We start from the raw sequence: 56,656 nt of genomic DNA on the forward strand, positions 1-56,656 counted from the left end.
TGGCGCTCGGAGACGGCGATGCAGCCCTTGCCTTCCAGCGGCGCCATGCATTGCCGGCTGGTGCGCACCTCGCGCGTCACCTTGATCGGGGCATCCGCCAGCGCCGCGCTGAAATTCTGCTCGGTCTGCGAGATCAGGAACACATTGTCCGGCCAGTCCTCATGAATGCGTGCGGCGTCCGGGGTGACGGCGCGCAGCATGTCGTGATTGGCCGGCAGTTCCTCATAATCGACGTGGATCTCTTCCAGGAGATCCTCCGCCTCGGCGCGGGTGTCGGCCAGCACCATCACCACCGGCTCGCCGACGAAGCGCACCTTGCCGCTCGCGAGCGAGGGCTGGGTGGAGACGCGGAAGCCCGGCAGGCCGGTCTTGGCGAGAATGTCTTTCACCCCCACCATGTCGTCATGGGTGAAGGCGCGGCCCTTCAGATGGGCGGGAATGTGGATAGCGGTGATGCGGGCATGGGCGAGGGTCGCGCGCAGGAAGGCGACTTCCAGCTGGCCCGGAAATCGCATGTCGCCAATGAACCGCCCGCGCCCTTCCATGAGCCGGGCATCTTCCTTGCGGGGCAGCGACGCACCGACACCGCGCGCGGCCTTGCCCTGCCCGTCAACCGCCGGCGAACCGGTCTCGAACGCCCCTGACGACACGCGCCTCGAACCTCACGTTGAAACTGCTATCTTATTCACGATGCGGACTTATCCTACGTTATGTGCTGGACTTTTAGCAAATAGAATGATTGGCAAGTGAGCACAATCATGCGATGCCTTTTTCGGCGGCAGAATGAGGGAGCGGCGCGATGAAGTTCGGTCTGGGTCAACCCTTCCGGCGGGTCGAGGATCTCCGGTTCATCACCGGCACCGGCCGCTTCACCGACGACATTCATTATGAGGGCGAGCTGTTCGCCGCCGTGGTGCGCGCCCCCGTCGCCCATGGCGTGCTCAACGGCGTCGATGTGAGCGCCGCGCGCGAGATGGAGGAGGTGCTGGCGGTCTACACCGCCGATGATCTCGCCGCCGACGGCATCGGCTCGCTCCCCGTCATCATCGTGCTCGACCATGTGAGCGGCGAGAAAATGCCGCTGCCCGCCCACACGCTGCTGGCCGGCGGGAAGGTACGCTATCTCGGCGAGCCCGTCGCCTTCGTCGTGGCGACCTCCGCCCGCGCGGCGCAGGACGCGGCGGAAGCGGTGATGCTCGACATTGACGACCTGCCCACTGTGGTCGAGCCCGCGAGCGCGCTGGCGGAGGACGCGCCGGAGCTGTTCGAGGAGGCGCCGGGCAATCTGGCGCTGCACTGGCGGCTCGGCGAGATCGACGCGGCCGATGCCGCGCTCAAAGCCTCGGCGCGGGTGGTCGAGATCCAGCTCATCAATAACCGCATCGTCGTCTCCGCCATGGAGCCGCGCAACGCCATCGGGCTTTACGAAGCGGAAGCGGGCCAGTTCACGCTGGTGACGGGCAGCCAGGGCAGCCACATGATCCGCGACTTCATGTTCGAGGGCGTGTTCGGCCTGCCCGGCAACAGGCTGCGCGTCATCACGCCGGATGTCGGCGGCGGCTTCGGCATGAAGGCGATCCCCTACCCCGAGCAGGCGCTGGTGCTCTATGCCGCCCGCAAGCTCGGCCGTCCCGTGCGCTGGCAGTCGAGCCGGGCGGAAGCCTTCCTGTCGGACACGCAGGGGCGCGACAATGCCTCGAAGGCGTGGCTGGGGCTCGATGCGGAGAACCGCTTCACCGCGCTGAAGGTGGAGACGCTGGCGAGCGCCGGCGGGGCGCTCTCGGCCTTCGGCGTCTATTGCCCGACACTCTCCGGCCCGCCCATGGCGCCGGGCGTCTACAAGATCCCGGTGGTGGCGACCGATGTGCGCATCGCCTACACCAACAATGCCCCGATCGACGCCTATCGCGGCGCCGGGCGGCCGGAGGCGGCCTATCTGATCGAGCGTCTGGTCGACAAGGCGGCGCGCGAGATCGGCATCGGGCCGGACGCCTTGCGTGCGCTCAACATGATCCCGCCCGAGGAGATGCCGCACCGGACGGCGACCGGCGTGACCTATGATTCCGGCGATTTCGTCCGGGTGATGCACCGCGCCATGGAGGAAGCCGACTGGGCCGGCTTCCCGGCCCGGCGAGCGGCGGGCGACGGCACGCTCCGCGGCATCGGCCTCGCCTATTACATCGAGCGCACCGGCGTGCCCGGCAAGGAAGGCGCACGGGTGGAGATCGCCACTGACGGCGCGGTGACCGTGCATGTCGGCACGCAGTCCACCGGGCAGGGCCATGAGACCACCTATGTGCAGATGACCGCCGAGGCGCTAGGCCTCGACCCTGCTCGCATCACGGTGAAGACCGGCGACACCGCCCATCCCATCCCCTCGGCCGGCGGCACGGTCGCCTCGCGCTCCATGGTGCATGGCGGCGGCGCGCTGAAGCTCGCCGCCGGGGCGCTGCTGGCGAAGGCCAGTCAGGCGGCGGCGAAGCTCATGGAGGTCGACGAGCGCGAGCTGGAGTTCGACGAGGGCCTGTTCCGCGTGCCCGGCACCAACCGGCATGTCGGCATCGTCGATGTCGCCGCCAAGGTCGGCGGGCTGGAGGGTGTCGGCGATTTCGAGCAGATGATCGGCACCTTCCCCAATGGCGCGCATATTTGCGAGGTCGCGGTGGACCCGGAGACCGGGTTCATCACCGTCGAGCGCTACACGGTGGTCGATGATTTCGGCCGCACGCTGAACCCGCTCGTGCTGTCCGGGCAGGTGCATGGCGGCATCGCGCAGGGGATCGGCCAGGCGATGACCGAGCGCACGGTGTACGACCCCGAGACCGGGCAGATGCTGTCCGGCTCCTTCATGGATTACGGCCTGCCGCGCGCCGACGACCTGCCCTTCTTTTCTGTGACGACGCAGAACACCCCCTGCACGACCAACCCGCTCGGCATCAAGGGCGCGGGGGAAGCCGGCGCCATCGGCGCCCCGCCCGCCTTCGTCAACGCGGTGGTGGACGCGCTCGAAGGGCTCGGCATCACCCATCTCGACATGCCGCTGACCCCGTCGCGGGTGTGGGAGGCGATCGAGGGGGCGAAAGCCTTGGCGCGCCAGACGTCGTATGATTAGAGTTCGGACGTCTTTCGTCCGAACGCGTTGATGAATCCGCCTGTACCTGTCTCATCCGCGAGCGACACGCCATCCCTCGCCGCCGGCTCTCCTGATCTCGCGGCGCTCTGCCGGATCGCGCGGGATCTTCTGGATGTGCCCTTCGCCTGCCTGTGGCAGGGCGACCATGTATGGCTGGCGAGCATCGACGACAGCACCTTTGGGCCCTCCGTCGCCGCCGCTCTTCGGACGGACCTGCCGCCGGACGATCCCGCATCGCCCCTGCTCGTCCTCGGCGATACGCGGAACGGCCCTGCACCCGCTAAGCTGAGCGGGGTCGCGGGAGAGAAGCGCGTGCGCTTTCTCGCCGTGCTGACGGTCGCCGTCCCTGCCGCGTGCAACCTTGAGCCTTGCCGCCTTGCCGTCCTCGACACGCGGCCGCGTGATCTCGCCCCCGATCAGCGGCGGCAACTGCTGGATCTCGGCACCCTCGCCGGTCAGGCCCTGCAGTTGAGCTGGCAGGCCGAGCTCGCCCGCCGGCAGGAGAAGGAATTCCGCCTGCTGGCGGAGACCTCGACCGACACCATCGTGCGCGGCAATCTCGAGGGCATCCGCCTCTATATCTCGCCCTCCGTGCGCGCCCTGCTCGGTTATGAGCCGGAAGAGCTGATCGGCCATCGCGCGATCGACCTCGTTCACCCGGAAGATCGTGAGAGTTTCGGCGCGCTCATGGCGGAGATCCGCTCCGGTAAGCTTGAGACCGGGGCTTCCGAGGTGCGCCAACGCCATAAGGACGGCCACTGGGTGTGGATGGAAGCCTCGGTCCGGCTCACCTATGATCCGGCCACGGGAGCCCCCAATGGCTATGTGGCTTCCGTGCGCGACATCCAGCGGCGCAAGCAGGCGGAAAGCCACCTCGAATATCTGGCGTCGCACGATACGCTCACCGGTCTTGCCAACCGGGCGGTTTTCGACCAGCGGCTGGCGGAGGCCGTGCGGCAGGCGCAGCGGGATGGACGCCGCTTCGCCCTTTTCTGCATGGACATCGACGGCTTCAAGCGCATCAACGACACGTTCGGCCATCAGGCCGGAGACGCCGTGCTGAGCGAAGCCGCGCGGCGGTTTCAGGTCGCCATAAGCGACGACGACATCGCGGTCCGGTTGGGCGGCGATGAATTCGCCTTGATACGGATGCTGGACGACGCCGAACCTGCCGTCTCGGCCACCATGATGGCAGAACGTCTGATCGACGCGATGGCGCGTCCGATCCTGTTCCGGGCACATGAGATTCAGGCCACGCTCAGCATCGGCATCGCGCTGGCCCCGCAGGACGGGCTGGATGTCGATCAGGTGCTCTCGGCGGCAGACCGCGCGCTTTATGCCGCCAAACTCGGCGGCCGCAACACGTACCGGTTTGCCTCCCGCTGAGCCCCCAACCCACAGGCCTCGCGTGTCCGGCCGGTGAGCGCTGCGCCGGAAGCGCTCACGTGAGAAGTGCCCCCTAAGGCACCTCCGGCCGCGTCGCCTCTTCCGGCCACCAGCCGTCGGCGCGCAGGGTGAAGCGCGGGCAGCCATAGGCGGCGCGGATGGTGTCGGGCGGGAGGACATCCGCCATCGCCGCCACCCAGCGATTGGTCTGCTTCATCGCCACCACCATGCCGGCGATCTCGGCCCCCGCGCGGGCGAGCAGCCGGCAGGCGGCCACCGCCGTCGCGCCGGTGGAGATGGCGTCATCCACCAGAACGACGCGCCGGCCTTCGATGAGCGGCAGCAGGTTCGGGTCGAGCCGCAGACGTTTGCCGGCTTCCGGCGAGGTGATGGAGGAGACCGGCTCGGAGAGTTCGTCCGCGTACCAGAACTTGCGGGAATAGCCGAGCGGCACATAGCGGGTCTGGCCGAGGCGCTCGGCTACCCCGGCGGCGAAGGCGAGGCCGAGGGTCGGCAGGCCGGCGACCACCTCGGCGCCCAGCCCCCGCGCCTCCTCCGCCATCGCGTCGCTGAGCGCGGCGACCACCTGATGGGAGGCCTGATTGGCGATGAGCGAGGCGACGGCCTGCTCGGCGTTCGGCAGACGGCGCAGCGGCAGGACCAGCACCCGGCCATCCGGCAGCGTCACCGGATAGCCCCGCCTATAGGGCGGCGCGGCCGCGACACCGGCCGGCACGCCGGGGTGCAGTTCCTGCCAATAGGCCAGCGTGGATTCGGTGAAATCGTCGGTCACGCCCCAGCCTAGCGGCGCAGGGCGGGCCGGGCCATCGCCAAGGAGGGCCCGCGCGCCCCGCATCCACAGCGGTAAGGCGCGCGGCGCTTCAGAACCGATAGTTCAGGCCGATGCGGAAGAGCTGGAGATTGGCCTCGTTGGAGGCGGTGCGGCCGATCACATCGTCGCCCGCGCCGTTGAAGCCCTGATAGACATAGCCGTTCACGATCCCGTCGCAGCCAACGGTGACGCGGCCGCGCCGGCACAGCGTGCGGATCTGGTAATCGCGGCTGACGCCGCCCCGGCCATTGCCGAACAGGAAGTCCTCCGCCCCGAAGCCGGCATAGAGATACTCCGCCTTCAGCGACCAGTTGCTGCCGAAGGCATATTCGGCGCCGGCGCCGACGGAGAAGCCGGTGCGCACATTATCCGCCGTCTCGGTGAAGGCGAGTGAGGTGCTGCTGGGGGTGGGCGCGGAGGAGCTGGAGGCCGGGTTGGCGGCGGCGAGATACTGGCCGCGCTGTTCGGTCTCCTTCAGGAAGGCCAGACCGCCCGTGCCATAGACCATCCAGTTGCCGGCGGCGTAACCGACGCGGGCGCGCACGGTGGAGAGCCAGTCATACTGGTACTTGATACGGGCCTCGCGGGCGTCGCGCTCCATGAGCGCGGCGGTCTCCGTCGAATAGATCACATCCTCGTCCTGCATCTGCATCCAGGAGAAATCCGCCTCGATGCCGATAACCAGGTTATTGGCGAACTGGTAGTTGAAGCCGCCCTGGAAGCCACCGATCATGCCCTCCAGGCTCTGGTCGGCGGATTCGCTCGCCGCCAACGCATTGGCGCTTCCATCGCCCGCCGTGGTGGTGCCGGTGATCTGGCCATAGCCGAAGCCGGCATTCACGCCGACATAGGGGCCGGTCCACGGGCCGTTGGGCTTGGGAAAGCTCTTGGTCAGCGCCGGCAGCGGCCCCTCCCCGCCCAGCTTGCCGGTGAGGCCGACAGTGATGGTGCGGCCCGGCGCGGGCATGTCGGTGTTGTTGAGCGCGTCGACATAATAGGCGTCGAGCAGGTTCTGCACGCCGACATCGAGGGTGAGATGATCGTTGATCTTCCACTGGCCGAACAGATCGACCACCGTATAGGGCGCCCAGGCCTTGGTGATGAAGAAGTAGGTATCGTTCTCGCCCTGATAGAGCTCGGCGAGGCGCTCGCCGACATAGGTGACGCGCCCGCCGACGGTGACGCGGTCATCCCAGAACCGCAGGCCGGCGGTGACCGAGGCGGTGAATTCCGGCGGCACCTGATTGGTCAAATAGTCCGCCTGAAGCGTGTAGTCGATGCACTCCCCGTCATCGAGGCAGGCATTGAAGCCGGTGTAGTAGTTGATGCCGAAATCGACAAAACCCCAGCCGGCATCGTAGCCGCCGGAGAATTCGACGCCCTGAAACTGCACATAGTCGTAATTGAACAGGATCATCCGGCCGTTCTCATATTCCCGGCCGATATAATTGTAGGTCTTGTTGTCGAAATAGGCGAGCTTCAGCTTGGCCTCGTCGCCCGGCTTGAACAGATTCTCGCGCAGGAAATTGACGCCGACCTCGAAATTGCGGGCGTTTTCAGCCTCGAGGTCGGGATTGAACAGCTGCTCGCCGCGGGTCATGCTGACTTCGCGCAGGCTCGGCGGGCGGATGCCGGTCTGGTACTGCGCGTAGACCTGCCAGCCCTCCGCCGGGCTGAGGGTGACGCTGATCGACGGGCTCACCCCATCGCCGGCATAGGTGGCGAAGTCCTCCCCCTCATAGGACCAGCTCTCCACGCCCAGGAAGGTGCTCTGATAGTTGATGTATTGCAGCTCGCCTTCCACCGCGAGCCAGGACCACGGCTCCCATTTGGCGCGGCCGAAGACGCTGGCGACCTGCGCCTGCGCATCCGGCGGGATGGCGCCATTGCCGTAATCGACGAGCAGATCGCCCACCGGCGTGCCGCTCTCCTGCCGGTAGGAACCGCCAAAGGTGACGGCGAGCGGGGTAGAGGCCAGGCTGAACAGCGAGGTGTTGGAGGCGGAGATGCCGGCATTCACCGCGTTCTGCGGCACCGGCGTCGCGGTGGAATAGGCGGCGTAGTTCACCGTCTCGTCGATGTTCGACACATAGGCGTTGGCGTGGATGTCGACGAGATCGGTCTCGACTGGCTTGTAGTGGTAATGCACCGTCGCCTGGTCGAGCGAGACCGAGTTGAGCGGCATTTGCAGCATGTAATTGTCAACATTGACGACGCCCGGCGTCACCTCGCCATAGACATTGTCGTAATGCATGTAGGCGAGCTTGATTTCCTGCTCGTCGGTCGGGCGCAGCACGGTCTTGAGCAGCACGGAGGTCACGTCCTCCGAGGTGTTGTAGACCTCCTGCCCATAGCCATAGCTGGACAGGCGCTGCGGCCCGTCGACGCCGTCATAGGTCAGCGAGCCGTTGGTGCCGGCGGAATAATTGCCGGTCTTGCGGCGCACGAAGGCGGCGACGAAGTCGATGTTCTCCGAGGTGGTGGCGAGCGCCAGGCTGATATTGGTCGGGCCGGGCGCGTCGCCGCTGCTCTCGGCGACGCCCGACTGGCCGATCACCGGGTCGGTGAGGCCCGAGGTCAGGCCGGCGCGCACGCGGGCGCCATAGGTCTGGCCGGGGTCGAGAATATCGGCCACGCCCAGCGTTTCCGCCGCGATGGTGCCGCCGATGGCACCGGCGACGCCGCCATCCGGCCCCTTGGTGATGGTGATGCCGGAGATCAGGTCGGGGTCGATATAGGTGCGGTTATCAACGCCATTATAGCCGCGATAGGAGGAGGTCGCCTGCTGCGAGCCGTCAATCGTGGTGGCGACGCGGTTCATGCCCTGGAGACCGCGAATATTCGGGTCGATCGAGCCACCATTATTGCTGGAGCCGGTGAAAACGCCGGGCGTGCTCTGGAAGATCGCGCCTGAGGTCAGGCCGGGAAAACGCTCGATGTCGGCGGCGGAGATGTAATTGGTCGATCCCGGCGTCTCATAGGGCCGGTTCTCCGGGCTGGTGCCGGCATTCACGTCGATGGTGCCGAGTTCGATCGTGCCGTCGGCAGCCGCGGCATCGCCCCCGGCCGGCGCCGGGGCGGAAATGGTCACGCTGGTCGGGCTGGTGAAGGCGTAAATGAGGCCGCTGCCGCCGAGCAGACGGGCCAGCGCCTCCTCCGCCGAGAAGCTGCCGCGCAGGGCCGGCGCGATGCGCCCGCTGGTGAGCGCGGCGGGATAGGCGAATTTGATGCCGGTCTGGCGGGCGAAGGCGGTGAGCGCGGCGCCGAGCGGTTGGGCGGGAATGTCGAAGCTCACCCGCGCGGCCGTGGCCGTCTGCGCCTGCGGGCCGATGAAGGGCACCGGCATCAGCATGGTGGAAGCGATCAGCCCCGCCCGCAGCATATGGGCGCGCAAAATGCCGCCCCGCTGTGTCCCCGTTCGCCCCGTGAAGCCCGCCATCTGTCCTGTCTCCGCTTGCGTGACGAGGGCCGTGCCTTGCCGGTTCGTCTGGTCCCTCGCTGGCTAAGACCGGGGCGGCGTGGAAAATCCTCAGTGGCGGGTGCGATTTTTTTGCGGGTCAGCTCGCCGAGACGACGGTGAGGTAGGGGGAGAGCTGGATCACGCGGATCGGCAGGCCCTGCGCGAGGGCGGCAAGCGACAGGTCGGGGGTGCGCAGGTCCAGCACCGCATTGACCCTCAGCGCCTCGATCCCCTCCCCGCGCGCAATGATCCAGCCGGCATGATAGGGCCGGAGCGCCGCGAGGATGTCGGCAAGCGGGCGGTCCTCGGCGATGAACAGGCCCGAGCGCCAGGCCAGGGTGACGTCGGCGGGCTGAAGGGTCACGGGGCCGAGACGGCCATTGCCGGCGATCTCGACACGCTCGCCGGCGTTCAGCGTCAGGGTGGAGGTGCCGGTCACCTCGACCGCATGTTCGGTCACGCCGACCGCGAGCGAGCCGTCGCCGCGATTGGCGTCGATGTCGAAGGCCGTGCCGAGAGCACGCACGCGGCCCGCGCCCGCCGTTACCTCGAAGGGCCGCGCCGCATCCGGCGCCACCTCGAAGAAGGCCTGCCCCGTCATCAGCCGCACGCCTCGCCGCGTCGGCGAGAAATCCAGGGCGAGCGCGCTGCGGGCGTTGAGCGTGACGCGCGAGCGGTCGGCCAGCGTCACCGTGCGCACCTCGCCGGTGCCGGTGGCGATGTCCGGGCGCTCGGCCAAGAGGCCCGCCATCCACGCCCCGCCCGCTCCGGCGATGCCGAGGCCGGCGGCGCCGCCCAGCATCGCCCGGCGCGACAGGCCGCTGCGGCGCGGGCGGGCGGCGGCACCGGGGCGGATGAGGCCGGTCCTTCGATCCTGATGCAGGTCCGACGCCTCGCCCCAGAGCTGCTCGGCCTCGCGCGCGGCCGCCTCATGATCGGCGCTCTGCCCGCGCCAGGCGGCGAAGGCGGCACGGTCGGCGGGCTGCGCCTCGCCAGAATGCAGCCGCACGATGAAGGCGAGCGCCTCGTCGGACAGCGCACGGGGCGGGTGGGAAGGGTGGTCCATGGACGAGCTCACAGAGCGGCGCGCGGGCCAGAGCGGCACGGCGGCTTGTCCCTATAGACGGCGCGCGTGGGAGAAATCCTCAATGCCCGCCTCACGCCTCATCGCGCATCAGGTCGCGGCAATGGATGAGCGCGCGCAATATGTGCTTCTCCACCATGCTCACCGACACGCCGAGATGGCCGGCGATCTCGCGATGGCCCCGCCCTTCCAGCTTGTTCATGACGAAGGCGGTCTGGCAGGCCGCCGGCAGTTCGTTGAGCAGCACGGCCAGCCGGATGATGCGGCGGCGGTGATGCAGCGCGCCTTCGGGATCGCCCGTCACGGCCAGTGCGTCGATCTCCTCGATATCGACGCGGTAGAGCCATTCGGCATGGCGGCGGGCGGTAAAGTCGATGGCGGCGGTGCGGGTGGCCGCGAAGGCATAGGTCTTGGGATGCTCGATCACCGCCGCCTGGGCGGGGCGGCCGGCGAGGCGCAGATAGGCGTTCTGCACCACCTCCTCGCCGCCATCGCGGTCGCCCACCAGCCGGGCGGCGAAGCGGACGAGATCGCGGTGATGGCGCCGGTAGAGGTCGCCCAGCCATGTGTTGAAGACGCGATTCACGCACGCCTCCCGCCCGCGCCAGAGGCGGGCAAGCTCGGCACGGTCCAGGGACTGATCGCGCGAAGGGCCAAGGCTGATCACCGGGGACGCCGCGCGCCGCCGGTCAACCGGTGCGGGAGGCGTCCCGAAAGAGGGGTTCAGCTACCCTTAGCCAATCCTATTTATCACGCAACATCAATGATTTAGATTGATTACAGATTAAAACTGATCTCCCCTGCCCGCCCCCCCCGTCGCCGGGCGCGGCGCCCGCTCAGAACCGGTAATTGAGACCGATCCTGAACAGCTGCAGTTCCGCCTCGTTGGAGGCGGTGCGGCCATTCACCGTGTCGGAGGTGCCGGGCGTGACCACATTGGCGTAGGTCGCCACACAGCGATTGCCGACAATGCGGCAACCGGTCTGCACGCGGGTGGAATAGGACTTGGTCACGCCGGCGCGGGCCTTGCCGAACAGGAAGTCCGTGGAGCCGAAGCCGGTATAGAGATATTCGGCCTTCACCGACCAGCGGCTGTTGATCGCGTATTCGGCGCCCGCGCCGAGGGCAAAGCCGGTGCGGGTCTGCACATCCGTATCGGTAAAGGCGAGATCGGTGCGGTTGCCGGCCGGAAGCGCCGCGGTCGCCGTGGTGGCGATGTATTGCGAGCGCTGCTCGTTCTCCCGCAGGAAGGCGACGCCGCCGGTGCCGTAGACCATAAGGTCGTCAAAGGCGTAGCCGAGACGGCCGCGCAGCGTGGCGAGCCATTCAAAGGCGTAATCGGTCTGCGATTCCAGCATCGAGCGGGTGATAAGCATGGCGCCCTCGGTGGCGCCCTGCTGCTGCGAGCCGCCCATATCGGCGTAGGAGAAGTCGGCCTCGACACCCAGAACGACATTATTGGCGAACTGGTAATTGTAGCCGATCTGCCCGCCCCACATGCCGCCATAGAAGGACTGGTCGGCGGATTCATTGACGGCGCGCGCACTCGCCGAGCCGTCCGCCGTGGTGGTTTCGCCGGTGACCTCGCCGAAGCCATAGGCGAAATGGCCGCCGACATACAGGCCCGTCCAGTCCCCCGTCCCGGCCAGCCGGGGGAAGACGATCGGCGCGAGCTTCTCCTCCCCGCCCAGCGTGCCGGTGAGCGAGAGCATGAAGGTGCGGCCGGGCGCCGGCATGTCAGTATTGTTGAGGGCGTCGACGTAATAGGCGTCGGTCAGGTTCTGGACGCTGACATCGAGCGTGATGTTGCTGTTGATCTTGAACTGCGCGAAGGCGTCGATGACGGTGTAGGGCTCCCACTGCTTGGTGACCCAGGCGAAGTAGTAGCCATCCTCCCGCACCTCGGCGAGGCGCTCGCCCATATAGGTGACGCGGCCGCCAACCGTCAGCCGCTCGTCGAAGAAGCGGGCGCCGGCGGTGAGGGAGGCGGTGAAGCGCGGGGGAATCTGGTTGGTCAGATAATCCGCCGACAGCGTATAGTCGGTGCAGATGTGATCCTGCTGGCAGGCCTCGAAATCGGTGTAGTAGTTCAGGCCGAATTCGACGAAATAGCGGCCCGTATCGTAGCCGCCCGATAGTTCGTAGCCGGCGAAGCGGACGAAATCGTAATTGAACAGGAACATGTTGCTGCCATTGAACTGGCGGCCGACATAATTATCCGTGGTGTTGTCGAAATAGGCGAGCTTCAGGCGCGCCTTGTCGCCGGGCGTGAAGATGTCCTGACGCAGCAGGTTGGTGCCGAACTCCCAGTTGCTCGCCTGTTCCGCCTCAAGATCGGGGTTGAAAATCTGGTCGCTGCGGGTCTGGCTGACCTCGCGCACGCTCAAGGGCCGGATGCCGCTCTGGTACTGGGCATAGATCTGCCAGCCCTCCAGCGGGGTCACGGTGATGCTGGCGCTCGGGCTGATGCCGCTGCCGGCATAGGCCGAGAAATCCTCGCCCGGCACGTTGTAAGTGGTCGTGCCGTTGAAGGTCGTGTCGTAGGTCAGATATTCGAGCCCTGCTGCCAAAGCGAGCCAAGAGGTCGGCTCCCATTTGACGCGGCCGAAGACCGAGCCGACCTCACGCACGCCATCGGCGGGAATGGCCCAGAGCGAGATGTCGGAGAAATCATAGGGCTGGGTCGGCTGCGCATCCTCATAGGCATAGCTGGCGCCGAAGGTGACGGCGGCGGGCGTGCCGACAATGTCCAGATGCGAGGTGTTCTGCGCGCTGACCCCGGCATTCTGCGACTGCTGGGTCAGTTCGGCGATGGTCCGCGTGGCGCCGTATATGTTGGTCTCGTCAATCATCGAGGCATAGGCGTTGACCTTGACGTCGATGAGGTCGTTCTCAATCGGTCGGTAGGTGTAGGCGAGCGTCGCCTGATTGACCTCGACCGAACTGAGCGGAAGCTGCTGGGCCACGCCGCTTCCGGCGGTGATCAGCGAGGGGGACACCTCGCCGAAATCATTGCCGTAATAGAGATAGCCGATCTGGATTTCCTGCTCGTCGGTCGGCCGCATGGTGACCTTCAGCAGGCCGGAGGTGGCGTCCTCCGAGGTGTTGTAGACCTCCTCGCCATAGCCGTAATTCGACAAGGGGACGGTGTCGCCGAGATAGTCGACCGTGGTCAGCGAGCCATTGGTGCCGGCGTTGTAATTGCCGGTCGTGCGGCGGACAAAGGCGGCGACGAAGTCGACATTCTCGTCACGGCTGCCGAAGGCGACGCTGCCATTGCTGATCTCGGTGCTGGCATCACCCTCACCGAGGGTCTTCTGCCCGATGACCGGCTCGATATTGTTGCTGCTGACGCCCATGCGCAGGCGCACGCCCCAGGCATCTCCGGGGATGAGGAGATCCTCCACATTCAGCGTCTCCATGGCGATGGTGCCGCCAATGGCGCCGGCGACGGCGCCGTCCGGTCCCTTGGTGATGGTGACGCCGCTGACGAGATCCGGGTCGAGATAGGTACGGCTGTCGACGCCGGAATAGCCGCGATAGCTCGATGTCGACTGCTGGGCGCCATCAACCGTGGTGGCGACGCGGTTCATGCCCTGAAGACCGCGAATATTCGGGTCGATGGAGGCGCCATTATTGCCGCCGCCGGAGATGACGCCGGGCGTGCCCTGGAACAGGGCGCCGGCGGTCTGCGGCGGGAAGCGCTCGATCTCGGCGCTGGAGATGTAGTTGGTCGAGCCCGGCGTCTCATAGGGCAGATCGGCCGGATTGGTGCCGGCATTCACGTCGATGGTGCCGAGTTCCATGGACCCGTCGGCCGCGACCGCGTCGCTGGACGCGGGCGCGCTGATGCGGACCGTGTCGGGGCCGGTGAAGGCGTAGCTGAGCCCGGTGCCGCCGAGCAGGCGGGCCAGCGCCTCCTCGCGGGTGAAGCGGCCGACGAGCGCCGCGCTGGTGCGCCCGGCAACGAGGCTGGAGGGAAACAGCAGGCGCAGCCCCGCCTGATCGGCGAAGGCGGTGAGCGCCGCGCCGAGCGGCTGGGCGCGGATATCGAGGCTGAGCGCGCCGTTGGTCGCAACGGCCCCGGCAGAGGCACCCTGCGCGCGGGCGGCGGGGGCGACGGCCACGACACTCAGAGCGACCGAGGCGAGCAGCGCGACGCGACGCGCGTAGCGCCCCCGGCAACGGCTCTGGCGTGCGGCGTGAGAGAGGTGGTGCGTCGCGGTGGTGGTGGCCTGCATGATCCCTGCCCGTCTTCTGTCCCTGATGGCGCGAGGGCCGGCCTCTTGGGAGCCGGTGCCGCTCGGTGCTCATTCCAAGGACGAGGCGGGGCGCGCGATCTTGCACCGCGCGCCGCGAAAAAATGTCAGCGGATGATGGTCACCAGCGGCAGGCGGGTGACGCGCACGGGCAATGTCTGCTCGATCGTGTCGAGGATGGCGTCGGCGCCGGCGAGGTCGAACACGCCGGTGACCTCGAGCTCACCCAGCGCGGGATTGGCGATGAGGATGGTGCCGTTACGGTAGCGCTCGATCTCGGCGACCACCTCGGCCAGCGGGCGCTGGTTGACGATCAGCTTGCCGCGCCGCCAGGCGGTCGCCATCCGCGCATCGACCGGCCGGGCGGGCGAGAGGCGCGTGGCCGAATAGCTCACCTGCTGGTCGGCCCCGGCGAGGGTCGTCGCCTGCGCGTCCGCATCGCGCGCCACCGAAACCCGCCCTTCCAGCACGGTGACGACGACATCGTCGAGGCGCATGTCCACGTCGAACACCGTCCCCACCGCCCGCGTGGCACCGCCCGCCGCCGCGACGATGAAGGGGCGCACAGCATCGGGCGCGACGGTGAACAGCGCCTGCCCGTCGAGCAGTGAGAGCCGCCGCTCGCTGTTCCCGAAATCGACGTCGAGCGCGGTGCAGGCGTTCATCAGCACGGTCGAGCCATCGGCCAAAGTGAGCGTGCGGCGCTCGCCGACGCCGGTGACATGGTCGGCGAACAGCCGCGCGCCAATGAGGCCGGAGCGCTCCAGCGCGAGACCAGCCGCGCCGAGGCTGAGACCGCCGATCACCAGCCGGCGGGTGACGCGGGCGCGCCCCACCTGCCGTTCGCGCCGGCGCACCGTGCTGCCGGCAATGCCGAGGCCGTGCCAGATCGCCTCCGCCTCGCGCGCCGCCATCTCATGCGCCTCGCCGCGCTGGCGCCAGTGGATGAAGGCCGCGCGGTCGGCCTCGGTGGCCCGGCCGGAATGCAGGCGAACCAGCCATTCAATGGCCTCGTCGCTGAGCGCGATGTCCGCCCGGTCGTGGTCGCTGCTGGCCATGATGTGTCGTGATCCGTCCGGTGTGCCTCTATCAAGGACGGATCGGGCGGGCCGAACTTGCAGTGAGGAGGCGAAAAAAGCTCATCGCTCGTCGCGGAAGAAATCGCGGCAATGGCGCAGCGCCTGCGCGAGATAGCGCGCCACCATGCTCTCGGAGACCTTGAGCCGCCCGGCGATCTCGCGATGGCTCAGCCCGTCGCAGCGGTTGAACAGCAGCGCCGCGCGCGGCTTGGGCGCCAGCTTGGTGAGCGCCAGCACGAGGAAGCGGAGCTGGTCGCGGTCGATGATGATGGTTTCCGGCGAGGGGCAGGTGTCGGCAATGGCGTTCAGCACCATGTCGTCGGTGATAACGCCGCCGGTGTGGCGCTTCTCGCGGCGGGCGAGATCGATGGCGATATTGCCGGCGACGCGCAGGATGAAGGCGCGGTGGTCGGCAATGGGCGGGGTCTGCGGCGAGAGGGTGGAGAGGCGCAGCCAGGTCTCCTGCAACGCATCCTCCGCCAGTTCCTGCGAGCCGACGCGCCGGCGCAGCATGGCAAGCAGCGCCCGCCAGTGCCTGAGATAGGCGGTCACGATCTCGTCCTGAACCTGCGGAGCGGCGGAGCTGGTGGTGGTCATTGCGGCGGGCGTGCCTTCGGAGCCTCAACGCCCCCAGAGCTAGCCGCGCGAATGAAAAAAGGCCATCAAAATCAAAAGTTTAGATCTTGTCTAAAGACAATTCGCGCCAGCCTGGAACCATCCCACCCGCCGGCATTCGCGAAGAGGATTCAACGCCTTCCCGGCATCGGCACGCGGAGCCGGCGCCTGCTTCGCCTACCGCGCGCGCTGCCGCAACGAAACGGCGTGCCGGACCGTTGCGCCGGCGCAACAGATGGCGACGCCGGGACATGGTGGGTGACATGCCGTCGCGGCATTGGCGAAAGGTCAGGCGGACCGCCCTGCCCTCACAGCTCCCCGGCGGCCATCTGCCTGGCCATGAAGTCGGCCTGCCGGATAGCCAGCGCCACGATGGTCAGCGTCGGGTTGCAGGCGCCGCCGGTGGCGAAGTTCGAGCCGTCGGCGATGAACAGGTTCGGCACCTCCCACGCCCGGCAGTTGCCGTCGAGCACACCGTCCTCGGCCTTCCCCGCCATGCGGTTGGAGCCGAGATTGTGGCTCGCCGGATAGGCCGGCGCCTCGACCGAGCGCTTGGCCCCGGCGGCCTTGTGGATCGAGGTCAGCACCTTGTAGCCGTGGCTGCGCATCTTCAGGTCGTTCGGGTGGTCGTCATAATGGATGTTGGCGACCGGCACGCCATAGGCGTCGAGCTCATCGGTCAGCGTCACCCGGTTGTCGGCCTGCGGCATGTCCTCGCCGGACATGAAGATGCCGGCCATGTTGGCGTATTGCTCGATCACCCCGGCGAAGTCGCGGCCCCACCAGCCCGGCTCCATGAAGGCGGCGGTGGTCGGCAATCCCATCGAGTTCATCTCGATATAGAAGCCGCCGGCATAGCCGCGCGACGGATCGTGGCGCACGAAATCGTCGATCATGCCGCCCATGATCTCGCCGCGATGCATGTGGACCGGCTTGTCGAAGGTCGACCACACCGTCTGGATGAGATGGCGCAGATAGTGCCGGCCGACATGGCCATAGCCATTGGCGAGACCGTCGGGGAAACGCGCGCTCTTGGAATGAAGCAGCAGGCGCGAGGATTCCACGCAATTGCCGGCGAGCACCACCGCGCGCGCCTTCTGCCGGTGGGTGACACCCTGCGCATCGACATAGAGCACGGCCGACGCCTTGCCGGCCGCGTCATGCTCGATGAACACGGCGCGGGACTGGGCGCGCAGTTCCAGCTTGCCGGTGGCGAGGCCCTTGGGGATCTCGACATTCAGCGTCGACCAGCGCGAGCCGGTCTTGTCGCCGGTGATGGTGAAACCGTCCTGAATGGTCGCCGGACGGCCATCATAGGGGACGGTGTTGATGGCGTGGCGGCCGGTGGTGACGTTGAGCCCCAGCGCGGTGGCGCCGGCATGCATCACCTTGAAATTGTTGTTCGCCGGCAGGGCGGGCAAGCCATTGGTGCGGGTGACGCCCATCTTGGCTTCGGCAAGATCGTAATAGGGGTTCAGATCGTCCAGCGTGATCGGCCAGTCGATCAGCGTGGTGCCGGGAATATCGCCATAAACGGTCTTGGCGCGTAATTCGTCGGCGATGAAGCGGTAGCAGCAGGCCGACCAGTGCGTGGTCGTGCCGCCGACCACCTGGCAGCTCCAGCTCGGGGTCAGCGGATGGTCCTTGGCGACGCGCCAGGTGCCGGACGAAGTGCGCTTGTCGAGCCAGGACAGCATCTCGTAGCCGCCCCATTCGTCATTGACGAAATCCTCAGTGGTGAGGTGCTTGCCGGCTTCCAGCAGCACCACATCGATGCCGCGCCGGGCAAGCTCATGGGCGAGCGTGCCGCCGCCGGCGCCCGAACCGATGATGACGACGACGCCATCGTCGTCGAGGGAATAGGCGGTCATGGGGGTCACTCCGGGAAACGGGAAAGGGCTGCCGAGGGATCAGACGCCAGCGGGCGGATCGGGCAGCCAGTCGAGATCGTTGAAGCCACGGTTGACGTAGCCGCCGAGATGGACCGAGGCGCCCTCATAGCCAAAGGCCTGCCACACCTCGACATCGTCATAGAGAAAGCGCACGGCCGAGCGCTGGACGAGCCGGAACGGCTGCGTCGCCTCTAGCGTCTTCAGCACCTGCACGCGGTAGCCTTCCGACAGCTCGCGGAACGGCAGCGGCAGGGCGCTGTCGGCGCTGTCGATGAACTCGGCGAAGATCTGCGCGATGCCGGGCGCCTTGGCCGCCATGGCATCGAAATGGAACACGGTGCGGCGGTAGATGCGCTCGGGCAGCCCGTCATGCGGGTAGAGCGTGCGCACCACCGCAACCAGCGTCTCCGCCGCCTGGGCGTCGAACAGCGAGAGCGCGCCGACCCAGCTTTCATCCTCCGGCAAGGCGACGGGCGGGGGCAGCTTCGGGTCTTTATGGGCCGTGATAGCGGACATCGGATGGCTCCGAACTTCAACGTTTCGAGGAAGGCTCAGCGGCAGGCTCCTACCGCACTGGCAGGTACTTTTTCGGCAGCACGCAGTGGATGCCCTTGTTGAGATCGACCGTCTGCGTCACCCGCAGATCGGCGCAGAGCGAGCACAGCGTGTAGGCGTCCTGCGCGGAGAGGTCGGAATGCTCGCGGATCAGCGCGATCATGTCGCGCAGCGCCTGCTTGGCGGCGTCGTCAAGATCGGGATCGAAGCCCATGGTGATCCAGTCCGCCGGCGTCTCGGCGCGCGGTGTGATGAGCTTCATGTCCTTGCGCAGATGGAACTCGAAGGTGCCGGTGAGCGCGGTCTCCAGCGCCGTGAGGCACACCTCGCCATCGCCCTGCCGGCCATGGCCGTCGCCGACCGAGAACAGCGCGCCTTCGGTGAACACCGGGAAATAGGTGATGGAGCCGACGCCGAGCTCCTTATTGTCCATGTTGCCGCCGAAGACGCGCGGCTCGGTGGAGGAGAGCCGGCCCCAGTTCGGCGCGGGGGCGACGCCGAAATTGCCGAAGAACGGTTCGAGCGGCAGTTCCTGGCCCCAGGGCATCACCGCGACGCCACGCGCGGCGTCCACGGGAATGTGCAGGCGGCGCAGGTTCGGGAAATCCTCCGGCAGCGTGCCCCAGAACGGCATCTGGATGTTCCAGCCCCAGTCGGCGCGGAACTCGATCGCCTTCAGCCGCACCTCCAGCACGTCGCCCGGCTCGGCGCCGTCGACATAGATCGGGCCGGTCAGCATATGCGGGCCGGGGCCGCGGAAGGTCGCGGCGAAGACCTCCGCCTGTCCGGGCACGGGGGTGAAGCCGAGCGCCGGGTCGGGCATGTCCTCGGGCTCGCCGGAGAGCGTGTCGATCACCACCGTGTCGCCCGACTTGATGGTGAGCACGGGCCTGAGGCTCGCGTCCCACTGGCCCCAGTTCACCGTGCCGGGCTGGGCCGGGAGATAATGATCCGCCATCAGCTGCTCCTCACCCCTTGACCGCGCCGAGCGTGAGCCCGCGCACGATGTGACGTTGCAAGACGAAGACCACCGCGAGGACGGGGAGCAGCGCGGTCATGCCGACCACCGCCATCTCGCCCCAGCGCACGCCCTGGCTGGTGATCAGCTTGGGGATCGACACCGGCAGCGTCTGCATCGCCTTGCCGCCGAGCATGAAGGCGAACAGGAACTCGTTCCACGCGAAGATGAAGCACAGCACCGCGGTCGCCACGATGCCGTTGCGCAGCAGCGGGAACACCACGCGGCGGAAGATCTGCAGCCGCGACCAGCCCTCCAGCGCCGCCGCCTCCTCCAGCTCCACCGGCAGGTCGCGGCAGAAGGAGCGCAGCACCCAGATGTAGAAGGACAGGTTGAAAGTCATGTAGGCGAGCGTCAGGCCGGTGAAGGTGTCGAGCAGGCCGACCTTGGCGAAGATCAGATAGAACGGGATGACCAGACACACGGGCGGAGCCATGCGCGAGCCGAGGATGAACAGGAACAGATCGTCCTTGCCGCGCATCTCGAAGCGGGCAAAGGCATAGGCCGCCGGGGTGCCGATGATGACGACGAGCGCGGTGGAGACCGAGCACAGCGCGAACGACGTCAGCAGATACCAGTGGAAGCCCTGGTCGAGCACATAGCTGAAATGCTCGAGCGTCGGGGTGAATAGCCACTGCGTCGGGCGCGCGAACATGGCGTCGTTCGGCTTCACCATCATCGTCGCCATCCAGAAGATGGGGAACAGGACGATGAGGGCGTAGATCACGGTCACGCCGGTCCAGAACCAGCCTTTGGAGCCTTCGGGGCGGTCGGTGGCTTCGGCCATGTCAGGCACTCCTTCCGGGCAAGCGGGCGAGATGGCGGGACCCGGCCCGCGCGACGTCATGGCCGGGCTTGGCCCGGCCATCCACGCCTTGCGACGGCGCGCATCTGGCCAACCTGCATCGGGCAAAGTCGTGGATGCCCGGCCCAAGGCCGGGCATGACGGTGATCCGGGGAGAGAGATCGGCAACGAGCGAGCAGCGCATTCCCATCCCTCAGAAGGCGTTCAGGCGCTTCTTGGCGATCTGGTAGAAGACCGAGCAGAAGGCGAAGAAGGCGATCCAGACCAGCACGGCGAGCGCCGAGGCTTCGCCGATGTTCCAGAACTCGAAGGTCATCTTGTTGGCGAGGATGGAGGGCGTCTCGGTGGTAATGCCCGGCCCGCCGCCGGTCAGGATGTAGATCGTGTCGAACACCTTGAAGGCGTCGATGAAGCGCAGCAGGCCGATGACCGCGAGCAGCGGCGTCATCATCGGCAGGGTGATGTGGGCGAACATCTGCAGCGGGCCCGCCCCGTCCACCGCCGCGGCGCGATAGGGGCCCAGCGGCAGCGCCTGAAGGCCGGCGAAGAAGGCCAGCATCATGAAGGGCGTCCACTGCCAGATATCGACGAAGATCAGCGCGTAGAGCGCGTAGTCGGGCGAGGCGAAGACCGAGGTGCCCGGCAAGATGTCGAACCGCTCCAGCACGTTGTAGGACAGGAAGCCCCACGAGCCGGCGAGCATGATCTTCCACAACAGGCCGACCACGATGGGCGCCATCATCGCCGGCATGAACAGGAGCGGGATGAGGATGGAGCGCCCGCGCACATTCTGGTTCAGCACCAGCGCGCCGATGAGGCCGAGCATGAACTCGATGGGCACAGCGATGAAAACGAAGGTCGCGGCGATGCCGATGGAGTTCCAGAAGCGCGGATCGGTCAGCAGCACGGCGTAATTGTCGACGCCGATGAAGTCGGTCACCCGGCCGAACTTGGCGGCGTGGAAGCTCAGATAGATCGTGTAGAGGAACGGCACCAGCGAGACCACGACCAGCATCAGCATGGACGGGGCGATCAGCAGGTAGGGATACCAGCTGCGCTCGCGCGGCAGCGGTGCCGGCGCTTGCGTGGCCGTGATGGTGTCACCGGCGCTCGCCATGATGGGCATTTCCATGGGTTTAGGTGTCCGTATCCCCTCTCCCCGCCGGGGAGAGGGTTAGGGTGAGGGGGTGAACGGTCGGGCACGAAAGAAGACCCCTCACCCCATCCCTCTCCCCGACGGGGAGAGGGTGAAGAGAAGTCAGCTCACAGCAGGCACTTGGTGCAGAGCTTGAGCAGCTCGGCCTGGCCCTTCTTGGCGCCCGCCTCGGGGGAGAGCTTGCCGAGGCCGACTTCCTGCGCGATGCCGCTCATCACGTCGTAGATCTCGTAGAATTTCGGCATCTTCGGCTTGGCCGCCGCCACATCGAGCGTCGACTTCATCGCCGCATAGAGCGTCTTGTTGGCCGCGCCGGTGATGGCCGGGAGCGCCCAGGAGCTCTCGCGGATCGGAACGCCGCCCTCGCCCAGAGCGATCAGCTTGTCCTGCTGCTTCCGGTCGGCCAGCCACTGCAGGAAGATGAAGGTGGGCTCGGGGTTCTTCGAGGCGGCGCTGATGACGGTGACCGACGGCTCGGCTTCGGCGAAACGCTCCTTGGAGCCGGCCTTGATCGGGATCGGGCCATAGACGAACTGGCCCGCGTAAGGCGACACGCCCTTCTTGTCGATGCCGAGCACGAAGTCCGACCAGGCGATGGACTGCGCGGCGATGCCATTGCCCATCACGGTCGGCACGTCGACCAGCGAATATTCGGCGATGCCGGGCGGGGCATAGGTCCACAGCTCGTGCCACATCTTCAGCGCGGCGACGGTTTCGGGCGAGTCGAAGTTCGGCTTGCCCTCGGCGTCGATCAGGTTGCCGCCATAGTTCTTGACGAAGTTGTTCCACAGCGTCGGGAAGGTCGAGCCACCCTTGATGCCTTCGAGCACGATGCCGTAGAAATCGCTCTCCAGCGTCTTGCCGGCGAGCTTTTCGCCCTTCTTGCGGGTGAAGAACTGTGCGATGTCGCGCATCTGCTCGATCGTCGTGGCGGGCGCGAGATCATAGCCATACTTGGCCTTGAACGCGGCCTGTTCCTCCGGGTTGGTCAGGAGGTCGGCGCGGGCCCAGTAGACCTGATTATAGTTCCAGTTGATGAAGGAATACTGCTTGTCGCCGACAAAGGCCGCCGTCTTGAACGGGTTCTGGATGAAGTCCGAGGTGGCGAGCTTGGGGTTGGACAGCTTCGGGTTGGCGACGAAATCGTTGAGCGGGCGGATCACGCCGGCCGAGATCATCGGGCCGAGCTGGAAGCCGTGCAGCATGATCGCGTCATAATAGCCGCGGCCCGACAGCATGTCGGCCTGGCCCTTGTTGATGACCTCGAAATGGTTGAGCAGCTCCCACTCAACCTTGATCCCGGTCTCCTTCTCGAAGTCCGGGATGATCTTGGAGAGCGTCTCCTGCAGCGGCGTGATCTCGTCGAGCACGTGGATGGTCACGCCCTTATAGGGCTTGGCCGCCTCGGCGTAGAAACTGTCCTGCGCGTGGGCCGGCGCCAGCGGTGCCAGCAGCACCATGGAAGCCGCCAAGGCGGCGGCGAAACACCCGTATCGTCTCTTCATCGCACTTTCCCTCTGGTTGGTCGTATCTCAGCGGCTCGTTCAGGTGCCGGGCAGCGCGCGCCCCGTCGTCCCGTCGAAGAGCGCGAGGCCCTCCGACGGCAAAACCAGTCCCACCTTCCGGCCGATGCCCGCATCCGCGCCGAGCGCGGCGGCGTTCGCCATGCTCGTCTTGGCCTTGGCGAGCAGCGCGCCGAGGTCGAGCGTGACGATGGCGTGCTTGCCGAAAGGTTCGTTGGAATAGATCTCGGCCACCGCTGTGCCGGCCGCGCCCTCGGGGGCGACGCCGACATCGTCCGGCCGCACGCCGAGGATGACGGCGGACGAGGTGGCCTTCTGCGCCGCGCCGGCCAGCGCGCCGGTGAGCGGCACGGTGAGGTCGCGGCGCCGGAAGACCAGCGCGCCGGCCTCGTGCACCAACTCGCCCTCGATGAGGTTCATCGGCGGGTCGCCGAGCAGGCGGGCGACGCGGGCGCTGGCCGGGCGCTGCCAGATCTCCTCGGGCGTGCCGACCTGCTCGACGCGGCCCTGATCCATCACCACCACCCGGTCACCGACCGAGAGCGCTTCCATGCCGTCCGGCGTCGCCCACAGGCTGGGCGAGGTCTGCGAGGCGAGGCGGCGGCGGATTTCCCCGCGCAGCTTGTGGCGCAGCTTGGCGTCGAGATGGGAGATCGGCTCGTCGAGGATCAGCAGGTCCGGCTGCTGCACCAGCGCGCGGGCCAGCGCCACGCGCTGCTTCTGCCCGCCCGATAGCGCGCCCGGAAGCCGCGCGCCGAGATGGCGGATTTCCAGAAGCTCCAGCACCTCGTCGACGCGCTTGGTGGCCTCCGCCGCATCAAGACGGTCGCCCGGCGCCTGCAAGGGCGAGAGCGCGTTGTCGCGCACGCTGAGGTGCGGATAAAGCGCATAGGATTCGAACATCAGCGCCACCCGGCGCTGCTGCGGGGGAACGCCCGCGAGGTCGCGCCCGGCAAGCGTGACGCTCCCGGCATCCGGCCGCTCCAGCCCGGCGAGGATGCGGCAGAAGGTGGATTTGCCGGCGCCCGAGGGGCCGGTGATGGCGATGAGTTCGCCCGGCGCGATGTCGATGTCGAGGCCAGCAAGGGCGGTGATGACCTCGGCTTTACCCTTGGCGAAGCTCTTGAAGATGCCGCGCGCGGCAAGGCCCATCTGGGGAGCCGGGCTCATGACAGCGCCTCCCGGTTGCGCCCGCTGGCGGCGTCGAAGATCAGGAGGCGCGCCACGTCGATGCCGAGCGTCACACGGTCACCCGCCCGCCACGGGGCCGGACCGGCGATCTCGGCGATCAGCGTGCCGCCAGGGCCGGTCTCGCTCTCCAGCGCGACGGTGAGCACGTCGGCATCGCCGCGCGGCTCGCGGTAGATGATGCGCCCGCGCGCCTCGCCGGGCAGGTCGGGCGCGCGCAGCGCGATGTTCTCCGGGCGGATGCCGGCGATGATGGCGCCCTCCCCGGCAACCGCCGGCAGGCGGGCCGCGTCGAGCGTCGCCGCCCAGCCGGCGCCGATGACACGGCCGCCCTCGGCGAAAGCGGCGCTCATCAGGTTCATCGGCGGCTCGCCAATGAAGTTGGCGACGAAGAGATTGGCCGGGCGCTCATAAAGCTCCTGCGGAGGGCCGACCTGCTGGAGCACGCCATGGTTCATCACCGCCACGCGGTCGGCCATGGCGATGGCCTCGGTCTGGTCATGGGTGACGAGGATGGAGGTGACCTGCCGCAGCTTCTGCAGCCGCTTGATCTCGGCGCGCAGCTGCACCTTCTGGTCGGCGTCGAGATGCGACAGAGGCTCGTCGAACAGGATGACGTCGGGGTCGCGCACCAAGGCGCGGCCGATGGAGACGCGCTGCATGGCGCCGCCGGAAAGCCCGCGCACCGGCTGGTCGGCCATCTGCCGCAGGCCGAGAAGCTGGAGCACCTCGCCGATGCGCTCGGCCGCCGGCTGGCCGGAGATGCCGCGCACCTTCAGCGGGAAGGCGACGTTCTCCCACACCGTCATGTTCGGATAGAGCGCGTAGTCCTCGAACACCATGGCGATGTTGCGCTCGCCGGGCGCGAGGCGGGAGACCGGGCGCTCGCCGAAATAGATCTCGCCGGACGACACGCTCTCAATGCCGGCCGCCATTTTCAGCGTGGTGCTCTTGCCGCAGCCGGAGGGGCCGAGCAGCGCGAGCATTTCGCCGGCCGCGCAGGCGAGGTCGAGCCGGCTCACCGCCTCCACCTCTCCGTAACGCTTGAAGACCGACACGAAAGCGATTGACGACATCCGGCACTCCGCAAGGGCGATACCGGAAGGTCAATTCAATCTCCGTGCCAAGTGTGCTGGTGTTGCAGCACACTGGATAACAAGAGCCGATCTTTCTTTGGCGCTGGATAATTATGCCCAGAAAAGCAGCGCCCTAACGACCCCTGCCGCCTTTCGCGCCATGCACGCTGCGCGGCTGGCCTTACCGGGCAGCGGGGCGCGCAAATTCCTCCCGCGCCAGCAGGCGGCGTGTATGGCCGTCGGCCAGCAGCGCGTCGAGGGCGGCGAGGTCGCAGGGCTGGTCGATATCGCGCGCGAGGCCGGGAAAATCCGCCGGGGCGTGATGGCGTAGCGTCAGACGAGCTTCCCCCGCATTGGCCTGATGCATGGCGAAGCTCAGCGGGCCGAAGGAGAAGGGCATGGCATCCGGCGGGGTGACGAGCAGCGCGTTGGTGCCGCCGCTATCATGGGCGGGCACGAGGCTGACCGCCCGCCCCGGCGGGTGGGCCGCGACCAGCCGGTCGATCTCCGCCGCACGGAGGCCGGGAATGTCGGAGGGCAGGATCAGCATCCCCCCGCGCCGTTCCGCCGCCAGCCAGCCGGCGGCTTCCGCCACCGCCGGGTTCAGCCCGCGCACCCGCCGCTCGAACATCAGCCGCGCGCCATAATCCTGCGCGAGGACACCGGCCTGCGGGTCGGCGGTGACGACGACGATGGCGGCGAGCCCCTTCGCGCCGGTCAGCGCCTCCAGCACGTCGCACAGCATGGCGCGGGCCAGCGCCTCGCGCTGCGCCGGCAGCAGCGTGCGGGCAAGGCGCTGCTTGGCGAGGGCGAATGTCTTTACCGGCACGACCGCGACGAGGTCGTCCACCGCGCGCGATCTCGCGGGGGCGCTCATGCGCCGGGCCGCGCCTGTGCCAGCACAATGCGGGCGAGCGCGATTTTATCATCGAGGCTGCGCATCAGCGTCGGGGTGCTGACCACGGAAAGGCCGGGCACCTCAAGCCCCGCATCGGCCTCGTCGACGATGAAGATGTCGATCAGCCCGTCATAATGGGCGGCGACGGTGGCGGCCGAGGGCACGAGACCGAGCTCGGTCATCATCTTGGCGGTCGGTCCCTTCACCGCCTGGCCGGCGATGATCGGCGAGACCGCGATCACCGGCACGCGGCAGGCGCCGATGGCGGCGCGCAGGCCCGGCACGGCGAGGATGGGATCGACGCTGAGATAGGGGTTGGACGGGCAGATGACGATGGCGACGAGTTCCGGGTCGGCCAGCGCCGCCTCCGCCGCCGGGGCGAGCGTGGCGGCGGGCGCGCCAGCGAATTCGAGCCCCACCACGCGCGGGCGGCATTGATGGCGGACGAAATAATGCTGGAAGTCGTACCAGCCCTCCTCGGTCTCGACCTGCGTGCGCACCGGAGCGTCGCTCATGGGTATGATGGCCGCGCTTATGCCCAGCGTGCGGCGCAGATCGTCCGTCACCTCCGACAGCGTCGCGCCCGCCTCCAGCCGGCGGGTGCGCTCGACATGAACCGCGAGGTCGCCATCGCCGAGCCTGAACCAGGTCTCGCCGCCGAGCTGTTCCAGCGCCGCCATGAAGGTCCAGGTCTCGTCCCGCCGGCCCCAGCCGCGCACGGGATCGTCGAGGCCGGCCAGCGTGTAGAGCAGCGTGTCGATGTCAGGCGAGACATGCAGGCCGAGATGGCGGAAATCATCGCCCGTATTGGCGATCACGGTGAGCTGGCCGGGCGCCAGCACGCGGTCGAGCCCCAGCGCGAGCTTCGCCCCGCCTATGCCGCCGGACAGCGCGACGACCTTGCCGGCAAAAGCGTCCGTCATCGGAAGAGATCCTCGCTCTCGGGGCGGATGAGATCAGCGGCGGGGTTCTCCGCCGCGCGCCAGTCCAGCCCGCGCAGCAGCACAGCGGGACGGGCCTCGGCGGCGGGGCCCATCAGCAGCGAGGCGCTGGCGGCGATCTCGTCGGCGAAGGCGATCATCGTCACCTGAAGCGGGCGGCCGTAAAGATCCGCCTCGCCGCGCCGGTCGACCAGCGCCGGCAGGCCGGCGGCGCCGATGGCGACCCCCGTGGTGCCGCGCCGCCAGGGCCGGCCGAAACTGTCATTGATGACGACCCCGACGCGCGCGCCCTCCGGCGCGAGGCGGGCGCGCAGCCGGGCGGCGCTGGCGTCCGGGTCTTCCGGCAGCAGCAGCGCGAAACCTTCCGCGACATTGGACTGGTCGATGCCGGCATTGGCCATGATCAGCCCGAGCCGGTGCTCGACGATCAGCACATGCGGCCGGGCGCGGACGATGCGCCGGCTCTCCGACAGGATCAGCTCGACCAGCGCGGGATCCTTGCGCACCTCCGCCGCCACCCGCAGCGCCTCAGGCGAGGGGATGACGTCGGCGAGGCGGACGAGACGCCCTTCGGCCTTGGAGACGATCTTCTGCGCGAGCACCAGCACGTCGCCGTCGCCAAGCGCGAGGCCGCTACGCTCAAGCGATGCGGCGAGCAGCCCGCCGAGATCGTCGCCCGGCTGGATCAGCGGCAGGCCTTCCAGCGCAACGAGGTGGACGCCCGCCGCCATGGGGCCTCAGGCCAGCGCGCGCAGGCGCGGCAGCACCTGTTCGGCATAAAGCCGCAGGAAGCGCGACTGGTCCTCGCCCGGCGCGTGGAAGACGAGATGGTTGAAACCGAGATCGAGATAGGGGCGGATGCGCGCCACATGCTCCTCCGGGTCGTCGGAGACGATCCAGCGCTTCGCCGCCCGCGCCAGCGGCAGGGCGTCGGCGAGCTTTTCCATCTCCAGCGGGTCTTCCGTGCTCATCTTCTCCTCCGGCGACAGGCCGAGCGCCGCCCAGTGGCGGGTGTCCTGCAAGGCGCGGGCCTTGTCGGTGTCGAAGGAGACCTTCATCTCGATCATCCGCGCGTAACCCTCGCCCGAGCGCCCCGCCGCTTCAAGGCCGGCGGCGACGTTGGGGAGCAGGGTTTCGGAATAGAGATCCCATGCCTTGCCCGAGGTGCAGATGAAACCGTCGCCGACCCGGCCAGCGAACTTCGCCACCATCGGCCCGGCGCCAGCGACATAGATCGGCACGGGCACCTCCGGCCGGTCATAGATGGTGGCGCGCTCGGTGCGGTAGAACTCGCCCTCGAAGGTGACGCGCTCGCCGCTCCACAATTCCTTGATCAACCGCACCGCCTCGCGCAGCCGGGCGAAGCGCTCCTTCATTTCCGGCCAGGGCGCGCCGGTAGCTGGCACCTCGTTGAGCGATTCACCCGAGCCGACACCCAGGATGACACGGCCGGGAAAAAGCTGGCCGAGCGTGCCGAAGGCCTGCGCCACCATAGAGGGGTGATGGCGGAAGGTGGGAGTGAGCACGCTGGTGCCCATGAGGATGCGCGAGGTGGAGGCGCCCACCGCCCCCATCCACGGAAAGGCCGCCGGGGCATGGCCGCCGGTGTGGCGCCAGGGCTGGAAATGATCGCTGACGAAGACGGAATCGAAGCCGCAGGCTTCCGCCTCCACCGCGAAATTCAACAATGTGCGCGAGTCGAACTGTTCCGCCGACGCCTTGTAGCCAAGCCTGAGCACCGTGCCGCCTCCCTTAGGACGGGGAATGATAGAGTGATCTTGTGTTGCAGCACAATACCGACAAAAATGTTTTTAGATCAGTGATCTAGTTTCGCACCACGGGCTCATCAAGGCGCGCGACCCCACTGGTTTGTGCGCAAGCTTTGTCGTTGGCGCCCGGCGCGATTATCCGGCACAGTGTCGAGGGCTGGGGAGTTGACGACGCGGCATGGTGGGACGGGGCTTGAGCGTATTGGTCGGGATCGCCTGCGCGATCCTGATCGCGGGAGCGGTCTATCTCGGTGGCGATCTCATCGCCCCGGTGGCCTTCGCCCTTTTCATCATGGCGCTGGTCTGGCCACTACAGGCGCGGCTTCAGGGCCACATGCCGCATTTGCTGGCGCTGTTCCTCACCCTCGGCGTGACGCTGATTGTGCTGGCCGGACTGTTCTCGCTGACGCTCTGGGGCTTCGGCAGGGCGGCGCAATGGCTGATCGCCAATGCCGGCCGCTTCCAGTCGCTCTATGCCGAGGCCGCCGGCTGGCTGGAAGGGCACGGGCTCATCATCGCCGGCAGCATCGTCGAGACCTTCAATGTCGGCTGGCTGATCCGCTTCCTGCAGAGCGTAGCCGCGCGGGTGAACGGCATGCTCGGCTTCGCGGTGGTGACCGGCATCTATGTCATGCTCGGCCTGCTGGAGGTCGATGTCATTGCCCGCAAGCTGGCGGCGGGCGAGGCCAGCGAGAACGGGCGGCGCCTGCTCGCCGCGACCTCCCAGACTGCGGCAAAGCTGCGCCGCTATATGGGCGTGCGCAGCGTGGTGAGCCTATGCACCGGCTTCGCCATCTGGGGCTTCGCCGCCTTGGCCGGGCTCGACCTGGCACTGGCCTGGGGCGTGATCGCCTTCGTGCTGAACTACATTCCCTTCATCGGTCCGCTGCTGGCGACGCTGATGCCGACGCTGTTCACCATGGCGCAGTTCGAATCCTGGCAGATGGCGGTGGCCGTCTTCGCCGGCATGAACGTCATCCAGTTCCTCTCCGGCAGCTATATCGAACCCCGCATCGCCGGGCGGGCGCTCGCGGTCTCGCCCTTCATCGTGCTGCTGGCGGTGTTCGCCGGGGCGTTCATGTGGGGACTGGCCGGCGCCTTTATCGGGGTGCCCATGGTGATCGCCGCCCTGACGCTGTGCGAGCAGTATGAGGGCAGCCGCTGGGTAGCGCGCCTGCTCTCCGGCGAGCCGCCCGCAACCACCTGACGGAGACCCGCTCCATGCTGCGCAAGCTGAGACTGATCCTGCGGCTGCTGGTCGTGGCGGTGGTGCTGGTGTTCGTTACCTTCATCGGCACCCGCATCTATTACGCGCAGAGCGGCGCGCCGCTGGAGCCCTGGCACACCTTCGTGCCGCATGAGCTGAGCGTCGCCGAGATGGATGGGGCGGACTGGGGCGCCTATCTCGCGGCGGAAGAGCGCGCCTTCACCGAAGTCGAGCGCGAGGTGGTGCAGAAGCTGCCCGACGATGAGCGGATCCCCTCCAACCGCTATTTCAGCGGCAGCGTCGTCTACCCGCCGCACCTCGCCCGCGACTGGAACCGCTCCTACACGCTCGACGCGGAGGGAACGCCGAAGGGGGCCGTGGTGCTGCTGCACGGACTCACCGATTCCCCCTACAGCCTGCGCCATATCGGCCGGCTCTATGCCGCCGCCGGTTTCGCAGTGGTCGCCCCTCGCCTGCCCGGCCATGGCACCGTGCCGGCAGGGCTGACCACGGTGGAGTGGGAAGACTGGCTCGCTGCCACGCGCCTTGCCGTGCGCGAGGCGCGCCGCCGCGCCGGCGACACCGGGCAGCTTCACATTGTCGGCTTCTCCAATGGCGGGGCGCTGGCGGTGAAATACGCGCTCGATGCGCTGGACGACCCCAAGCAGCCGCGCGTCGACCGGCTGATGCTGATCTCGCCGATGATCGGCATCACCGCCTTTGCCCGCTTTGCCGGGCTCGCCGGTCTGCCGGCGCTGCTGCCCGCCTTCGCCAAGGCGGCGTGGCTGGGCGTGATCCCGGAGTTCAACCCGTTCAAGTACAACTCCTTCCCGGTCAACGGCGCCCGGCAATCCTACCGGCTCACGGCGGCGTTGCAGGATTCCATCGCGCGGCGGGCGCAGGCGGGCAGGCTGGGCGATTTGCCGCCGGCGCTCACCTTCCAGTCAGTGATGGACTTCACCGTCTCGACGCGGGCCATCGTCAACGCCTTCTATGGCCTCCTGCCGGACAATGGCAGCGAGCTGGTGCTGTTCGACATCAACCGCGACACCAAGCTCGGCCCGCTGCTGCGCGCCACCACCTATGACGCGCTGACCCGCACCTTGCCGCCGGCGCCGCGCCGCTTCGAGAGCACCATCATCACCAATGTCGCCGGCAATGACGCGGTGGTGGAGCGTACGATGCCCGCCGGCGCCATGCAGGAGAACGAGCGCGCGCTGGGGCTGAGCTACCCGCGCGATGTCTATTCGCTCTCCCATGTCGCCCTGCCCTTCCCGCCAACGGACGGGCTCTATGGCTCGAACCCGGACCCGGCGGACAATCAGGGGCTGGAACTCGGCGCGATGGCGGTGCGCGGCGAGCGCGGGGCGCTGATCGTCAATCTGGACGCGCTGGTGCGCATGTCGTCGAACCCGTTCTACGACTATCTCGCCGCCCGCATCGCCGCCGATATCGGCGCGCCGCCGCCGGCCCGGACCACCGCGCCACCGGCGGGAGGCATGGCGAGCCCGGTGACGGACGAGGTGCCGCCCATCGAGCCGCCACCCGCCTCGCCGGCGCCGTGAGAAAGCGGCACAGCATCACGCATGAAAAAGGCCGCGTCCTCTCGGGCGCGGCCTTCTTGTTCCGGAAGCGTCGGGCGATCAGTTCGCGGTGGCGGCGCCGATGACCGCGCCGGTGCCGGCGCCGATCGCCGCGCCCACCGCCGCGCCCGTGCCGCCGCCCGCAATGCCGCCGATGACGGCACCCGCGCCGCCACCGATCAGCGCGCCCGTGCCGGCACGGCGCTCGGTGGTGGTGCAGCCGGCAACGGCGAGCGCCATAATGGAAAAGGCAGCGATCTTGACGGCAACCGACGTGGACATGCTCGAATCTCCTGCAGGACGTGCTTACCTTTCATAACGGTACCCACGTGCCCGGACAATCGAGTTCTGGCGGTCTCCTGCAAGGTCTTGCGGCATTATTTGGAATACCACGCGCCTCTGTTGTCGCCGTCGGCCGCGACGCCCCTGAACTACTTGGTTCACCCGGCCCTACTAGCCGCGAGCCGACGCGCTTGCGGGTTGAGGCGGAGTGCGTGAGGCTGTAACCGTAACGCATCGCCTCAGCGACGCCGGAAGAGCGCGCGGGGCGACAGGGACGGCAACAGGAAGCGTAACGCGCGTATGATGCGTCATTGGACGGAACAGGCGGGCCGGGGCAGGAGCGCCGGCGGCATCGCTCGCCGACCGCTGCGTGCGCCGCTCCTCGGAGTAGCGGCTGCGCTCGCCCTGATCCTCGGCGCCTGCGCCAGCCGCCCGGTCGGCGTGCTCAGCCCCATCGCCGACACCGCGCCCGACACCACGCGCGTCGAGATGCTGGTGGCAACCACCCGCGCGCCCTCGGCCGATCCCGGCATCCTGTTCACCGGCGAACGCGGCGAAAAGGTCGCGCTCACCGCCTTCACCGTGTCGATCCCGCCCGATGAACGGCGCACCATCGGCCAGGTGCAATGGCCGCGCCGCCTGCCGGCCAACCCCGCGACCGATTTCGCCACGCTGAATGTCGACCCTCTCGACGGGGTGAGCGCGGCGAAGACGTGGCTCGACAAGCATTTGCCGCCGAGCGGGCGGGTGCTGATCTTCGTCCACGGCTTCAACAACCGCTTCGAGGACGCGGTCTACCGCTTCGCCCAGATCACCCATGATTCCGGCTCGGATGTCGCCCCGGTGCTGTTCACCTGGCCGTCGCGGGCGCGGGTGTTCGACTATCTGTTCGACCGCGAGAGCACGATCTTCTCGCGCGACGCCTTCGAGGAGACGGTCTGGCAGGTCGCCCGCGATCCACGCGTGAAGGACGTGACCATCATGGCCCATTCCATGGGCGCCTGGCTCGCCATGGAAGGGCTGCGGCAGATGGCGATCCGTCGCGGCACGCTGCCGGCGAAGATCAGCAATGTCATCCTCGCCTCGCCCGATGTCGATGTGGACGTGTTCGCCACGCAATGGCGGGCGCTGGAGAGGCCCAAGGCGCGGTTCACCCTGTTCGTCTCGCGCGACGACCGGGCGCTGCAGGTCTCCAGCACCATCGCCGGCGGCATCGACCGGCTCGGCCTTATCAACGCGCAGGAGCGTTACGGCGAGCTGGAGAAATCCGGCATCGTGGTGATCGACCTGACTGCCATGCGCTCGGGCGACGCGCTCAACCATGGCCGCTTCGCCTCCTCGCCGGAGGTTGTTCAGATGATCGGCCAGCGGCTGGTGAACGGGCAGACGGTGACCGACTCCAATGTCAGCCTCGGCGAGCGCATCGGCGTCGCCGCCATGGGCGTGGGCGAGACCATCGGCGCTGCCGCCGGCCTCGCGGTCAGCGCGCCGATCGCCGTCATCGACCCGACGACGCGCGAGAATTACGGCGCGCAGGTGCAGGAGCTCGGCCGCTCCGTGCAGCAAACGGTGCGCGACCCCGGCGCCGACTGACGGCGGGGTCGCACGATATCTGCGTCGCGTGAAGGTGGTCGCCTCAGGCCTTTACCAGGCGCGGACCCAGCGGCCGGGTTCATAGACCCAGCGGCCGCGCCGCAGCACCCAGCGCGGACCGACGAAGTTGAAGCCGCGCCGTGCCTCGTCCCAATGGCCGGGAACCCACACCCAGCGGTGGCGTGCGGACCAGGTCCAGTGGCCGGGCACCCAGATATAACCACGGCGCGGCGCCGGACGGGGCTCGCGGCGCGGGGGCGGCGGCGGGCCAGGCGGCGTGGCGCCGGGCGGGGGGCTTCCGGGCGGAGGGGCGGGCTGGGCGTCGGCCTCTTGCATCAAGGCGAGGCCGAGGGGCGCGGTCAGGGCGGTGGCCAGAAAGCCCCGCAGGAGCGAGCGGCGCGAAATCATCAGGTCATCCTTCGGCGGAAGGCCGGGACGGGCCGGCCGGCTGAGTGACAGGACCGACAGCGACAGCCCGGCCGACGCGATGTCGGCGCGCCGTTGCGTCCCCGCCGTCATAATCGGCTTCGCCGGCCCCGTCTCCCCCGATTGTGTTACCGCAGCCGCGCACGCCGCTCGCGGCAATGTGCTGCCATTCCACGCCGGAAACGCGTATGATCCTGCCGCACCGCCGGACGGGAAACGATCCAGCGGGCATCCGGGAGGATCGCCATGCCCACGCCGCACGCTTTGCCGCGTTTTTCGCCGCTTGCTTTGCCTCGTCTTGTACCGCGCCTCGCGGTCATCGCCGCCCTGTCGCTTCTCGCAGTGACCGCCGCCCTCGCGCAGGAGCCGGGCGCGGACGCGACCTGGAAGGCGCTCAAGCCCGACGTGTTCGGCGAGCGCTCCATTGCGGAGGCGAGCCCGCTGGTGCGGCTCACCGCCCCCACCCGCGCCGAGGATGCGGCCATGGTGCCGATCGAGGCCGAGGTGATGCTGCCTGCGGGCGACACGCGCACGGTGAAGAAACTCACCCTCATCGTCGACGAGAACCCCGCACCGGTCGCGGCGACCTTCAGTTTCGGCGGCGAGCGGCATGATGTGACGCTCGGCACGCGGCTGCGGGTCAATTCCTACAGCTATGTGCGCGCCGTCGCCGAACTATCCGACGGCTCGCTGCATATGGGCGCCCGGTATGTGAAGGCCTCCGGCGGCTGCTCGGCACCGGCGATGAAGGATGAGGAGCAGGCGCTGAAAAATCTCGGCCAGATGAAGCTGCGCGTTGTGGATGATCGCCCGCTAGGTGACGCGACGCAGGCCAGCCGCGTGTCGCAGATCCAGTTGATGATCCGCCACCCCAACTATTCCGGGCTGCAGATTGACCAGATCACGCGCGGCTACATCCCCGCCAAGTTCGTCGACAATATCGAGGTACGGCAGGGCGAGGAGCTGGTGTTCTCCATGGTCGGCGGCATCTCTCTGAGCGAAGACCCGGCGATCCAGATTTCCTACGAGCCGAGCGGCAAGGAAATCGACGTGCGCGCCGGCGATACCGACGGACGCACCTTCGAGAGCGAGCTGAAGCCGGCAGGGTGAGATAGACGAACCCGGGGGAGGAAGCTCAGAGACCTCCCCCCGCGGTCGCAACATCTGACAGTACACGCGTCGCCGCGCGCCATAGGCGCGGGGCAGGCGCCATGTGCCATCCACATGCCGCCCGTTGATCCGCTCACACATATTTAGAACATATCGACATTCCGCGATCCTGATCGACACAAATTGGCCAGGGTGATAGCACCAATCATGTTGACAGAACGATCTACGCAAGCACGTTGCTCATGTTTACACTGAGTTACAATGAAAACTCCAAGGAAACATCATGTGCCGGGTCTGCGTCGGAACCCTCTTCACCAACAAGAGCCTTTACAGCGGCTGGCCGGCCGCGCGATCTGCTTGGCGCGAGGGGCCGTCGCGCCGGAGTTTCATGGCGTTCGCCGGCGCTGCGGCCGGCGTGGCAGGATTGGCCCTGCCTGGTGACCGGGCCGCCGCGCAGGCGACCGGGGGAGCCGACACGATCTTCCAGGGCGGCACGATCATTCCGCTCGGCGCCGCTGGCTCGGCATCCGTCGAGGCCCTGGCGATCAAGGGCGGCGAGATCGTTGCGGCCGGCTCCGCCGCCGACATCGCAGGGCTTAAGGGGGCCTCGACGACAATCGTCGATCTCGACGGGCGCACCCTCCTGCCCGGCTTCATCGATCCGCATCAGCATAGCTGCTTCGTGGCGCTGTTTTCCGAACTGCTCGCCGATGTCGGCTACACCAACTACCCCAAGCGCGCCGATATGATCGCCAGCCTCAAGGCGCTCGACGCGAAGCTGCCGGCCGGCGAATGGCTGCTCGCCTATGATTTCGACAACCTGCTGCAGGGTGGCGATCTGTCGATGGCCGAGCTCGACGGGGTGTCGAAGGATCGGCCCATCCTGGTCTGGTACATCAACATGCATGACGGCGCGGCCAATTCCGCCGCCTTCAAGATCGCCGGCATCACCGAGGATGTCGGCATGCTGCCGGGTGGCGGGCATTTCGGGCGCGGCGCCGACGGCAAGCTGAACGGTCTCATCTATGAAGAGAGCGCCATGCTGAAATTCGTCGCGCATGGCCTGCCCAAGATCACGCCGGCGATTTTCACCAAGGCGATGACCGACTATTTCAAGATGAGCGCCGCGCTCGGCAATACGGCGACGCATGAGCCCGGCACCATACAGCCGGACTGGATCGAGGGGCTGGTCAAGCTGACCGCCTCGGGAACCGGGCGCCTGAGCGCCAGCCTAATGTATGACGACATGGCGGCCGGCGATGCCTACAAAGCGCTCGGCCGCGGCGCCAAGGCGGCGCTGTTTCCTGATTCCCGCTTCTCGCTCTACGGCATCAAGATCGTCGGCGATGGCTCCAACCAGACCAAGACCGGCGCCCAGACGATCCCCTATCTCGGCGGCACCGATAAGGGCCAGCCCAACTATGCCCCGGACGAGCTGAAGACCATGGTGGCGGCCACCAGGGCGGCCGGCTGGCCCGTGCAGATCCACTGCAATGGCGACTTCACCATCGACAATGCGCTCGATGCCATCGAGGCCGGCTACGGGGCCAATCCGTCCACCGGCGTCAACCGGATCGAGCATTGCACCATGGCGAGGCCCGATCAGGTGGCGCGGATGAAGAAACTGGGCGTCGAGCCGAGCTTCCTGATGAACCACGTCTTTCTCTACGGCGCCGCCTATCGCGACCAGCTCTTCGGGCCGGAACGGACGGCGTTCATGGACCCGGCGGGCGCCTGCGTGACGGAGGGGTTGCCCTTCACACTGCACACCGATGCCCCCTGCTCGCCGCTGGGCACGCTGCGACTCGTCCAGACCGCGGTGACGCGGCACTGTGCGATCGACAATTCAGTGATCGGCCCCGACCAGAAAATCACCGTGCTGGACGCGCTGCGAGCGGTGACCTCGGCGGCGGCGGCGCAGATCGGTCAGGGCGACCGCCTCGGAACGCTGGAGGCCGGCAAACAAGCCGATATCGTCGTGCTGGAACAGGATCCGTTCAAGGTTGCGCCGGACGACATCATGAAGATCAAGGTCTCGCAGACCTGGGTCGGCGGCGAGAAGATCTTCGGTTGAAGCAGAGTTGCCCGGCACCTGCCAACCGGCAATGCCGGGGAAGCCCGTGCGGCAGGAGCGGAGCCTGCCGCAAGGACAAACGCCCTCAATAGAAGCAGGTCACTTCCGCCTCGGCCTGGGCGCGGCGCAGGTCGGCGACCATGTCGCGGAACATGCCGGTGGAGCGGAAGACCTCGGCCTGCTGGCCGGCGACCTGGCCGACGCTGAGGATGGTCTCGGCCTCCACATATTTGTCGTAGGGCAGGATGGTGGCGATGGTGTCGATGGAGCAGGAGCACTTCTCCAGCGCCTGCCGGCTCTGGCCGTTCGCGGCCATGCAGGCGAAGACATAGTCCGCGCGCGCCACGGTGGGGTAGTCGTTGACGAGGCCGGCGGTGGGCGCGGCGGGCGCCGGCTTGCTCACGCCGGCCGGCGTCGGCGCCATGCTGGCGGCGGCGGGATCGGCCGGGCTCGCGCTCTGCGCGGCGGCGGCGCTCATGCCGAGGGCGAGACTGAGAAGGGTGGCGGCGATGATGCGCATGGTTTCCTCCCGGCCGCGATTGGCGCGGCTCGTTATCCGGCTCATTTGGTCGGCGGGGTGGCGCCCGTCAGCGTCAGGCTGGTCTCGATGATGTTGCCGCCGCCTTCCTTGGCGGGCGTGACGACGCGGATCGAGTAGAGCCCGCCCGGCACGGCATCGGAGAACAGGAACTCGTAGCGGCGATTGGCCAGCTCGAGCATCTTGTCCTTGTTCGGGTCTTCCACGAAGGGGGTCATGATGAGCTTCCAGCCCTCGATGGTCTTTCCGTCGAAGGTGAAGCTCGCCGGCTCCACCGTCCCGGTGCCGAGATGGTCGCGCAGCCGGTTGCGCAGGTAGAACGGGCTGCCCTTGCTGAGCTGCGCCATCTCCTTCACGTCGCGTTCCAGCAGCACGAGCGAGATCGGGTTGCCGTTCATGGTGGGGAACGGGCCGGCCTCGCTCTCGCGGGCGCCGCGATGGATCTCGACGCTGGCGATGCGCTTGCTGGCGTCATCCGACGGCGCGGTCACCTCCATGTCGAGAGTTTCCTCGAAGCTCTCGCCGAGGTCCGCTTTCGTCGTGACGTGCTTGTAGACATAGTTCAGCGTAGTGCCCGGCGCGACGCGCATCAGATAGGGCGCCTCGAAGAACACCTGATTGCCGGTGGGCACGGCGCTGGCGGGGCTCGAGAGGAGAGCGGCGGCAAGGATGAAGGCAAGGCGCCGCATCGGCGTTACTCCCATGATTTTTCTAGTTATTGCGATCCGGCGTCATGTAGCGCCGGTAATCATATTCGGCCTCGCCCGTCGCAGCGTCGGTCTCGGCCAGCGCCAGCAGATGGGCGTGCAGCGGCGACTTGTGGCAGGCGGGATCGGTGGCGGCAGCGTCCCCGGCGATGGCCATCGCCTGACAGCGGCAGCCGCCCCAGTCGAGCTCCTTGCGCTCGCAGGTCTGGCACAGCTCCGGCATCCAGTCGGTGCCGCGAAACGCGTTGAAGGCGGGCGAATTCACCCACACATCGCTCAGCGAATGCTCGCGCACATTCCAAAAATCGAGGTTCGGAATGGTCTCGGCGGCGTGGCAGGGCAGAACGCGGCCCGAGGGCGTGACGTTGAGCGACTGACGGCCCCAACCATTCATGCAGGGCTTGGGATATTTGGCGTAATAGTCCGGCACCACCGCGTCGATGGTCAGCCGGCCCTTGAGCCGCACGCGCGCCTCTTCCACCACGTCGAGCGCCCAGAACACCTGATCGCGCGTCGGCATCAGCGCGCCGCGATTGCGCAGCGCCCAGCCATAATATTGCGAATGGGCGATCTCGATGCGCTTGGCGTCGAGCGCCAGCGCCAGCTCGATGAAGTCCGGGATCTGGTGGATATTGGCGCGATGTACCACCGAATTCACGGTAAGCGGCAGACCGAGCCGGCGCACTTCGCGCGCCACGGCGAGCTTGCGCTCATGCGCGCCGCGGAAGTTCGACACCTTGTCGGTCACCTCGGCCGTGGCGCCCTGGAAGGAGAGCTGCACATGGTCGATGCCGGCATCGGAAATCGCCTGAAGCCGCTCGGGCGTCACGCCCACGCCGGCGGTGATGAGGTTGGTGTAGAGGCCGACCTCCACGCAATGGCGGATCATCTGTTCGAGATCGCGCCGGGCGGTGGGTTCGCCGCCGGACAGATGCACCTGAAGCACCCCGAGCTTGGCGGCTTCCGAGAAGACGCGCAGCCAAGTCTCGGTGTCCAGCTCGACATTGCGGCGGTCGAGTTCGACCGGGTTCGAGCAATACGGGCATTGCAGCGGGCAGCGATGGGTCAGCTCGGCCAGCATGCCATAGGGAATGGGCGGTGCCGGGCGGGCGACCGGGGCGGGTGTCGCCTCGGCCACGAGTTCCTTCGCCTTGTCGACGAGATCGGTGATGACGTTCATGACGCGGCATCCCCGATGACGGCCGGGCGGACCTCGACCATGCCCTTCTCCGAGAGGCCGGCGAGGAAGGCATCGACATCGGTGGCGATGCGCGCGCGGTCCACCGCGAAGGCTTCGGCGAGTTCATCGACGATGCCGTCGATGGAGCGGGCGCCGTCGACCTTCTTGAGGATCTCCACCGCGACCGGATCCGGGGTCAGCACGCGCTCGGGCGCGAGCAGCACCCACTGGCCGCGCGCCTCGTCATGACGCAGGCGCACGCCGCGCGCGAGCTTGGGCACATCGGTCGCGGCGAAGGTGGCGGTCATCACGTCTCCTTGGGCACGAAGGCGCCGGGATAGGCCATTTTCGGCTCGACATAGGCGAAGTACAGGGCGTCGAGCTGCACCCAGAGCACGTCGCACTTGAATTCCAGCGCGCGGATGGCGGCTTCCTGCTGCTCGGGCGTGCGCGCATGGCGCTTCACATAATCGAGCGCGAAATCCGCATCGCGCGGCGCCTCGGTCAGGCGCTTGTCGAAATAGGCCAGCGTCTCCTTGGAGACGAAATCATAGTTCTTCAGCATCCCCGCGACACGCTCGCCGATGATGCCGGGCGAGAACATCTCCGTGAGCGAGGAGGCGATGGCCTCGAGCAGCGTCTTCTCACGCACGAAATGCACATAGGCATCCACCGCGAAGCGGGTGGCCGGCAGCAGGCCGCGCAGCGAGGTGACGTAGTCGCGGTCGAGGCCGACGCCGTCGGTAAGCTTCAGCCAGCGGGCGATGCCGCCCTCGCCTTCGTGATTGCCGTCATGGTCGATGATGCGCTGGCGCCAGGCGCGACGCAGCTCCGGCTCCTCCATGCGGGCGAGGATCGAGGAATCCTTCACCGGGATCATCGCCTGGTAGTAATAGCGGTTCAGCGCCCAGGCCTGCACCTGCCCGAAGCTCAGCTGGCCGTCATGCAGCAGCCGGTGGAAGGGGTGCAGATTATGGTAGCGCCGCTTGCCGACGTCGCGCAGCCGCGCCTCAAGCTCCTCGGGCGACATGAGGGTGGTCATAGGCGTATCTCCATCCCGTCCTGGGCAATTTCCCAGCCTGCCCGGTTGGCCGCGACACGCTCGGGCGAGCCGTCGATCAGCACCGGGTTTGTGTTGTTGATGTGAACATAGATGCGCCGGCCGATATCCAGCCCGGCCAGCGCGGCCATCGAGCCCTCATCACCCGACATGCTCATGTGACCCATGCGCTTGCCGGTCTTGGTGCCAACGCCGGCCTCGACCATCTCGTCATCGCGCCACAGCGTGCCGTCGAAGAACACGGCATCGGCGCCGGCGATACGGTCGCGCAGGGCATTGGTCATAATGGCGCAGCCGGGAATGTAGAGCGCGCGGCGCCCCCCGGCGGCGATCTCGACGCCGATGGTCTGCTCACCCATCACATCCGTCGCGAGGGTGCCCTTTTCCGCTGCCTCGCGCTGTTCGAGATACAGCGCAATCTTCCCCGGGACCGGGAAGATGGTGGCGGTGACGCCCTCGACCAGCTCAAACGAGGCCCCCAATTCGACATCGCGGCGGGAGACGACATCAGGGGCCAGAACATCGAAGGCGCTGCTGGCGCGCAGCACCTGATGGATGGCGGGCGTGGCGAAGAGCGTAAAGGGCTGGGCCTCGCGCAGGCTCAGCAGGCCGGCGACATGGTCGATGTCGCCATTGGTCAGAAGCACGGAGGCCACCGGCGATTGCCGGCGGCCTCCTCGCGGATGCAGTGCCGGCACAGCCTGAATCTGCGCCAGAATTTCTGGCGCGCAATTCACCAATGCCCACCGCTCGCCATCCGCACTGACCGCCAGGGACGACTGTGTCCGTCGGCGGACGCGGGGATCACCATCCCAAGCGAGGGTGCAAACCGGACATCGGCAGTTCCATTGGGGAAAGCCCCCGCCGGCTGCCGAGCCGAGGACAATGAGATGCAGGCGGGACGCGGTTGTGAGCATGTGACTGCCGTTTCCGCGCCGCCCGCGCCTCAGGCTCAGAAGTCAGCCGGGAAATAGGCGTTCACTTCCATGCCGACGCAGACTTCGACGATACGCGGAGTGGTCCAGGCCATTTCTTCCTCCTCGAGAGTTTGCTTCGCTTTACTTCCTAAGAAGTTCATAAGAAGCAAAGTTGATTTGCGGTATTATACCCGCAGCACTGATATTGGTGACTGTTTTCATCTTCGTCAAGCAAGCGGTAACGCAGCTGTGTAGGCACACAGTATACCACCATTTTGACAGTGAAACCTTGTCTCACGCGGCCACCGACTCAAACATGAAGCCGCGTCCGCGCACGGTCACGATCATCTGCCCGCCCTCGGGCGTCGCCTCCGCCAGCTTGTGCCGGAGATAGCCGACATAGACGTCGACCACGTTCAGCGACGCGCCGCCATGGCCCGCCCAGAGCGCGGCGAAAATGTCGGCGCGGGCGAGGGGCTCACCGGCATGACGCATCAGCAGCGCCAGCAGTTCCACCTCGCGTTCGGTGAGGCGAACCCGCGTGCCGCCGATCTGCGCCTGCCGTGTATCAAGATCGAGCGTGACCGCGCCGACGGTGAGCACGCGCTGCTCGCCCTCGCCATTGGAGCGGCGCAGCGCCTGCACCTTCACCCGCGCCAGCAATTCCTCGAAGGCGAAGGGCTTGATGATGTAATCATCGGCCCCGGCCAGCAGCCCCTCGGTGCGCTCGTTCACGCTGGAGCGGGCCGAGAGCATGATGATGGGCGCGGTCTGCCCGCCGGCGCGCAGAGCGCGGCACACATCGATGCCGGAACGGCCCGGCAGCATCACGTCCAGGATGATCGCCTCCAGCGACTTGCCGCTGGCCGCGCGCAGTGCCTGCTCGCCGTCGCCCACCAGCTCCACGGCGTAACTCTCCGAGGCGAAGCCGCGGCGCAGAAGCGAGCCGATATCGGGATCGTCCTCGACGATAAGAATGGTCATTGCGCCGCCTCCAGATTGATGTCGGGCACCCGGGCGGGCAGGCGCACGACCACGCAAGTGCCGCTCGGCCCATCTTCTCCGGTGCTGCTGTCGATGTCGATCCGGCCACCATGCCGATCCACGATCCATTTCGCCAAGGCGAGGCCGATGCCGAAGCCGGTGCCCTCGCGCCCCTCCCCCGCCCCGCGCCAGAACCGCTCGAACACATGCGGCAGTTCATGGGCGGGAATGCCGGTGCCGTGGTCGCGCACGCGGATCACCATGTCCTCGCCCTCCCGCGCCGCCTCCAACCGCACAAGTTGGCCGGGCGCGGAATGGCGAACGGCGTTGGCGACCAGCCCGTCAAGCGTCTGGCGCAGCCATTCGCGGTCCGCCTCCAGCGCGAGGTCGTCGCCCTCGCAGGCGACCTCGAGCGGCAGGCCGGCAGCACGGGCGACCGGCAGCATGCTCTCGCGCACATCCTCCAGCAGATCGGCCACGAGGAAGGGCCGGCGCTCCAGCTCGATCTGGCCGCTCTCGGAGCGGGCGATACGCAGCAGATCCTCCACCCGCCGGTGCAGCCGGCGGGCGCGGTTCTGGATGACGAGAAGCGCGGCGCGCAGATCCTCCTCGCTCGGCCGCCCGCCGCGCAGCGTCACCTCCGCCTCGCCGAGAATGACGGTGAGCGGCGTGCGCAGCTCATGGCTCACATCGGTGAAGAAGCGTCGGCGCGCGAGATCGATGGTTTCCAGCCGGGCATTGGCGGCGCGCAGTTCGGCGGTGCGGGCATCAACGATCTCCTGCAAACGGCGCTGGTCAGAGATCAGCCGCCCCTCGCGGCGGGCGAGCTGCGCGGCCATACGGTTGAAGCGCGCCATGGCGAGGCTCAGCTCGTCATGGCCGGTGACGGTGAGGCGGGTATCGGAGCGCCCCTGCGCGATCGCCGCGGCGGCGGTGGCGACATCGGCGACGCGCTGCACCAGCGAGGAGCCGACCGTGTGATAGACCACGATGGCGACGACGAAGGCGAACACCACGCCGGCGAGACCCCAACGTATGGCCCGCTCGCGCAGCTCCTGCACCGCGAGCTGGGCGGCACGGGCATCGGTGCGCTCCTCTTCCATCGCCTGGCTCAGCGGCGCGCCGAAACCGGCGGCGAACACATCGAGCGCCACGCGCACGGCCATCGGGGCGTCCGGGCTGGCAAGCGCGGCGGTGATCTGCCGGTCCATGACATCGAACTGCGCATGGAGACGGGCGACGGTGCGGCTGCGCGCCGCCATCAGCGTGCGCTGCTCCTCGTCGCCATAGCGCATGACATCGTCGGCCAAAGCAGACTCGAAGCGCTGAAACGCGGCGAAGGTAGCCGTGCGTGACGTCTGCAGCGCCTCCTCGCCGCGCGGGCCAGGCTGCTGCGCTGCCTGGAGCGAGATCAGCGCGTAATCACCGATGCGGCCGGAAATAGAGGAGAGCAGCTCCAGACGATTCTGCGCAGAGACCAGACGGTCGAGCTGGGTGTTGGCGGTGCCGAGCGCAGCGACCAGCAGCAGGGCTGACGCCGCCGTGACCAGCACGGCAACCGCAAGCAGCAGCGCCATGCGCGTGCGCAGCGACGAAAACAGAACCCGCCCCATGCCTCTTCCCGATGCCCCGCCCGCGCATCAGCGCCGGCCGACGCGGCCACACGCCGCAAGGGAATGATTCCACGGACGCAACGCCGGCGCACGCTGCGACGCAGCAGAGCGCGGCGGCTTTTTCTGGGTAGCGGGATCACGGGCCGGGGCGGCGCCTCGGCGGGCGTAGGGCTTCAGGGCGCGTCAGATGTCGCGACCGATTGAACCGGGGCGCGCGCAACGCCACTTCAGCACCTTCCACTTCGGATGGGTGCCGCTCCACTCGGCAATGGTGGGCATCGCGCTCATCAGGCACTGGGTCGGCATGCCGGTGGCTTCCATGCTCACCGACAGCGCCTCTTCCCGGCAGGTGCCGGGGCTGGCGATCAGGCAGATAGACAGGATCAGTTCCATGCAGCGGTCCTCTGGCGTGAGACACGGATCCCGGGCGCTTCCTTTCTGTCCGGAATATTCTCGATCACGCTTCCGGCCTTGCTGCATCGCAGCAATTGTCAGGCCAGTTTAGCTTGCGGAGCTTCTACGCGGCAACTGATGGATGAGTTCAGCGCGCGCTCGCCAAAACTTTGAGCGTGACACCGCCGCGCATGCCCACGGCTTCGGCATGCCGCGAAGTTCCGCATGAGCCGGCGCAGGGCTGCGCCATTCGTCGCGCCCCTCGGGAAAGGGCTCGGCGCGCGTCGAATAGGCGGAAGAAGCCCTTGCGGACTAAGGCGAAGCAAGCCTAGTCTCTGCCCCGTAACGTGTCTGGTCGTGCTATCGGGCCAACCGGTTTGGTGACCCAAACGCTGCAACAAAGATAGCCGGGACATTGATGGAGGGGACACCCGCCCCTCATTCATGAAACCCTGTCTGGGAGGAAGTACATGGCCAAAATCAACAAGGTGATGATCGGTGAATCGCTTGTCGGCGACGGCAACGAAGTCGCTCACATCGACCTGATCATCGGACCGCGCGGCAGCGCGGCGGAAAGCGCGTTTCTCAACGCCCTGACCAACAACAAGGACGGCTTCACCTCGCTGCTCGCGGTGGTAACGCCGAACCTGCTCGCCAAGCCCAACACGATCCTGTTCAACAAGGTCACCATCAAGGACGCCCGTCAGGCCGTCCAGATGTTCGGACCGGCGCAGTACGGCGTCGCCAAGGCGGTCGTGGACAGCGTCGCCGAGGGCGTGATCCCGGAAGAAGAGGCCGACGACCTGTACATTTCGGTCGGCGTGTTCATCCACTGGGAAGCGGCGGACGACGCCAAGATCCAGCAGTTCAACTACGAGGCCACCAAGCAGGCTCTCAAGCGCGCCGTTGACGGCTCGCCGACGGTCAAGGAAGTGCTGGCTCAGGCCGGCACCGCCAAGCACCCCTTCGCCGCTTAGATCGGAAGCAACCCTGGGCAGACAACACCACCGCCCGCGGCCCAGAAATATCCGAAGGGCCTGCTCCAGCGGTTGGCGGCGATCTTTCTCGACAAGTGACGGCGGTTCGCCGGCGTCACTTGCGCGCAGGTGATGGCGGGCAGCCCGCCTTCACCGAAACGCCGACTTCCCCCAAAGCCCGGAGCTCACGCTCCGGGCTTTTTCACTTTACGCGCAAGGATTGGCCCGGAGCTCACGCTCCAGGCTTTCCACTTTACGCGTAGGGATTTGGCCCGGTGCTCACGCTCCAGGCTTTTCACTTTACGCGTAGGGATTTGGCCCGGTGCTCACACTCCGGTTTTTTTCACTTTAGGGGCACGAGTTTGGTCCGGCACGCGGGCGCTAGCTGCGCGGTGTCACCGGTTCGGGGCGCGGAATGATGCCGGTGCGGGCGAGGAAGGCGTCGGCCAGCACCGGCGAGGCACGCTCACGCGGCGACAGGTCGACCTTCACGTCGCGCGCCAGCGTCACCGGATTGCCGGCCAGCACCACGATACGGCTCGCCAGCGCCGCCGCCTCGCGCGGGTCATGAGTGACGAAAAGCACCGTCGCCGGGCGCCGGGCCAGCAGCCGGCGCAGCAATTCGCGCAGCTTCTCCGCACCCGCCTGGTCGAGCGAGACGAAGGGCTCGTCCATCAGCAGCACGTCCGGCTCCACCGCGAAGGCCCGCGCCAGCGCGACGCGACGCTGCTGGCCGAGCGAGAGGCGATCGGGATAGGCGCCCGCGAGATCGCTGATGCCGACCTCCTCCAGCATGGCGCGCGCCCTCCCCGTGCCCTCGCGTCCCAGCGGCAGGGTGACGTTCTCCAGCACCGTCCGCCACGGTAAGAGGCGCGGGCTCTGGAAGGCATAGGCAAGGCGCGGTGCTTGCCCGGCAAAGCGCACCGCGCCGCGATAATCGCCATCGAGCCCGGCGACGATGTTGAGCAGCGTGGTCTTGCCCAGCCCCGACGGACCGAGCAGCACGAGGAACTCGCCCACACTCACATCAAGTCGGAAATCGCAAAAAATCTCCCGAGCCGGCGCCCCTCCCTGTGCGGGAAACCGCTTCTCGGCGATCTCGATCTGAAGCGCGCTCATCGCCGCCATCCATTGGCCCAGCGCTCCCAGGGCTGGAACAGCCCCATCTCGATGAGCTGCACTACCGCCGTGAAGGCGAGCGCATAGGCGAGCACCGTCGCCACATCGAACATCTGGAAGGCCGTCTGCAGCTCGAAGCCGACGCCATTCGAGCGGCCGAGCAACTCGACAACCAGCACGATCTTCCAGGTGAGCGCGAGGCCTGAGCGGGCGCTGGCGGTGAAGAACGGCACGAGTTGCGGCAGGGTGACATGGCGCAGCGTGCGCCAGCGCGAGAGGCGATAGACGCGCGCCATCTCGTCGAGATCGCGCGACAGAGCGGCGGCGCCCTCGCGCATGGTCACGGCAACATTTGGGATTTTGTTGATCGATACGGCGGTGATCGCCGCCGCTTCGGTGAGGCCGAACCAGACATAGCAGAGGATGATGATGACCAGCGCCGGCAGGTTCAGCAGCACGATGATCCAGGGCCCGAATAATTCGTTCAGCCGCGGCGAGCGGCCGAGCGCGATGCCGATGGCCGAGCCGAACGCCATGGCGATGAGGAAGGCGGCGGCCACCCGCGCCAGTGTGATCGCAATATTGCGCTGAAGCGCGCCGGTCTCCGCCGTCCGCTCCAGCGCCGCCAGCACGGCGGCGGGGCCCGGCAGCAGCGGCGAAGACGCCCAGAGCGCCGCGCCGTACCAGACAAGCAGCAATGCCGCGAGCGACGCCGCCGTCATGCCGAGACGCGACACGGTGGACACGCGTGCCTACTCCCCGATCGGCGCGAAGAGCGCGCGCTCGAAGCGTGGATTCTGCCCGACGAGTTCGGGCCCGCCGAGTTGGGCGAGCACGCCGAACAGCCTCTCGCAGGAGGCGCGCTCAGCCTCGCCGAAGCTGCCGGGAATGCCGGCGCGGTAATAGTCGCGCAGCCGGCTGAACTCGGCATCATCCGCCGCCTGCATGACCGGGCGGATGCGGGTCCAGGCATCATCCGAGGTCGCCAGCACCTTGTTGGCCGCCGCCGCCGCGCGCAGGAAGGCGGCAAGGGTCGCGCCCTTCTCGCCCATGATGGCGGTCCGCCAAACATAGCCGACAAGCGGCGGCGCCGGGTCGATGCCGAGGCCGGTGACGACCTCCTTCATGTCGAGCATCCGCCGAAAGCCGCGCGCGTCGAGCCGGGCGGCATAGGGCCAGAAGGTGAGCACGGCGTCGACCCGGCCGAGCGCGAGCTGCTCGCTGACCAGTGGCGGTGCGCCATAAACCGGTTCGCAGAGGTCGATGAGGTCGCGGCCGAGCTTCGCCTTGGCATAGGCGCGCAGCAGCAGCCAGCTCTTGTCCACCGCCCCACCGGCGACGCCGAGCTTGCGGCCCTTCAAATCCGCCAATGTCTTCACCGGCCCGTCCGGCGCCACCATCAGCGCGCCGAGCGCGGTGGAGAACGGCGCGAAGCGCATCGCCTCGCCATCATTCAGCCGGCGCATAGCCCACAGCCAGTCGCTGACGATGAGATCAATATCCCCCGCCTGCAGCGCGACCGTTGTCGCCTGCCCGCCGGCGAAATCGACGCTCTCCAGCGCGAAGCCCTCGCGCCTGTCGAGCTTTTCGGCGCGGACCGTGTCCAGCAGCCAGTTGAGCGTGCCGAATTTCAGCGTGCCGACCCGCAGCTTCGGCAGGGGCACCTGCGCGAGGGCCGAGGTGGCGAGCGGGGCGAGCCCAATCGAAAGCGTGGCGGCGGCGAGCAGCGTCCGGCGGGAGACGCCGGCAGGGGGAATCATGGAGCGGCCTTTCCGGTCATCGGCGGGTCGAGCAGGCGGTTGCGCACCAGATACGAGATTCCCCGGCCCCAGGACTCATCCGTGTTGTTGCGAATGTCGGCGCTGCCGGCGCGCAGCACGGCGCCGGTCGCGACATCGCGCACCTGGAAGTTGATGTTGAGGATGAGGTTGGAGACCTTCTGCACGAGGCCGATCACCTCGATGTCGGCGCCGAGATCGCGGGCGATCTGCAGCTCGCAGCTGTTGCAGTTGCGCAGCGGCTGGGCCTCGGTGATCTGCGCCTGTTGCGGGCTGAGGTCGAGCACCTCATAGCCGGCCTTGGCGAGGCGCTCGCGCACATCGGCGGTGATCAGGGCGAGGCGCCGCACCTCCTCGGGCTTCGGCCCCCGCAGGTCGAACTCGCCGCTGGTGTCAAGCAGCTCGAAATCGAACACCGCCACGCGGGTGGCCGCCTCGCTGACGCCGACGAGTCCCAGCATCATCAATCCGGCCAGCGCCAGCCGGTGTATCCTGGCCCGTCCACGAACGTTCATCCTGTCGCCTCCCGGTGGCGGTTTTGCCGGGATCATACTCTCTGGAAACTTCCCCGCAACCATCCGGGAAAAAGTTCCCGATTTTAATACATCATGTATAGTTGCATCACGAAGAAGATACCGAATTCTTATTATATTCTTATATAATCTAATATGTTGAATACTTATGCGCATCTGCTTAGACTTTTACCTGACGGCATAGAAAAGTTCCGAGAACATCACGCCGTGGGATGGAAACGCCAATGAACCCGAGGGCCCGCGCCGCCGCCACGGCGCTTGTCATCTTCGGCTGCGCCGTGCTGCCGGCTGCCGCCCAGAATGCCGCTCCGTCCGCCAGCCCACCGCTGGCGGCAAAGCCTGCCGCGACGATCGCGCCCGAGCAGACCTTCCGCATCGGGGTGATCCGCCAGCTTCCCGTGCCGCCGCCGTGGATCGCTCCGCTGCAGATGCCGCCGGACAATCTCGGCATTGCCGGCGCGGAGCTCGGTATCAAGGACAATCTGACCAGCGGGCGTTTCCTCAAGCTCGACTACAAGCTCACCACCGAGATCGTGCCGACCGATGGCGATCCACTGCCCGCCGCGCAGAAGCTGGTGGCGGACGGCAGTAATTTCCTGCTGCTCGACGTGCCCGCCGACCAGCTCTTGCGCATCGCCGACGCGCTGAAGGACAGCAAGGCTCTCCTTATCAATGTCGGTGCCACCGATGACCGCCTGCGCCAGCAGGATTGCCGGGCCAATGTGTTCCACATCGCACCCAGCCGGGCGATGCTGACGGATGCGCTGGCGCAGTTCCTGATCACCAAGCAGTGGCGTAACTGGTTCCTGATGACCGGGCGCACCGAGGGCGACCGGCTCTATGCCGAGGCCATGCGCCGCTCCGCCAAGAAGTTCGGCGGCAAGATCGTCGCCGAGAAGACCTGGGATTACGGCCCGGATGCCCGCGCCACCGCGCAATCGGAAGTGCCGCGCGGCACGCAGGTTGGCGAGTACGACATGCTGATCGTCGCCGATGAACTCGGCGAGTTCGGCGACATCCTCCCCTACAACACCTGGCTCTCGCGCCCGGTCGCCGGCACCCAGGGGCTGATGCCGCTCTCCTGGCACCCGACCATGGAGAACTGGGGCGCCTCGCAGTTGCAGAGCCGCTTCTTCAAGCTGTCCAACCGCCTGATGCAGCCGCTCGATTTCCAGATGTGGGAAGGTGTCTTCTCCGTCGGCTCGGCCAGCCTGAAGACGCGCTCCAGCGACCCGGACAAGGTGCGCGCGCAACTGCTCTCGCCCGATTACGACCTGCCGGTGTTCAAGGGTGTGGCGGCGAGCTTCCGCGACTGGGACCACCAGCTTCGCCAGCCCATCCTGCTCACCCACGCCACCAACACGGTGACCCTGTCGCCGCAAGCCGGGTTCCTGCACCAGTCCTCGCCGCTCGACACGCTCGGCTTCGACCGCCCAGAGAGCACCTGCAAATTCAACTAGATCAACGATTTAGAACAAAAACCGCCTGGAGGAACCGATGAAACGCCACCTGATGCTTTCCGCCGGCCTTGCGCTCGCGGGAATCCTGATGGCCGATGCCGTCCCGGCCCTCGCCGAGCGCGCCTTCATTTCCAATGAGCGCGATCACACCATGACCGTCCTCGACATGAAGACGCTCAAGGTGATCGAGACGGTGAAAACCGGCCGCCGCCCGCGTGGCATCACGGCTAGCCCGGACGGCAAGCTGATTTATGTCTGCGCCTCCGACGACAACCGCGTCGAGGTCTATGACGCGCAGACGCTGAAGCTGGTGAAGACGCTGCGCTCGGGCCCCGACCCGGAGCTGTTCGTGCTCCATCCCTCGGGCAACCCGCTCTACATCGCCAACGAAGACGACAACATGGTCACGGTGGTGAATGTCGAGAATAACGAGCTGATCGCCGAAATCCCGGTCGGCGTCGAGCCGGAAGGCATGGGCATCAGCCCCGACGGCAAGTACATGGTCAACACCTCCGAGACCACCAACATGGCGCATGTGGTGGACACGGCGACCAATGAGATCATCGAGAACATTCTCGTCGACTCCCGTCCGCGCATCGCCGAATTCTCGGCGGATGGCAAGCAGCTCTGGGTGTCCTCGGAGGTCGGCGGCACGGTGTCGGTGATCGACCCGGCGACCTGGAAGATCGTCAAGAAGATCTCCTTCAAGATTCCCGGCGTGAGCAATGACGCCATCCAGCCGGTCGGCGTGCGCCTGACCAAGGACGGCGCCAAGGCCTTCATCGCCCTCGGCCCGGCCAACCGCGTCGCGGTGGTCAACGCCAAGACGCTCGAGGTGGAAAAGTATCTCCTCGTCGGCCAGCGCGTCTGGCAGCTCGGCTTCACGCCGGACCAGAAATTCCTGATCTCGACCAACGGCAATTCCAACGACGTCTCGATCATCGACGTCGCCGCCGAGAAGGTCACCAAATCCGTGACGACGGGCCGCGCTCCCTGGGGCGTGGTCGTGGTGCCGTAGGGCGCCGTCAACTCAACAATAGCAACAGGTTCGGAGGATTCCCCATGAAGCTGCCCCTCGCCGCCGCCCTCGCGGCCACCCTCGCCGCCCCGCTGGCCTTTGCCGGTGCTGCCTACGCCAAGGGCGACCTTACCCTCAAGCCGATCGAGCTTCCCGGCCTCAAGCTGGGTCTCGGCGATGCCGGCTACGGCGTATCGCAGAAGACCTATGAGCTGGAGACCGGCAAGTCCTATCAGCTGGAGGTTTCCTCCACCGGCAAGAAGGAATGCGCCTGGCAGTCGCCCGGCCTGTTCCAGTCCATCTTCCTGCGCAAGGTCGAGGCCGGCGACATGGAGATCAAGGCAATGACCCTCACCGAACTGGAGTTCGAGGAAGAGGGCGAGGCCGAGATTTTCTTCGTGCCCATCAAGCCCGGCACCTTCGCCTGGTACTGCAAGGGCATGGAAGAGCGCGGCATGAAGGGCGAATTCATCGTGAAATGACGCGGCTGCGCGCTACTCTCTCCTCGTGAAAACTCATCCCCGGCCCCGGCCGGGGATTTCCTTCTTCCGACCGGACGATGCCATGACGGGCGCTCCCCCTTCCGCCCTGCCGACGCCGGAGCTGCCACCCTCGCCGGCTGCGCGCGTGCCGGCTCTTGCCGTGCATCACGTCACTCACACCTTCGGCGCGCGCAAAGCGCTGGATGATGTGAGCCTCACCGTACCCGCCGGCTGCTTCACCGCCCTGCTCGGCCCCAATGGCGCGGGCAAGACCACACTGTTTTCGCTCATCACCCGGCTCTACGACAACCGCTCCGGCCGCATCGATGTGCTTGGCCATGATGTGCGCCGCACGCCGGCGGCGGCGTTGAGCAAGCTCGGCGTGGTGTTCCAGGCGCGCACGCTCGATCTCGAACTCACCGTGGTGCAGAATCTCCTCTACCACGCGACGCTGCACGGCATGGGATTCGCCGCTGGCCGGCGCCGCGCGCTGGAGGTGCTCGCGCAGGCGGGCCTTGCCGAGCGCGCCGGCGACAAGGTGCGCCGCCTCTCGGGCGGGCAGATGCGCCGCGTCGAGATCGCCCGCGCGCTGATGCACCGCCCGAGCCTGCTGCTGCTCGACGAGCCGACCGTCGGCCTCGACATCGCCTCGCGCGCCGCGCTGGTGGCGCAGGTCCGCGCGCTGGTCGCGCAGGAGGGCATCGGCGTGCTCTGGGCGACCCACATCATCGAGGAAATCGCTGCCACTGACCGCATCGTCGTGCTGCATCGCGGCCGCATCCGCGCCGAGGGCGCCCATGACGACGTGCTGGCGCAGACCGGCACATCCGACATTTCCGACGCCTTCCTCAAGCTGGTGGGCGACGGGCCGGGAGGGCCGGCATGAGCGACGCGCCGCCCCGCTTCCGCCTGCCGCTCGCCGGCTACCTCGTCTGCATGGCCGGCATCTGCTGGCGCGAGGGGCTGCGCTTCCTCAACCAGCGCGGCCGCTTCCTCTCGGCGCTGGTGCGCCCGCTGGTGTGGCTGTTCATCTTCGCCGCCGGTTTCCGCTCGGTGCTCGGCGTCTCGATCATCCCGCCCTATGAGACCTATGTGCTCTACGAGGTCTATGTGACGCCGGGGCTGGTCGCGATGATCCAGCTGTTCAACGGCCTGCAATCCTCGCTCTCCATGGTCTATGACCGCGAGGTCGGCGCCATGCGCATCCTGCTGGTGAGCCCCTATCCGCGCTGGTTCCTGCTGGTGTCCAAGCTGGTCGCGGGCATCTGCGTGTCGCTGCTGCAGGTCTATGCCTTCCTGCTGGTCGCCTGGTTCTGGGAAGTCGAGCTGCCGCCCATCGGCTATGTCGCGGTGATCCCGGCGCTGCTGCTCTCCGGGCTGATGCTCGGCGCCATGGGACTGCTGATGTCCTCGGTCTTCCGGCAGATGGAGAACTTCGCCAGCGTGATGAACTTCGTGATCTTCCCGATGTTCTTCGCCTCCTCCGCGCTCTACCCGCTGTGGCGGGTGCAGGAGAGCAGCCTCGTGCTGTGGTGGATCTGCACGCTCAACCCCTTCACCTATGCGGTGGAGCTGATCCGCTTCGCGCTCTACGGCCAGTTCGCCCCACTCGCGGCGCTGGTTGTCGCCGGTTGCGCGGTTGTGTTCCTCGCCGCCTCGATCCTCGCTTATGATCCTTCCGCTGGCGTCATGGCCCGCCGCGGCGGGCCCGACGACGCCAAATGAGCCGCGCTCAAGACGCGGCCGATAACGAGAAGCCCGGAGGAACCAATATGCCGATCACCACCCCACGCTTCGCCCGAACGCTGCCGCTGGCACGCCGCCTTGCGATGACCGCCGCCCTTGTGGGCGGGCTGAGCGCCGCCCCGGCGCTCGCCGCCTCCCCCACCGGCCTGTGGCCCTGCATCCAGCCGCGTGTCGCCAGCCTGGCCGCGGCGCAGATGTGGGCCGGCCCACCGCTGGACGGGCTCGACTGGCGCACGGATGCCAAGGTTTCCGAGCTGGTGCCAGTGCTTGCCGCCCGCCGCACGCCGCTCGAGCAGGCCGGCACGCTGATCGAGGACTTCGCCAAGACCGCCGGACCGGATAAGAACCAGCGCCTGACGCTGCTATTCGCCGGGGTATTCGACCAGATCAACGGCCTGCGCAGCCGCATCCTCACCGGCATCGAGCGCTACGCCAAGCATCAGGTCGACCTGTCGCAGCGCATCAAGGATGAGAGCCTCGCCCTTGCCAAGGCGAAGAAGGCGGCCGCGACCGACGACGACAAGGCCAAGACGGTCGAGCTGGAAAAGCAGGTGCTGTGGGACACACGCATCTACGATACCCGCGCCCAGGCCGTCACCGCCGTCTGCGAAAGCCCGGTAATCCTCGAACAGCGCGCCTTCTCCCTCGCGCGCTCAATCCAGAACGCGATGGAGTGAGGTTCAGGGCTGAAGCTGCGCCTCCGCCCCGCCTGTCGTCCGAGGCAGCGCGGCCGTCGGCAGGTCATCGAGCAGGCGAGTCGCCACGCGCCTGGACCCCTCCGGCGTGAGATGGCCATAGTCGAACTGCATCGGCACGCCATCGGACGCCCAGAGGTCGCAATCCGCCTTGCAAAGGGCATGGTACATCGAGAAGTAGCGAACATTGTCCTTTGTCACTGCCGCGCGGAAATGCGCGTCGGTCGCCGCCGTCTCCGCGACCCGGTGATGGTCGACATCGTAAGCGGGATCATTGAGCTTGCGCGCGAGGACATAGGGCAGCGGCATCTCATACTCGACGATCGGACCGGAGACGATGATCCGGTCGGCATAGGGCTCGATCTTGGCCAGCGTGCGCCGGAGGTCGGCAAGGTCCGCATCGGTCCAGCGGGCCGAGAGAACGATGGCATCGAGGTGATGTGTCGGCAGAAAGTCCCGCAAGATGTAGTTCACCAGTTCGACGCAGCGGGAGCGCCCGCGCGTGTTCACCACCGGCTTGCAGCCACTGGCGGTCGCGACGAGGAAATTGTCAGCCCTACCAACCTCACGCAGTCCGGGAACAAGATGGGCAGCGTGGCTGTCGCCGAGGACCAGAACATTCGGCTTCGACCCTGACAGCGCCAGACAGCCCGCGCGGTCATAGGCCGAGAAACTGTCATTGACGGACGTCAGGAAGCACTGCGGCTCAACCTGAACGATGTCGTCCAGATAGCCGAGAACCTGCTCGACCTTGGGCGACAGGTGCCAGTAGCCGGCACTGACCGGCACGACGGCCAGTGCGGCGAGGGATACCGCAGCCATGGCCGCGCCACCCCCGAGCAGTACCGTCCGGGTGCGGTAAAGACCCGCACGGACGCGAAACGGCTGCTCGACAAACCGCCAGGATGCGGCGGCCAGCAGGACGGCAAGCGCAACAAGGCCATACCGGCCCAACAAGCTCGGTTCGTCGAACTGGCGGACGAACACGATCAACGGCCAATGCCAGAGATAGAGCGAGAACGAGACCAGCCCGATGAACCGAACCGGCCCCCACCCGAGAAGTCGCGCGGTCCATGTCGGCGACATCTGCCCGCTGCGCGCATGGATCGGCATACCGGCATAGAGCACGAGCGCCGTGCCGATACAGGCGGGCGCCGCCCCGAGACCGGGGAACAGAGAACTGGCCTTTAGAAGGAGGACGCTGCCAAGAATCAACAGCACGCCGAGGCCCGCGCAGACCTCCGCCATCCAGCGTCGCCGCAGGATGGGCAGCGTGGCGACCGCGAGGAGGGAGCCGACGATCAACTCCCAGGCGCGGTACTGCACAAAATAGAAGGCCGCGTCGCGGTTCGCCGACGTCATCCAAATCGCGGCGGCAAAGCTGATCGCTCCGCACAGGGCGAGAAGTGGCACGTGCAAGCGCCGCGGCAGACGGAAAGCCAGAAACAGCACAATTGGCAGGAAGATGTAGAACTGCTCTTCGACCGAGAGCGACCAGGTATGCAGGAGCGGGTTACGTTCAGCCGCGGCCGAAAAGTAGCCGGCATCCTGGAAATACAAAATGTTCGAGACAAAGAATATCGCCGCCACTGCATTGCGGGCGATCTCGGCATATTGAAATGGGAAGAGCCAGAAAAACGCGCCAACCAGCGAGACCGCGAGAACGACGAAGAGGGCGGGGAAGATGCGGCGGATGCGGCGATTATAAAACTCGAAGATACTGAACCGACCCGCCGACATCTCGCTATAGATGATGCCGGTTATGAGATAGCCGGAAATGACGAAGAACACATCCACCCCGATGAAGCCGCCGGGGGCTAGGGAGTGGCCGAATAGCTGAAGATCGAAATGAAAGGCCACGACCGGCAAAATCGCCAGAGCCCGCAGGCCATCAATATCCGTCCGATGCTTCATGTGTCCCGCCCCGCCCGCACGAGGTAGGTTTAGAACTATCTCGCAGTTGCAGCAAAGGCGTTGATGGCCCTCCCCACAGATTGAGCGAAATCACCCCAGCCGGCGCAGGCGCAGGGCGACGCTGGCGATGATGAGCGCGTGGAGGATCAGCGCCCCGGCAAGGCCCCAGCCGTGCTGGGCGAGGGTCGTGCCGGGGTCGCGACCGATCACTGTCAGGGTGACCAGCGAGAGCGGCAGGAACAGCACGACCGAGGTGACCAGACCGGGATTGTAGCGCTTCAGCCGCGCGGCGGCGGCGAGGTGGGTGAGCGCGTTGACCAGCATGGCATAGGGCGCGATCAGCCCGTAGCCCGGCCCGACGAAGGCGGCGGCGTAGAGCGCGGCAAGGTTGAGGCCCCAGACCGCGCCGACATTGATGATGAGCACGTTGAGCACGGTGAGCCCTTCGCGCCCGCCGAACACGATGCTGTTGGCGAAGCGGCGGAAGCGGTCGCCGGTGTGCTCCTCCACCTGATGGATCATGTAGCCGGGGCTGTGCAGGAAGATCAGCAGCAGCGGCAGCGCGAAGGCCGCGTGCAGAACCGGCACCAGCGCCAGC

Annotated in this window: 52 protein-coding genes and 1 pseudogene (2 of these 53 only partly in view); 15 read left to right on the plus strand and 38 right to left on the minus strand. The window is 67.2% G+C overall.

Translation table 11 applies throughout. The features are described 5' to 3' along the window. Nucleotides 1-545, minus strand: partial view of a xanthine dehydrogenase family protein molybdopterin-binding subunit gene (locus OU996_RS18250; RefSeq protein ID WP_267585748.1) — the start only. The gene continues 1,759 nt to the left of window position 1, outside the view; the window shows 545 of its 2,304 coding nt (coding positions 1-545); it begins with the start codon at nucleotides 543-545; the stop codon falls past the left edge of the window. A gap of 254 nt (nucleotides 546-799) precedes the next feature. Between OU996_RS18250 and OU996_RS18255 the strand changes: the two genes are divergently transcribed. Both OU996_RS18255 and OU996_RS18260 read left to right on the plus strand, forming a co-directional pair. Then, the gene (locus OU996_RS18255; protein WP_267583013.1) at nucleotides 800-3,112 is read left to right on the plus strand and encodes a xanthine dehydrogenase family protein molybdopterin-binding subunit; all 2,313 of its coding nucleotides are present in this window, start codon (nucleotides 800-802) and stop codon (nucleotides 3,110-3,112) included. Nucleotides 3,113-3,142: 30 nt separating this feature from the next. Then, entirely contained in the window at nucleotides 3,143-4,519 is a 1,377-nt protein-coding gene (locus OU996_RS18260) for a diguanylate cyclase domain-containing protein (RefSeq protein WP_267583014.1), read from the plus strand. A 73-nt stretch (nucleotides 4,520-4,592) separates the two neighbouring features. On the opposite strand, the gene OU996_RS18265 is transcribed toward OU996_RS18260, so the two are convergent. From OU996_RS18265 to fgd, 19 genes are all read right to left on the minus strand, one after another. Then, a complete protein-coding gene (locus OU996_RS18265) occupies nucleotides 4,593-5,312 on the minus strand; it encodes a phosphoribosyltransferase (protein ID WP_267583015.1) in 720 nt (239 codons plus the stop codon). 88 nt (nucleotides 5,313-5,400) lie between these two features. Further along, entirely contained in the window at nucleotides 5,401-8,790 is a 3,390-nt protein-coding gene (locus OU996_RS18270) for a TonB-dependent receptor domain-containing protein (protein ID WP_267583016.1), read from the minus strand. A gap of 118 nt (nucleotides 8,791-8,908) precedes the next feature. Then, nucleotides 8,909-9,877, minus strand: coding sequence for a FecR family protein (locus OU996_RS18275; RefSeq protein WP_267583017.1), 969 nt, complete (start codon nucleotides 9,875-9,877; stop codon nucleotides 8,909-8,911). A 91-nt stretch (nucleotides 9,878-9,968) separates the two neighbouring features. Then, complete coding sequence (locus OU996_RS18280) at nucleotides 9,969-10,481, minus strand: sigma-70 family RNA polymerase sigma factor (protein WP_267583018.1); 513 nt, start codon at nucleotides 10,479-10,481, stop codon at nucleotides 9,969-9,971. A 250-nt stretch (nucleotides 10,482-10,731) separates the two neighbouring features. Next, complete coding sequence (locus tag OU996_RS18285) at nucleotides 10,732-14,136, minus strand: TonB-dependent receptor domain-containing protein (protein ID WP_267583019.1); 3,405 nt, start codon at nucleotides 14,134-14,136, stop codon at nucleotides 10,732-10,734. Nucleotides 14,137-14,261: 125 nt separating this feature from the next. Further along, complete coding sequence (locus OU996_RS18290; RefSeq protein WP_267583020.1) at nucleotides 14,262-15,212, minus strand: FecR family protein; 951 nt, start codon at nucleotides 15,210-15,212, stop codon at nucleotides 14,262-14,264. A gap of 81 nt (nucleotides 15,213-15,293) precedes the next feature. Then, the gene (locus OU996_RS18295; protein ID WP_267583021.1) at nucleotides 15,294-15,830 is read right to left on the minus strand and encodes an RNA polymerase sigma factor; all 537 of its coding nucleotides are present in this window, start codon (nucleotides 15,828-15,830) and stop codon (nucleotides 15,294-15,296) included. Between the two features lie 326 nt (nucleotides 15,831-16,156). Further along, nucleotides 16,157-17,719: a GMC family oxidoreductase gene (locus OU996_RS18300; RefSeq protein WP_267583022.1), complete on the minus strand. Its 1,563-nt coding sequence runs from the start codon at nucleotides 17,717-17,719 to the stop codon at nucleotides 16,157-16,159. A 39-nt stretch (nucleotides 17,720-17,758) separates the two neighbouring features. Continuing rightward, nucleotides 17,759-18,256, minus strand: a complete 498-nt coding sequence (locus OU996_RS18305) for a hypothetical protein (protein WP_267583023.1) — start codon at nucleotides 18,254-18,256, stop codon at nucleotides 17,759-17,761. Nucleotides 18,257-18,305: 49 nt separating this feature from the next. Then, a complete protein-coding gene (locus tag OU996_RS18310; RefSeq protein WP_267583024.1) occupies nucleotides 18,306-19,253 on the minus strand; it encodes an acetamidase/formamidase family protein in 948 nt (315 codons plus the stop codon). Nucleotides 19,254-19,263: 10 nt separating this feature from the next. Continuing rightward, complete coding sequence (locus tag OU996_RS18315; protein ID WP_267583025.1) at nucleotides 19,264-20,100, minus strand: carbohydrate ABC transporter permease; 837 nt, start codon at nucleotides 20,098-20,100, stop codon at nucleotides 19,264-19,266. 211 nt (nucleotides 20,101-20,311) lie between these two features. Further along, complete coding sequence (locus OU996_RS18320; RefSeq protein ID WP_267583026.1) at nucleotides 20,312-21,250, minus strand: carbohydrate ABC transporter permease; 939 nt, start codon at nucleotides 21,248-21,250, stop codon at nucleotides 20,312-20,314. Between the two features lie 131 nt (nucleotides 21,251-21,381). Next, nucleotides 21,382-22,779 carry an ABC transporter substrate-binding protein gene (locus OU996_RS18325; protein ID WP_267583027.1) on the minus strand — a complete coding sequence of 466 codons (1,398 nt, stop codon included), beginning with the start codon at nucleotides 22,777-22,779 and terminating at the stop codon, nucleotides 21,382-21,384. Nucleotides 22,780-22,818: 39 nt separating this feature from the next. Then, the gene (locus tag OU996_RS18330) at nucleotides 22,819-23,967 is read right to left on the minus strand and encodes an ABC transporter ATP-binding protein (RefSeq protein ID WP_267583028.1); all 1,149 of its coding nucleotides are present in this window, start codon (nucleotides 23,965-23,967) and stop codon (nucleotides 22,819-22,821) included. Continuing rightward, complete coding sequence (locus OU996_RS18335) at nucleotides 23,964-25,061, minus strand: ABC transporter ATP-binding protein (protein ID WP_267583029.1); 1,098 nt, start codon at nucleotides 25,059-25,061, stop codon at nucleotides 23,964-23,966. The genes OU996_RS18330 and OU996_RS18335 overlap by 4 nt, the downstream gene beginning before the upstream one ends. Nucleotides 25,062-25,242: 181 nt before the next feature. Further along, nucleotides 25,243-25,938: a 2-phospho-L-lactate guanylyltransferase gene (gene cofC / locus OU996_RS18340; RefSeq protein WP_267583030.1), complete on the minus strand. Its 696-nt coding sequence runs from the start codon at nucleotides 25,936-25,938 to the stop codon at nucleotides 25,243-25,245. Further along, complete coding sequence (gene cofD, locus OU996_RS18345; protein ID WP_267583031.1) at nucleotides 25,935-26,882, minus strand: 2-phospho-L-lactate transferase; 948 nt, start codon at nucleotides 26,880-26,882, stop codon at nucleotides 25,935-25,937. The genes cofC and cofD overlap by 4 nt, the downstream gene beginning before the upstream one ends. Next, nucleotides 26,879-27,631, minus strand: a complete 753-nt coding sequence (gene cofE / locus OU996_RS18350; protein WP_267583032.1) for a coenzyme F420-0:L-glutamate ligase — start codon at nucleotides 27,629-27,631, stop codon at nucleotides 26,879-26,881. Before cofE ends, cofD begins: the two co-directional genes overlap by 4 nt. A 6-nt stretch (nucleotides 27,632-27,637) precedes the next feature. Further along, complete coding sequence (gene fgd, locus OU996_RS18355; protein ID WP_267583033.1) at nucleotides 27,638-28,639, minus strand: glucose-6-phosphate dehydrogenase (coenzyme-F420); 1,002 nt, start codon at nucleotides 28,637-28,639, stop codon at nucleotides 27,638-27,640. A gap of 223 nt (nucleotides 28,640-28,862) precedes the next feature. Between fgd and OU996_RS18360 the strand changes: the two genes are divergently transcribed. Both OU996_RS18360 and OU996_RS18365 read left to right on the plus strand, forming a co-directional pair. Continuing rightward, nucleotides 28,863-29,876: an AI-2E family transporter gene (locus OU996_RS18360; protein ID WP_267583034.1), complete on the plus strand. Its 1,014-nt coding sequence runs from the start codon at nucleotides 28,863-28,865 to the stop codon at nucleotides 29,874-29,876. A 14-nt stretch (nucleotides 29,877-29,890) separates the two neighbouring features. Next, complete coding sequence (locus tag OU996_RS18365) at nucleotides 29,891-31,441, plus strand: alpha/beta hydrolase (protein ID WP_267583035.1); 1,551 nt, start codon at nucleotides 29,891-29,893, stop codon at nucleotides 31,439-31,441. Nucleotides 31,442-31,519: 78 nt separating this feature from the next. Here the strand turns inward: OU996_RS18365 and OU996_RS18370 are convergent, their stop codons facing one another. Next, a complete protein-coding gene (locus OU996_RS18370; RefSeq protein ID WP_267583036.1) occupies nucleotides 31,520-31,741 on the minus strand; it encodes a hypothetical protein in 222 nt (73 codons plus the stop codon). Between the two features lie 300 nt (nucleotides 31,742-32,041). On the opposite strand from OU996_RS18370, the gene OU996_RS18375 reads away from it, so the two are divergent. Then, nucleotides 32,042-33,334, plus strand: a complete 1,293-nt coding sequence (locus tag OU996_RS18375; RefSeq protein ID WP_420712650.1) for an alpha/beta hydrolase — start codon at nucleotides 32,042-32,044, stop codon at nucleotides 33,332-33,334. Nucleotides 33,335-33,385: 51 nt separating this feature from the next. Here OU996_RS18375 and OU996_RS18380 read toward each other — a convergent pair whose 3' ends face one another. Then, nucleotides 33,386-33,742 carry a hypothetical protein gene (locus OU996_RS18380; protein ID WP_267583037.1) on the minus strand — a complete coding sequence of 119 codons (357 nt, stop codon included), beginning with the start codon at nucleotides 33,740-33,742 and terminating at the stop codon, nucleotides 33,386-33,388. A gap of 264 nt (nucleotides 33,743-34,006) precedes the next feature. Between OU996_RS18380 and OU996_RS18385 the strand changes: the two genes are divergently transcribed. Both OU996_RS18385 and OU996_RS18390 read left to right on the plus strand, forming a co-directional pair. Further along, nucleotides 34,007-34,870 carry a quinoprotein dehydrogenase-associated SoxYZ-like carrier gene (locus tag OU996_RS18385; RefSeq protein ID WP_267583038.1) on the plus strand — a complete coding sequence of 288 codons (864 nt, stop codon included), beginning with the start codon at nucleotides 34,007-34,009 and terminating at the stop codon, nucleotides 34,868-34,870. A gap of 388 nt (nucleotides 34,871-35,258) precedes the next feature. Next, nucleotides 35,259-36,944 (plus strand): amidohydrolase, encoded by a 1,686-nt coding sequence (locus OU996_RS18390; RefSeq protein ID WP_267583039.1) that lies wholly within the window; start codon nucleotides 35,259-35,261, stop codon nucleotides 36,942-36,944. Nucleotides 36,945-37,029: 85 nt separating this feature from the next. Here OU996_RS18390 and OU996_RS18395 read toward each other — a convergent pair whose 3' ends face one another. From OU996_RS18395 to OU996_RS18435, 10 genes are all read right to left on the minus strand, one after another. Beyond that, nucleotides 37,030-37,368, minus strand: a complete 339-nt coding sequence (locus OU996_RS18395) for a hypothetical protein (protein WP_267585751.1) — start codon at nucleotides 37,366-37,368, stop codon at nucleotides 37,030-37,032. A gap of 137 nt (nucleotides 37,369-37,505) precedes the next feature. After that, on the minus strand, nucleotides 37,506-38,171 hold the full coding sequence (locus OU996_RS18400; protein ID WP_267583040.1) for a hypothetical protein: 666 nt from the start codon (nucleotides 38,169-38,171) through the stop codon (nucleotides 37,506-37,508). A gap of 22 nt (nucleotides 38,172-38,193) precedes the next feature. Further along, nucleotides 38,194-39,327 carry a pyrroloquinoline quinone biosynthesis protein PqqE gene (gene pqqE, locus OU996_RS18405; protein WP_420712775.1) on the minus strand — a complete coding sequence of 378 codons (1,134 nt, stop codon included), beginning with the start codon at nucleotides 39,325-39,327 and terminating at the stop codon, nucleotides 38,194-38,196. Between the two features lie 38 nt (nucleotides 39,328-39,365). Next, nucleotides 39,366-39,677 carry a pyrroloquinoline quinone biosynthesis peptide chaperone PqqD gene (pqqD, locus tag OU996_RS18410; RefSeq protein WP_267583042.1) on the minus strand — a complete coding sequence of 104 codons (312 nt, stop codon included), beginning with the start codon at nucleotides 39,675-39,677 and terminating at the stop codon, nucleotides 39,366-39,368. After that, a complete protein-coding gene (gene pqqC, locus OU996_RS18415) occupies nucleotides 39,677-40,411 on the minus strand; it encodes a pyrroloquinoline-quinone synthase PqqC (protein ID WP_267583043.1) in 735 nt (244 codons plus the stop codon). Before pqqC ends, pqqD begins: the two co-directional genes overlap by 1 nt. Beyond that, on the minus strand, nucleotides 40,408-41,325 hold the full coding sequence (gene pqqB / locus OU996_RS18420) for a pyrroloquinoline quinone biosynthesis protein PqqB (protein ID WP_267585752.1): 918 nt from the start codon (nucleotides 41,323-41,325) through the stop codon (nucleotides 40,408-40,410). The genes pqqC and pqqB overlap by 4 nt, the downstream gene beginning before the upstream one ends. A 56-nt stretch (nucleotides 41,326-41,381) precedes the next feature. Continuing rightward, nucleotides 41,382-41,507, minus strand: a complete 126-nt coding sequence (gene pqqA / locus OU996_RS21480) for a pyrroloquinoline quinone precursor peptide PqqA (protein WP_420712776.1) — start codon at nucleotides 41,505-41,507, stop codon at nucleotides 41,382-41,384. A gap of 133 nt (nucleotides 41,508-41,640) precedes the next feature. After that, nucleotides 41,641-42,330 carry a response regulator transcription factor gene (locus OU996_RS18425; RefSeq protein ID WP_267583044.1) on the minus strand — a complete coding sequence of 230 codons (690 nt, stop codon included), beginning with the start codon at nucleotides 42,328-42,330 and terminating at the stop codon, nucleotides 41,641-41,643. Further along, nucleotides 42,327-43,943 carry a sensor histidine kinase gene (locus tag OU996_RS18430; protein ID WP_267583045.1) on the minus strand — a complete coding sequence of 539 codons (1,617 nt, stop codon included), beginning with the start codon at nucleotides 43,941-43,943 and terminating at the stop codon, nucleotides 42,327-42,329. Before OU996_RS18430 ends, OU996_RS18425 begins: the two co-directional genes overlap by 4 nt. Before the next feature lie 183 nt (nucleotides 43,944-44,126). Continuing rightward, nucleotides 44,127-44,336: a hypothetical protein gene (locus OU996_RS18435; RefSeq protein ID WP_267583046.1), complete on the minus strand. Its 210-nt coding sequence runs from the start codon at nucleotides 44,334-44,336 to the stop codon at nucleotides 44,127-44,129. 396 nt (nucleotides 44,337-44,732) lie between these two features. On the opposite strand from OU996_RS18435, the pseudogene OU996_RS21485 reads away from it, so the two are divergent. Next, nucleotides 44,733-44,828, plus strand: a pseudogene (locus OU996_RS21485) (hypothetical protein); the annotation flags it as partial. Then, nucleotides 44,807-45,313: a formaldehyde-activating enzyme gene (fae, locus tag OU996_RS18440; protein WP_267583047.1), complete on the plus strand. Its 507-nt coding sequence runs from the start codon at nucleotides 44,807-44,809 to the stop codon at nucleotides 45,311-45,313. The pseudogene OU996_RS21485 and the gene fae, both read left to right, overlap by 22 nt. 381 nt (nucleotides 45,314-45,694) lie before the next feature. Here fae and OU996_RS18445 read toward each other — a convergent pair whose 3' ends face one another. From OU996_RS18445 to OU996_RS18460, 4 genes are read right to left on the minus strand one after another with little or no spacing between them, the layout of a single operon-like run. Further along, entirely contained in the window at nucleotides 45,695-46,432 is a 738-nt protein-coding gene (locus OU996_RS18445; RefSeq protein WP_324290709.1) for an ABC transporter ATP-binding protein, read from the minus strand. Then, nucleotides 46,429-47,178: an ABC transporter permease gene (locus OU996_RS18450; protein WP_267583049.1), complete on the minus strand. Its 750-nt coding sequence runs from the start codon at nucleotides 47,176-47,178 to the stop codon at nucleotides 46,429-46,431. The genes OU996_RS18445 and OU996_RS18450 overlap by 4 nt, the downstream gene beginning before the upstream one ends. A gap of 6 nt (nucleotides 47,179-47,184) precedes the next feature. Next, the gene (locus OU996_RS18455) at nucleotides 47,185-48,192 is read right to left on the minus strand and encodes an ABC transporter substrate-binding protein (RefSeq protein ID WP_267583050.1); all 1,008 of its coding nucleotides are present in this window, start codon (nucleotides 48,190-48,192) and stop codon (nucleotides 47,185-47,187) included. Continuing rightward, a complete protein-coding gene (locus OU996_RS18460) occupies nucleotides 48,189-48,725 on the minus strand; it encodes a DUF3280 domain-containing protein (protein ID WP_267583051.1) in 537 nt (178 codons plus the stop codon). Before OU996_RS18460 ends, OU996_RS18455 begins: the two co-directional genes overlap by 4 nt. Before the next feature lie 242 nt (nucleotides 48,726-48,967). Here OU996_RS18460 and OU996_RS18465 point away from each other — a divergent pair, with 242 nt between their 5' ends. The 6 genes from OU996_RS18465 (at nucleotide 48,968) to OU996_RS18490 (ending at nucleotide 54,126) form a co-directional block, all read left to right on the plus strand. Further along, nucleotides 48,968-50,203, plus strand: coding sequence for an ABC transporter substrate-binding protein (locus tag OU996_RS18465; RefSeq protein ID WP_267583052.1), 1,236 nt, complete (start codon nucleotides 48,968-48,970; stop codon nucleotides 50,201-50,203). A 37-nt stretch (nucleotides 50,204-50,240) separates the two neighbouring features. Beyond that, nucleotides 50,241-51,221: a YVTN family beta-propeller repeat protein gene (locus OU996_RS18470; RefSeq protein WP_267583053.1), complete on the plus strand. Its 981-nt coding sequence runs from the start codon at nucleotides 50,241-50,243 to the stop codon at nucleotides 51,219-51,221. A gap of 44 nt (nucleotides 51,222-51,265) precedes the next feature. Continuing rightward, nucleotides 51,266-51,703, plus strand: a complete 438-nt coding sequence (locus OU996_RS18475) for a copper-binding protein (protein ID WP_267583054.1) — start codon at nucleotides 51,266-51,268, stop codon at nucleotides 51,701-51,703. Between the two features lie 82 nt (nucleotides 51,704-51,785). Continuing rightward, nucleotides 51,786-52,589 carry an ABC transporter ATP-binding protein gene (locus tag OU996_RS18480; protein ID WP_267583055.1) on the plus strand — a complete coding sequence of 268 codons (804 nt, stop codon included), beginning with the start codon at nucleotides 51,786-51,788 and terminating at the stop codon, nucleotides 52,587-52,589. Next, nucleotides 52,586-53,428 (plus strand): ABC transporter permease, encoded by an 843-nt coding sequence (locus tag OU996_RS18485; protein WP_267583056.1) that lies wholly within the window; start codon nucleotides 52,586-52,588, stop codon nucleotides 53,426-53,428. The genes OU996_RS18480 and OU996_RS18485 overlap by 4 nt, the downstream gene beginning before the upstream one ends. A gap of 47 nt (nucleotides 53,429-53,475) precedes the next feature. Then, nucleotides 53,476-54,126, plus strand: coding sequence for a hypothetical protein (locus OU996_RS18490; RefSeq protein ID WP_267583057.1), 651 nt, complete (start codon nucleotides 53,476-53,478; stop codon nucleotides 54,124-54,126). 3 nt (nucleotides 54,127-54,129) lie between these two features. On the opposite strand, the gene OU996_RS18495 is transcribed toward OU996_RS18490, so the two are convergent. After that, nucleotides 54,130-56,058 (minus strand): acyltransferase family protein, encoded by a 1,929-nt coding sequence (locus OU996_RS18495; RefSeq protein WP_267583058.1) that lies wholly within the window; start codon nucleotides 56,056-56,058, stop codon nucleotides 54,130-54,132. Nucleotides 56,059-56,148: 90 nt separating this feature from the next. Further along, a protein-coding gene (locus OU996_RS18500) for an HXXEE domain-containing protein (RefSeq protein WP_267583059.1) crosses the window boundary here: on the minus strand, nucleotides 56,149-56,656 show its 3' portion. 77 nt of this gene lie beyond the right edge of the window; the window shows 508 of its 585 coding nt (coding positions 78-585); the start codon falls outside the window, past its right edge; its stop codon occupies nucleotides 56,149-56,151.

Source organism: Ancylobacter sp. SL191 (assembly GCF_026625645.1).
Lineage (GTDB): Bacteria > Pseudomonadota > Alphaproteobacteria > Rhizobiales > Xanthobacteraceae > Ancylobacter.

Coding starts and splice junctions, on each gene's coding strand:
- OU996_RS18260 (WP_267583014.1), top strand. CDS start 3,143: ATGAATCCGCCTGTACCTGTCTCATCCGCGAGCGACACGCCATCCCTC.
- OU996_RS18470 (WP_267583053.1), top strand. CDS start 50,241: ATGAAACGCCACCTGATGCTTTCCGCCGGCCTTGCGCTCGCGGGAATC.
- OU996_RS18285 (WP_267583019.1), bottom strand. CDS start 14,136: ATGCAGGCCACCACCACCGCGACGCACCACCTCTCTCACGCCGCACGC.
- OU996_RS18390 (WP_267583039.1), top strand. CDS start 35,259: ATGGCGTTCGCCGGCGCTGCGGCCGGCGTGGCAGGATTGGCCCTGCCT.
- OU996_RS18425 (WP_267583044.1), bottom strand. CDS start 42,330: ATGACCATTCTTATCGTCGAGGACGATCCCGATATCGGCTCGCTTCTG.
- OU996_RS18370 (WP_267583036.1), bottom strand. CDS start 31,741: ATGTCCACGTCGGTTGCCGTCAAGATCGCTGCCTTTTCCATTATGGCG.
- OU996_RS18295 (WP_267583021.1), bottom strand. CDS start 15,830: ATGACCACCACCAGCTCCGCCGCTCCGCAGGTTCAGGACGAGATCGTG.
- OU996_RS18485 (WP_267583056.1), top strand. CDS start 52,586: ATGAGCGACGCGCCGCCCCGCTTCCGCCTGCCGCTCGCCGGCTACCTC.
- OU996_RS18395 (WP_267585751.1), bottom strand. CDS start 37,368: ATGGCGCCGACGCCGGCCGGCGTGAGCAAGCCGGCGCCCGCCGCGCCC.
- fae (WP_267583047.1), top strand. CDS start 44,807: ATGGCCAAAATCAACAAGGTGATGATCGGTGAATCGCTTGTCGGCGAC.
- pqqC (WP_267583043.1), bottom strand. CDS start 40,411: ATGACCACCCTCATGTCGCCCGAGGAGCTTGAGGCGCGGCTGCGCGAC.
- OU996_RS18400 (WP_267583040.1), bottom strand. CDS start 38,171: ATGCGGCGCCTTGCCTTCATCCTTGCCGCCGCTCTCCTCTCGAGCCCC.
- OU996_RS18475 (WP_267583054.1), top strand. CDS start 51,266: ATGAAGCTGCCCCTCGCCGCCGCCCTCGCGGCCACCCTCGCCGCCCCG.
- OU996_RS18460 (WP_267583051.1), bottom strand. CDS start 48,725: ATGAACGTTCGTGGACGGGCCAGGATACACCGGCTGGCGCTGGCCGGA.
- OU996_RS18310 (WP_267583024.1), bottom strand. CDS start 19,253: ATGGCGGATCATTATCTCCCGGCCCAGCCCGGCACGGTGAACTGGGGC.
- cofE (WP_267583032.1), bottom strand. CDS start 27,631: ATGGCGGCGGGCGTCCACCTCGTTGCGCTGGAAGGCCTGCCGCTGATC.
- OU996_RS18270 (WP_267583016.1), bottom strand. CDS start 8,790: ATGGCGGGCTTCACGGGGCGAACGGGGACACAGCGGGGCGGCATTTTG.
- pqqD (WP_267583042.1), bottom strand. CDS start 39,677: ATGACCGCCACCTTCGCCGCGACCGATGTGCCCAAGCTCGCGCGCGGC.
- OU996_RS18320 (WP_267583026.1), bottom strand. CDS start 21,250: ATGGAAATGCCCATCATGGCGAGCGCCGGTGACACCATCACGGCCACG.
- OU996_RS18330 (WP_267583028.1), bottom strand. CDS start 23,967: ATGAGCCCGGCTCCCCAGATGGGCCTTGCCGCGCGCGGCATCTTCAAG.
- OU996_RS18300 (WP_267583022.1), bottom strand. CDS start 17,719: ATGACCGCCTATTCCCTCGACGACGATGGCGTCGTCGTCATCATCGGT.
- OU996_RS18275 (WP_267583017.1), bottom strand. CDS start 9,877: ATGGACCACCCTTCCCACCCGCCCCGTGCGCTGTCCGACGAGGCGCTC.
- pqqA (WP_420712776.1), bottom strand. CDS start 41,507: ATGAACTTCTTAGGAAGTAAAGCGAAGCAAACTCTCGAGGAGGAAGAA.
- OU996_RS18480 (WP_267583055.1), top strand. CDS start 51,786: ATGACGGGCGCTCCCCCTTCCGCCCTGCCGACGCCGGAGCTGCCACCC.
- OU996_RS18490 (WP_267583057.1), top strand. CDS start 53,476: ATGCCGATCACCACCCCACGCTTCGCCCGAACGCTGCCGCTGGCACGC.
- OU996_RS18380 (WP_267583037.1), bottom strand. CDS start 33,742: ATGATTTCGCGCCGCTCGCTCCTGCGGGGCTTTCTGGCCACCGCCCTG.
- OU996_RS18290 (WP_267583020.1), bottom strand. CDS start 15,212: ATGGCCAGCAGCGACCACGACCGGGCGGACATCGCGCTCAGCGACGAG.
- OU996_RS18495 (WP_267583058.1), bottom strand. CDS start 56,058: ATGAAGCATCGGACGGATATTGATGGCCTGCGGGCTCTGGCGATTTTG.
- OU996_RS18455 (WP_267583050.1), bottom strand. CDS start 48,192: ATGATTCCCCCTGCCGGCGTCTCCCGCCGGACGCTGCTCGCCGCCGCC.
- cofC (WP_267583030.1), bottom strand. CDS start 25,938: ATGAGCGCCCCCGCGAGATCGCGCGCGGTGGACGACCTCGTCGCGGTC.
- OU996_RS18430 (WP_267583045.1), bottom strand. CDS start 43,943: ATGGGGCGGGTTCTGTTTTCGTCGCTGCGCACGCGCATGGCGCTGCTG.
- OU996_RS18315 (WP_267583025.1), bottom strand. CDS start 20,100: ATGGCCGAAGCCACCGACCGCCCCGAAGGCTCCAAAGGCTGGTTCTGG.
- OU996_RS18335 (WP_267583029.1), bottom strand. CDS start 25,061: ATGTCGTCAATCGCTTTCGTGTCGGTCTTCAAGCGTTACGGAGAGGTG.
- OU996_RS18305 (WP_267583023.1), bottom strand. CDS start 18,256: ATGTCCGCTATCACGGCCCATAAAGACCCGAAGCTGCCCCCGCCCGTC.
- OU996_RS18465 (WP_267583052.1), top strand. CDS start 48,968: ATGAACCCGAGGGCCCGCGCCGCCGCCACGGCGCTTGTCATCTTCGGC.
- OU996_RS18375 (WP_420712650.1), top strand. CDS start 32,042: ATGATGCGTCATTGGACGGAACAGGCGGGCCGGGGCAGGAGCGCCGGC.
- OU996_RS18385 (WP_267583038.1), top strand. CDS start 34,007: ATGCCCACGCCGCACGCTTTGCCGCGTTTTTCGCCGCTTGCTTTGCCT.
- OU996_RS18445 (WP_324290709.1), bottom strand. CDS start 46,432: ATGAGCGCGCTTCAGATCGAGATCGCCGAGAAGCGGTTTCCCGCACAG.
- OU996_RS18435 (WP_267583046.1), bottom strand. CDS start 44,336: ATGGAACTGATCCTGTCTATCTGCCTGATCGCCAGCCCCGGCACCTGC.
- OU996_RS18365 (WP_267583035.1), top strand. CDS start 29,891: ATGCTGCGCAAGCTGAGACTGATCCTGCGGCTGCTGGTCGTGGCGGTG.
- OU996_RS18325 (WP_267583027.1), bottom strand. CDS start 22,779: ATGAAGAGACGATACGGGTGTTTCGCCGCCGCCTTGGCGGCTTCCATG.
- OU996_RS18255 (WP_267583013.1), top strand. CDS start 800: ATGAAGTTCGGTCTGGGTCAACCCTTCCGGCGGGTCGAGGATCTCCGG.
- cofD (WP_267583031.1), bottom strand. CDS start 26,882: ATGACGGACGCTTTTGCCGGCAAGGTCGTCGCGCTGTCCGGCGGCATA.